The sequence below is a fragment of the Streptomyces cellostaticus genome, from assembly GCF_001513965.1.
Classification (GTDB): Bacteria; Actinomycetota; Actinomycetes; order Streptomycetales; family Streptomycetaceae; genus Streptomyces; species Streptomyces cellostaticus.
Genome location: NZ_KQ948016.1, coordinates 262,952 through 320,210, shown reverse-complemented (window position 1 = coordinate 320,210; position 57,259 = coordinate 262,952). Strand labels below are relative to the sequence as shown.

50 protein-coding genes and 1 tRNA gene (1 of these 51 only partly in view) are annotated in these 57,259 nt (G+C 71.0%); 25 read left to right on the top strand and 26 right to left on the bottom strand.

The features are described from left to right. A protein-coding gene (locus tag AQI88_RS05060; RefSeq protein WP_066992500.1) for an enoyl-CoA hydratase family protein crosses the window boundary here: on the bottom strand, positions 1 to 340 show its 5' end (the start). It extends 404 nt beyond the left edge of the window; the window shows 340 of its 744 coding nt (coding positions 1-340); the start codon lies at positions 338 to 340; the stop codon falls past the left edge of the window. A 100-nt stretch (positions 341 to 440) separates the two neighbouring features. Here AQI88_RS05060 and AQI88_RS05055 point away from each other — a divergent pair, with 100 nt between their 5' ends. Continuing rightward, positions 441 to 1,241: an SDR family oxidoreductase gene (locus AQI88_RS05055; RefSeq protein ID WP_244184041.1), complete on the top strand. Its 801-nt coding sequence runs from the start codon at positions 441 to 443 to the stop codon at positions 1,239 to 1,241. Then, a complete protein-coding gene (locus tag AQI88_RS05050) occupies positions 1,238 to 2,149 on the top strand; it encodes an SDR family oxidoreductase (RefSeq protein WP_066992496.1) in 912 nt (303 codons plus the stop codon). Before AQI88_RS05055 ends, AQI88_RS05050 begins: the two co-directional genes overlap by 4 nt. A 53-nt stretch (positions 2,150 to 2,202) precedes the next feature. Here the strand turns inward: AQI88_RS05050 and AQI88_RS05045 are convergent, their stop codons facing one another. Continuing rightward, complete coding sequence (locus tag AQI88_RS05045; protein WP_066992493.1) at positions 2,203 to 3,090, bottom strand: hypothetical protein; 888 nt, start codon at positions 3,088 to 3,090, stop codon at positions 2,203 to 2,205. 161 nt (positions 3,091 to 3,251) lie between these two features. Here AQI88_RS05045 and AQI88_RS05040 point away from each other — a divergent pair, with 161 nt between their 5' ends. Beyond that, positions 3,252 to 4,058: a S1 family peptidase gene (locus AQI88_RS05040; protein WP_066992490.1), complete on the top strand. Its 807-nt coding sequence runs from the start codon at positions 3,252 to 3,254 to the stop codon at positions 4,056 to 4,058. A 56-nt stretch (positions 4,059 to 4,114) separates the two neighbouring features. Here the strand turns inward: AQI88_RS05040 and AQI88_RS05035 are convergent, their stop codons facing one another. Further along, on the bottom strand, positions 4,115 to 5,878 hold the full coding sequence (locus tag AQI88_RS05035) for a glycoside hydrolase family 35 protein (RefSeq protein WP_066992488.1): 1,764 nt from the start codon (positions 5,876 to 5,878) through the stop codon (positions 4,115 to 4,117). 99 nt (positions 5,879 to 5,977) lie between these two features. Here AQI88_RS05035 and AQI88_RS05030 point away from each other — a divergent pair, with 99 nt between their 5' ends. The 4 genes from AQI88_RS05030 to AQI88_RS05015 all read left to right on the top strand — a co-directional run bounded on the left by AQI88_RS05030 (position 5,978) and on the right by AQI88_RS05015 (position 10,827). Then, positions 5,978 to 6,856: a helix-turn-helix domain-containing protein gene (locus tag AQI88_RS05030; RefSeq protein ID WP_066992485.1), complete on the top strand. Its 879-nt coding sequence runs from the start codon at positions 5,978 to 5,980 to the stop codon at positions 6,854 to 6,856. Between the two features lie 56 nt (positions 6,857 to 6,912). Further along, positions 6,913 to 7,263 (top strand): chorismate mutase, encoded by a 351-nt coding sequence (locus AQI88_RS05025; RefSeq protein ID WP_066992483.1) that lies wholly within the window; start codon positions 6,913 to 6,915, stop codon positions 7,261 to 7,263. Between the two features lie 139 nt (positions 7,264 to 7,402). Beyond that, entirely contained in the window at positions 7,403 to 9,883 is a 2,481-nt protein-coding gene (gene pepN, locus AQI88_RS05020) for an aminopeptidase N (RefSeq protein WP_066993675.1), read from the top strand. Positions 9,884 to 9,993: 110 nt separating this feature from the next. Beyond that, positions 9,994 to 10,827: an NAD(P)H-binding protein gene (locus AQI88_RS05015; RefSeq protein ID WP_066992480.1), complete on the top strand. Its 834-nt coding sequence runs from the start codon at positions 9,994 to 9,996 to the stop codon at positions 10,825 to 10,827. A gap of 229 nt (positions 10,828 to 11,056) precedes the next feature. On the opposite strand, the gene AQI88_RS05010 is transcribed toward AQI88_RS05015, so the two are convergent. Continuing rightward, positions 11,057 to 11,602, bottom strand: coding sequence for a GNAT family N-acetyltransferase (locus AQI88_RS05010; protein ID WP_079057397.1), 546 nt, complete (start codon positions 11,600 to 11,602; stop codon positions 11,057 to 11,059). A gap of 263 nt (positions 11,603 to 11,865) precedes the next feature. Here AQI88_RS05010 and AQI88_RS05005 point away from each other — a divergent pair, with 263 nt between their 5' ends. Together AQI88_RS05005 and AQI88_RS05000 are read left to right on the top strand one after the other, a co-directional pair. Continuing rightward, positions 11,866 to 13,239: a pyridoxal phosphate-dependent decarboxylase family protein gene (locus AQI88_RS05005; protein ID WP_066992477.1), complete on the top strand. Its 1,374-nt coding sequence runs from the start codon at positions 11,866 to 11,868 to the stop codon at positions 13,237 to 13,239. Next, positions 13,236 to 14,651: a lysine N(6)-hydroxylase/L-ornithine N(5)-oxygenase family protein gene (locus AQI88_RS05000; RefSeq protein WP_066992474.1), complete on the top strand. Its 1,416-nt coding sequence runs from the start codon at positions 13,236 to 13,238 to the stop codon at positions 14,649 to 14,651. The genes AQI88_RS05005 and AQI88_RS05000 overlap by 4 nt, the downstream gene beginning before the upstream one ends. A gap of 36 nt (positions 14,652 to 14,687) precedes the next feature. Here AQI88_RS05000 and AQI88_RS04995 read toward each other — a convergent pair whose 3' ends face one another. Continuing rightward, a complete protein-coding gene (locus AQI88_RS04995; protein ID WP_066992472.1) occupies positions 14,688 to 16,493 on the bottom strand; it encodes a bifunctional metallophosphatase/5'-nucleotidase in 1,806 nt (601 codons plus the stop codon). 149 nt (positions 16,494 to 16,642) lie between these two features. Here AQI88_RS04995 and AQI88_RS04990 point away from each other — a divergent pair, with 149 nt between their 5' ends. Beyond that, a complete protein-coding gene (locus AQI88_RS04990) occupies positions 16,643 to 17,338 on the top strand; it encodes an SIMPL domain-containing protein (protein WP_066992470.1) in 696 nt (231 codons plus the stop codon). A gap of 146 nt (positions 17,339 to 17,484) precedes the next feature. Beyond that, on the top strand, positions 17,485 to 18,921 hold the full coding sequence (pyk, locus tag AQI88_RS04985) for a pyruvate kinase (protein ID WP_066992467.1): 1,437 nt from the start codon (positions 17,485 to 17,487) through the stop codon (positions 18,919 to 18,921). A gap of 89 nt (positions 18,922 to 19,010) precedes the next feature. On the opposite strand, the gene AQI88_RS04980 is transcribed toward pyk, so the two are convergent. Next, positions 19,011 to 19,085, bottom strand: a tRNA-Leu gene (locus AQI88_RS04980). A gap of 101 nt (positions 19,086 to 19,186) precedes the next feature. Here AQI88_RS04980 and AQI88_RS04975 point away from each other — a divergent pair. After that, complete coding sequence (locus AQI88_RS04975; protein ID WP_066992464.1) at positions 19,187 to 19,843, top strand: ANTAR domain-containing response regulator; 657 nt, start codon at positions 19,187 to 19,189, stop codon at positions 19,841 to 19,843. Positions 19,844 to 19,932: 89 nt separating this feature from the next. On the opposite strand, the gene AQI88_RS04970 is transcribed toward AQI88_RS04975, so the two are convergent. The 12 genes from AQI88_RS04970 to AQI88_RS04915 form a co-directional block, all read right to left on the bottom strand. After that, positions 19,933 to 20,649, bottom strand: a complete 717-nt coding sequence (locus AQI88_RS04970) for an ABC transporter ATP-binding protein (RefSeq protein ID WP_066992461.1) — start codon at positions 20,647 to 20,649, stop codon at positions 19,933 to 19,935. Continuing rightward, the gene (locus tag AQI88_RS04965) at positions 20,646 to 21,545 is read right to left on the bottom strand and encodes an ABC transporter ATP-binding protein (protein ID WP_066992457.1); all 900 of its coding nucleotides are present in this window, start codon (positions 21,543 to 21,545) and stop codon (positions 20,646 to 20,648) included. The genes AQI88_RS04970 and AQI88_RS04965 overlap by 4 nt, the downstream gene beginning before the upstream one ends. 5 nt (positions 21,546 to 21,550) lie before the next feature. After that, on the bottom strand, positions 21,551 to 23,377 hold the full coding sequence (locus AQI88_RS04960) for a branched-chain amino acid ABC transporter permease (protein ID WP_066992454.1): 1,827 nt from the start codon (positions 23,375 to 23,377) through the stop codon (positions 21,551 to 21,553). A gap of 5 nt (positions 23,378 to 23,382) precedes the next feature. Then, complete coding sequence (locus AQI88_RS04955; RefSeq protein WP_066992451.1) at positions 23,383 to 24,315, bottom strand: branched-chain amino acid ABC transporter permease; 933 nt, start codon at positions 24,313 to 24,315, stop codon at positions 23,383 to 23,385. A gap of 118 nt (positions 24,316 to 24,433) precedes the next feature. Further along, positions 24,434 to 25,666 carry a branched-chain amino acid ABC transporter substrate-binding protein gene (locus AQI88_RS04950; RefSeq protein WP_066992447.1) on the bottom strand — a complete coding sequence of 411 codons (1,233 nt, stop codon included), beginning with the start codon at positions 25,664 to 25,666 and terminating at the stop codon, positions 24,434 to 24,436. Between the two features lie 401 nt (positions 25,667 to 26,067). Next, positions 26,068 to 26,865 (bottom strand): thioesterase II family protein, encoded by a 798-nt coding sequence (locus AQI88_RS04945; RefSeq protein WP_066992444.1) that lies wholly within the window; start codon positions 26,863 to 26,865, stop codon positions 26,068 to 26,070. Further along, the gene (locus tag AQI88_RS04940) at positions 26,858 to 27,835 is read right to left on the bottom strand and encodes a DMT family transporter (protein ID WP_066992441.1); all 978 of its coding nucleotides are present in this window, start codon (positions 27,833 to 27,835) and stop codon (positions 26,858 to 26,860) included. The genes AQI88_RS04945 and AQI88_RS04940 overlap by 8 nt, the downstream gene beginning before the upstream one ends. A gap of 71 nt (positions 27,836 to 27,906) precedes the next feature. Then, entirely contained in the window at positions 27,907 to 28,911 is a 1,005-nt protein-coding gene (locus AQI88_RS04935; protein WP_066992438.1) for a TauD/TfdA family dioxygenase, read from the bottom strand. Then, complete coding sequence (locus AQI88_RS04930; RefSeq protein WP_066992435.1) at positions 28,908 to 29,168, bottom strand: phosphopantetheine-binding protein; 261 nt, start codon at positions 29,166 to 29,168, stop codon at positions 28,908 to 28,910. Before AQI88_RS04930 ends, AQI88_RS04935 begins: the two co-directional genes overlap by 4 nt. Further along, positions 29,162 to 30,667, bottom strand: a complete 1,506-nt coding sequence (locus AQI88_RS04925) for an amino acid adenylation domain-containing protein (RefSeq protein WP_066992432.1) — start codon at positions 30,665 to 30,667, stop codon at positions 29,162 to 29,164. Before AQI88_RS04925 ends, AQI88_RS04930 begins: the two co-directional genes overlap by 7 nt. Then, positions 30,664 to 31,875: an aminotransferase class V-fold PLP-dependent enzyme gene (locus AQI88_RS04920; protein WP_079057395.1), complete on the bottom strand. Its 1,212-nt coding sequence runs from the start codon at positions 31,873 to 31,875 to the stop codon at positions 30,664 to 30,666. Before AQI88_RS04920 ends, AQI88_RS04925 begins: the two co-directional genes overlap by 4 nt. Continuing rightward, entirely contained in the window at positions 31,872 to 32,891 is a 1,020-nt protein-coding gene (locus tag AQI88_RS04915; RefSeq protein WP_159050296.1) for a phenylacetate--CoA ligase family protein, read from the bottom strand. The genes AQI88_RS04920 and AQI88_RS04915 overlap by 4 nt, the downstream gene beginning before the upstream one ends. Positions 32,892 to 32,963: 72 nt before the next feature. Between AQI88_RS04915 and AQI88_RS45750 the strand changes: the two genes are divergently transcribed. After that, positions 32,964 to 33,173, top strand: a complete 210-nt coding sequence (locus AQI88_RS45750) for a hypothetical protein (protein WP_159050295.1) — start codon at positions 32,964 to 32,966, stop codon at positions 33,171 to 33,173. Positions 33,174 to 33,209: 36 nt separating this feature from the next. Here AQI88_RS45750 and AQI88_RS04910 read toward each other — a convergent pair whose 3' ends face one another. The 3 genes from AQI88_RS04910 to AQI88_RS04900 all read right to left on the bottom strand — a co-directional run bounded on the left by AQI88_RS04910 (position 33,210) and on the right by AQI88_RS04900 (position 37,523). Further along, positions 33,210 to 34,196: a threonine ammonia-lyase gene (locus AQI88_RS04910; RefSeq protein ID WP_244184040.1), complete on the bottom strand. Its 987-nt coding sequence runs from the start codon at positions 34,194 to 34,196 to the stop codon at positions 33,210 to 33,212. Positions 34,197 to 34,697: 501 nt separating this feature from the next. After that, entirely contained in the window at positions 34,698 to 35,162 is a 465-nt protein-coding gene (locus AQI88_RS04905; RefSeq protein ID WP_066992427.1) for a PaaI family thioesterase, read from the bottom strand. Positions 35,163 to 35,210: 48 nt separating this feature from the next. Next, positions 35,211 to 37,523, bottom strand: coding sequence for an FdhF/YdeP family oxidoreductase (locus AQI88_RS04900; protein ID WP_066992424.1), 2,313 nt, complete (start codon positions 37,521 to 37,523; stop codon positions 35,211 to 35,213). A 397-nt stretch (positions 37,524 to 37,920) separates the two neighbouring features. Between AQI88_RS04900 and polA the strand changes: the two genes are divergently transcribed. Beyond that, a complete protein-coding gene (gene polA, locus AQI88_RS04895; protein ID WP_066992421.1) occupies positions 37,921 to 40,647 on the top strand; it encodes a DNA polymerase I in 2,727 nt (908 codons plus the stop codon). Positions 40,648 to 41,226: 579 nt separating this feature from the next. After that, a complete protein-coding gene (locus tag AQI88_RS42630) occupies positions 41,227 to 41,661 on the top strand; it encodes a hypothetical protein (RefSeq protein WP_208615714.1) in 435 nt (144 codons plus the stop codon). On the opposite strand, the gene AQI88_RS04885 is transcribed toward AQI88_RS42630, so the two are convergent. Then, a complete protein-coding gene (locus tag AQI88_RS04885; RefSeq protein WP_066992415.1) occupies positions 41,579 to 42,436 on the bottom strand; it encodes a DUF4184 family protein in 858 nt (285 codons plus the stop codon). The two genes, AQI88_RS42630 and AQI88_RS04885, sit on opposite strands and share 83 nt — an antisense overlap. A gap of 314 nt (positions 42,437 to 42,750) precedes the next feature. Here AQI88_RS04885 and AQI88_RS04880 point away from each other — a divergent pair, with 314 nt between their 5' ends. The 3 genes from AQI88_RS04880 (at position 42,751) to pgfA (ending at position 45,807) form a co-directional block, all read left to right on the top strand. Next, entirely contained in the window at positions 42,751 to 44,502 is a 1,752-nt protein-coding gene (locus tag AQI88_RS04880) for a lytic transglycosylase domain-containing protein (RefSeq protein WP_066992412.1), read from the top strand. A gap of 149 nt (positions 44,503 to 44,651) precedes the next feature. After that, positions 44,652 to 44,786, top strand: a complete 135-nt coding sequence (locus AQI88_RS44785) for an SPW_0924 family protein (RefSeq protein ID WP_107118462.1) — start codon at positions 44,652 to 44,654, stop codon at positions 44,784 to 44,786. A 28-nt stretch (positions 44,787 to 44,814) separates the two neighbouring features. Then, positions 44,815 to 45,807: a cell envelope lipid trafficking protein PgfA gene (gene pgfA / locus AQI88_RS04875; protein ID WP_066992409.1), complete on the top strand. Its 993-nt coding sequence runs from the start codon at positions 44,815 to 44,817 to the stop codon at positions 45,805 to 45,807. Here the strand turns inward: pgfA and hrpB are convergent. Then, a complete protein-coding gene (gene hrpB, locus AQI88_RS04870) occupies positions 45,797 to 48,322 on the bottom strand; it encodes an ATP-dependent helicase HrpB (protein ID WP_066992406.1) in 2,526 nt (841 codons plus the stop codon). The two genes, pgfA and hrpB, sit on opposite strands and share 11 nt — an antisense overlap. Positions 48,323 to 48,418: 96 nt before the next feature. Further along, positions 48,419 to 49,243, bottom strand: coding sequence for a class I SAM-dependent methyltransferase (locus AQI88_RS04865; protein WP_066993655.1), 825 nt, complete (start codon positions 49,241 to 49,243; stop codon positions 48,419 to 48,421). Between the two features lie 371 nt (positions 49,244 to 49,614). Here AQI88_RS04865 and rpsA point away from each other — a divergent pair, with 371 nt between their 5' ends. The 4 genes from rpsA (at position 49,615) to AQI88_RS04840 (ending at position 53,491) form a co-directional block, all read left to right on the top strand. After that, positions 49,615 to 51,105: a 30S ribosomal protein S1 gene (gene rpsA / locus AQI88_RS04860; protein ID WP_066992403.1), complete on the top strand. Its 1,491-nt coding sequence runs from the start codon at positions 49,615 to 49,617 to the stop codon at positions 51,103 to 51,105. A gap of 293 nt (positions 51,106 to 51,398) precedes the next feature. Beyond that, the gene (locus AQI88_RS04850) at positions 51,399 to 52,337 is read left to right on the top strand and encodes a PAC2 family protein (protein ID WP_066992398.1); all 939 of its coding nucleotides are present in this window, start codon (positions 51,399 to 51,401) and stop codon (positions 52,335 to 52,337) included. A gap of 76 nt (positions 52,338 to 52,413) precedes the next feature. Next, positions 52,414 to 53,061 (top strand): dephospho-CoA kinase, encoded by a 648-nt coding sequence (coaE, locus tag AQI88_RS04845; protein WP_066992395.1) that lies wholly within the window; start codon positions 52,414 to 52,416, stop codon positions 53,059 to 53,061. 49 nt (positions 53,062 to 53,110) lie between these two features. Beyond that, entirely contained in the window at positions 53,111 to 53,491 is a 381-nt protein-coding gene (locus tag AQI88_RS04840; protein WP_066992393.1) for a tetratricopeptide repeat protein, read from the top strand. Between the two features lie 25 nt (positions 53,492 to 53,516). Here the strand turns inward: AQI88_RS04840 and AQI88_RS04835 are convergent, their stop codons facing one another. Further along, positions 53,517 to 53,813 (bottom strand): DUF6343 family protein, encoded by a 297-nt coding sequence (locus tag AQI88_RS04835; protein ID WP_066992388.1) that lies wholly within the window; start codon positions 53,811 to 53,813, stop codon positions 53,517 to 53,519. Between the two features lie 78 nt (positions 53,814 to 53,891). Here AQI88_RS04835 and AQI88_RS04830 point away from each other — a divergent pair, with 78 nt between their 5' ends. The 3 genes from AQI88_RS04830 to AQI88_RS04820 all read left to right on the top strand — a co-directional run bounded on the left by AQI88_RS04830 (position 53,892) and on the right by AQI88_RS04820 (position 56,223). Further along, positions 53,892 to 54,794, top strand: a complete 903-nt coding sequence (locus AQI88_RS04830; RefSeq protein ID WP_066992385.1) for an acyltransferase domain-containing protein — start codon at positions 53,892 to 53,894, stop codon at positions 54,792 to 54,794. 199 nt (positions 54,795 to 54,993) lie between these two features. Continuing rightward, positions 54,994 to 55,686 (top strand): class I SAM-dependent methyltransferase, encoded by a 693-nt coding sequence (locus AQI88_RS04825; RefSeq protein WP_244184038.1) that lies wholly within the window; start codon positions 54,994 to 54,996, stop codon positions 55,684 to 55,686. A gap of 75 nt (positions 55,687 to 55,761) precedes the next feature. Further along, positions 55,762 to 56,223, top strand: coding sequence for a DoxX family protein (locus AQI88_RS04820; RefSeq protein ID WP_066992382.1), 462 nt, complete (start codon positions 55,762 to 55,764; stop codon positions 56,221 to 56,223). Between the two features lie 119 nt (positions 56,224 to 56,342). Here AQI88_RS04820 and AQI88_RS04815 read toward each other — a convergent pair whose 3' ends face one another. After that, positions 56,343 to 56,969 (bottom strand): RNA-binding S4 domain-containing protein, encoded by a 627-nt coding sequence (locus AQI88_RS04815; protein WP_066992379.1) that lies wholly within the window; start codon positions 56,967 to 56,969, stop codon positions 56,343 to 56,345. Positions 56,970 to 57,259: the final 290 nt, after the last annotated feature.

Here is a 57,259-nt window from a genome sequence, read left to right as displayed (position 1 = left end):
TGCCCGCCAGGCCTATTCCGCCGCCCAGACAGAACCCGTGCACCGCCGCTATCACGGGTGTCTCGCACTCGTACACCGCCGCGAAGGCCTCCGCGCAGCCGCGGTTGGCGCCGAGCAGCGCCCGGTCGCCGTGCGCCTGTATCTCCTTGATGTCCACGCCTGCGTTGAACCCGCGCCCCTCCGCGGCCAGCACCACGCAGCGCACGCCGGGGTCGCGGCCGGCCGCGCGGACCGCGTCGGCCAGGGCGAACCAGCCGCTCACCGGCAGCGCGTTCACCGGCGGGAAGTCGGCCGTGACGACGGAAATCCCCTTTTCCGGGGACGAGGTGGAGACACCCATGGACGCATCAGCTACCTTCGCACTCAACGCCTTTCCACCAAACATTTGTTAGGTGTGAGGCTTCGAAGCTAGCAGTCGCCGAAGACGAGCGGGAGGCCCTGTGGACAACTCCGCACACTCCGCGGCAGGGCCTGTGGACAACGCGCTGCGCGGCAGAACCGTCGTCGTCACCGGCGGTACCCGGGGCGTCGGGGCGGGCATCGCACGGGCCTTCGCCGCATCCGGCGCCCGGGTGCTGGCCTGCGCCCGCCGTCCCCCCGAACAGCCCATCGACGGCGTGGAGTTCGCCCCTCTCGACCTGCGCGACGCCCCCGCGGTCCGCGCCTTCTTCGGCGCGCTGCCCCGGCTCGACGTGCTCGTCAACAACGCCGGCGGCACCCCGTACCGGCGGCTGGCCGAAGCGGACGCCGAGCGGCATGCCCGGGTCATCGAGCTGAACCTTGTCGCTCCGCTGACCGCCTCCCTCGCCGCCTATGGGCACTTGAGGCGCACTCGGGGCTCGGTCGTGATGGTCGGCAGCGTGAGCGGCGGCCGGCCCTCGCCCGGATCGGCCGCCTACGGAGCGGCCAAGGCGGGCCTGGAGAACCTGGCCGCCTCGATGGCCGTGGAGTGGGCGCCGGAGGTCCGCGTCAACACGCTGGTCGTCGGCATGGTCCGCACCGAGCTGTCCCACCTGCACTACGGCGGCCCGGACGGCCTCGCCGCCGTCTCCCGCACCGTCCCGCTCGGACGGCTGGCCACCCCCGCGGATGTCGGCGCGGCCGCCGTCTTCCTCGCGTCCGACGCGGCCTCCTACATCAGCGGGGCGAGCCTGCTGGTGCACGGGGGCGGGGAGCGGCCCGCGTTCCTGGACGCCGCAACCGTCAACAGAGAAGACCGTCGGCAAGGAGGCCTGGGATGAGCGGAATCTGCGCAGGACGAGTGGTCGTCGTCACCGGCGCCGGACGGGGGCTGGGCCGCGCCCACGCCCTCGCCTTCGCCGCCGAGGGCGCCCGGGTCGTCGTCAACGACCTGGGCGTCGGGCTGGACGGGGTACCGGGGCCCGACAGTCCGGCGGCGGCCGTCGTCACGGAGATCCGGGCGGCGGGCGGGGAAGCCGTCGCGCACGGCGGCGACATCGCGACGACCGAGGGCGCCGCCTCGCTCGTCCGGACCGCCGTCGAGGCGTACGGGCGGCTGGACACCCTCGTCAACAACGCCGGCTTCCTGCGCGACCGCATGCTCGTCAACCTCGACGAGGACGACTGGGACGCCGTGCTCCGTGTCCACCTCAAGGGCCACTTCCTGCCCCTCAGGCACGCCGCCGCGCACTGGCGGGCCGAGGCCAAGGCCGGGCGCACGCCGGTGGCCCGGATCGTCAACACCAGCAGCGGGGCGGGCCTGCTGGGGTCGGTCGGGCAGGGGAACTACAGCGCCGCCAAGGCCGGGATCCTCGGGCTGACCCTGGTCGCAGCGGCCGAACTGGCCCGCTACGGCGTCCAGGTCAACGCCGTCGCCCCGGCCGCCCGCACCCGCATGACGGAACGCACCTTCACCGAGACCATGGCCGCCCCGGCCGCCGGCTTCGACGCCATGGCCCCCGAGAACGTCTCCCCGCTGGTCGTCTGGCTCGGCTCCGCCGCGAGCGCCGGCGTGACCGGCCGGGTCTTCGAGGCGGAGGGCGGCCGGATCACCGTCATGGAGGGCTGGCGCCCGGGTCCCGGCGCCGACAAGCGGGCGCGCTGGACCCCGGCCGAGGCGGGGGAGGCCGCGCTGAAGCTGCTGGCGGCGGCGGAGGTGCCAGGGGCGGTGTACGGGGCCCGGGGCTAGCGGACTTCAGCCCGTCAGGCGGCCGGCGGAGCCCCCAGGTGCGTGGTGTGGAGCTAGGTGTCGCACTCCAGTACCGTCCGGCACAGTCCGCACCGGGCGCGGACCCGCCCCCGTACCGGCACTCTGATCCGCTGGTGGCAGGTGGGGCAGGGGAAGGAGACCCGGAGACGGCCGTCCGGGCCGGGGTCGGCGGTGAAGGCGTAGGCGCCGGCGGGCTGCACGCCGGGCGCATGGCGGCGGTCGTGGGCGTACCGGCGGCGCCCTGCCCAGCCGGCCCCGGTCAGCGGCGGCTGCTGCTCGTCCCGCCGGGCCCGGGCCATGCCCGCGGCGTAGGCCGTGTACGCCTGCGGGCTGGTGAACCACACGGAGGGATCCTCATGGAAGAGCAGAGCCCGTTTGGCGAGGACGTAACCGAACTCCTCGGGGGTGAGATAGCCCAGCTTCTGGGAGGAGGCCCGGTCCTCACGGTAGGCGTCCAGCAGCAGCCAGCCCGCGCCCAGGTAGGTCGTCGCCGTGTCCGTCAGGATCTCGTTCTCCGCCGTGGTGGGGAAGGAGAGATCGAGGCGGTGGAGATAGACGTGCATCACCTCGTGCGCGAGGGCCGCGCCGATGTCCTTGCGATGGGTGCGGAAGCGGTCGTTCAGCTCGACGAAGTACTCGGGGCCCGCCGCCAGTTCGACGTTCGCCGCATGGGTCATCTCCCGGAAGCCGACGATCAGCCGGGCCTCCGGCAGCCGGAAGTGGCGCACGATCTCCCGGGCCACGCGCTGCGCCCCCAGATGCAGGTCATCCGTGTCGCAGAAGGCCACGTCGGCGGGGACCACGCTGGTCGAGAAGGTCTGGACGGTGTCGTACGACAGCCGCCTGTACAGCGCGGTGATGGCGGCCCGCACCGTCTCCAGATGCGGGTACCCGTGCTCGACCGGTCCGCCGTTCGCCACGTCCGACCCCCAAAGACGCTCGGAACTCCCTTCCACTCTATGCGGGTGCGAGCGGATTTTCGCCGCTCCGGTTCCCCGGCGTGGGCGTGAGATCCGCCCTTGTCATGCACTGCATGCGATCTTCATACTGCGGACCGCTCGCCCCCAGGAGAGGACGTCCCTTGACTCGTCATGCCCCGGAACGACGCGGCCTGACCACCCTCAAGCGGGCCACGGCCACCGGTGCCGCGGCGCTCGCGGTCGCCGGACTCCAGCCCGGCTCCGCCCACGCCGCGCCCGTGCCGATACCCGCGCCCGTCGTAGGGGGAACGCCCGCCGCCCAGGGTGAGTTCCCGTTCATGGTCCATCTCTCCATGGGCTGCGGCGGCGCGCTCTACCGGAACGACGTCGTCCTGACCGCCGCGCACTGTGTCGGCCGCTCCGGGCGCAACACCTCCGTCACGGTCACCGCGGGCGCCGCCGATCTCCGCTCGACCGCCGCGATCAAGGTGAAGTCGACCAAGGTGAAGCGAGCCCCGGGCTATCACCACAAGGGCCGCGACTGGGCGCTGATCAAGCTCGCCCGGCCCCTCGACCTGCCCACCCTGAACATCGCCGAGGACGGCCGCTACAACAAGGGCACGTTCACCGTCGTCGGCTGGGGCGCCACCCAGGAGGGCTCGCGCAGCCGCCCCGGCAAGCTCCTCAAGGCCAAGGTGCCGTTCGTCGGCGACGGCCAGTGCAAGCGGCACTATGGCAACCGGCTCGTGCCCGCCGAGGAGATGTGCGCCGGATACCCGAGGGGCGGCGTCGACACCTGCTCGGGCGACTCCGGCGGCCCCATGTTCCGCAAGGACGACTCCGGCCAGTGGATCGAGGTCGGCATCACCAGCTGGGGCGACGGCTGCGCCCGGGCGGGCGTGCCCGGCGTGTACACCGAGGTGTCCGCCTTCGCGAAGAACATAGCCTGGGCGGCGGACACCCTGTAGCGGCCACCGGGTGCGGTCGCCGGGCCCGGCCACCGCACCCGCCCCTCGCACCCCACTCAGACCGGCTCCAGACGCGGCGTGGCACCGCCCCCGCCCGGCCCCGCCTCCTGGAGTTCCAGCACCCACACCTCGTTCTCGCCCTCCCGCAGCACCGGACCGGGGACGTACAGGGACCGCTGCGGTCCCACGGACCAGTAGCGGCCCAGGTTGAAACCGTTCACCCAGACGAAGCCCCGCATCCAGCCCGGCAGTTCGAGCCGTGCGTCCCCGGCGCCGCGGACCGTGACGGTGCCCCGGTACAGCCCCGGTGCGCCGTCCTCGGGCGACGCACCGAAGGGCACCGCCTCCACGCCGTCGGCGAAGGCGTCCAGATCCAGCCCACGCGCGCGTACGCCGTGCAGATACTGCCGCTCGTGCAGGAGGCCCCCGGTGATGCCCTTCGCCTCGCCGGAGCGCGGACCGTAATTGACCCTTCCCAGGGACTCCACCCACAGCTCCACGTGCGCGGGACCCGCGACGGGTTCCTTCAGCCGGGGCTCGTCCTCGGTGAGCACCCCGGCCCGCTCGCCGTCGACGTACACCACCGCGAGATCCCTGAGGCCGCGGACCGTCAGCGGGTACGGCTGCCGTGGCCCGGGCACGCCGACCTCGTAGCGCACAAGGCCCCGGCCGACGCCCAGTTCCTCGAACGTCGGCGGCACGGGCGTGACGGTCTCCTCGCCGCCGAGCGCCTCCAGTACGTCGACCAAGGGTGCCCATCCGGTGAGCGCCACGTCCGTTGGAGAACCCAACGGGGCTGGTGGCGACGGTAGTTCGGGTACGGGCTCGGGGTGGTACCGGGCCAGTACCTCGCGGAAGCGCCAGAACTTCTCCGTGGGGCGCCCGTACTCGTCGACGGGGGCGTCGTAGTCGTAGGAGGTGACGTCCGGCTCCAGTGGCCCCTCGTGCAACTCGCCGCCGCCCCGGTTGGCGCCCGCCCAGCCTGCGAAACTCGTGCCGCCGTGCGCCATGTACAGGTTCACCGAGGCCCCACACTCCAGGATCTCCCGCAGGGCCTCGGCCGCCTCCTCGGGGTCCCGTGCGACGGGTGCGCCGCCCCAGTGGTCGAACCAGCCGCACCAGAACTCCATGCACATCAGCGGGCCCTTCGGGCGGTGCCGGCGCAGGGTCTCGAAAGCCGCGCGCGCGTGGGAGCCGAAGTTCACCGTGGCGAGCACCCCCGGCAGCGAGCCGCCGGTCAGCATGTGGTCCTCGGGGCCGTCCGAGGTGAACAGCGGGACCGTGACCCCCTTGACCCGCAGCAGGTCGGCCAGCTGCTCCAGGTAGTCCGTGTCCGAGCCGTAGCTGCCGTACTCGTTCTCGACCTGCACCATGATCACCGGGCCGCCGCGGTCGATCTGCCGGGGCACGATCTCGTGCAGCAGAGGGTGGAACCAGTTCCGCACGTGGAACAGGAAGCGCTCGTCACGGGTACGCGCGCGCGTGCCGGGCTCGCCCGTCACCCAGTGCGGCAGCCCGCCGTTCTCCCACTCGGCGCAGATGTACGGCCCCGGCCGCACGATCGCCCACAGGCCGGCCGCACGGACCGCGTCCAGGAACCGCCCGACCGCCTGCACGTCCCGGTGCCGGCCCGGGCTCGGCTGGTGGAGGTTCCACGGGACGTACGTCTCCACGCAGTTGAGGCCCATGGCCCGCAGCATCTCCAGCCGGTGCCGCCAGTGCCCCTCGTGCACCCGGAAGTAGTGCAGCGCGCCGGACAGCAGCCGTACCGGGCGCCCGTCCAGCAGGAAGTCGGATTCCGCCACCGTGAACTCGCTCATGCACCCAAGCCTCGGCCCTGGCGGCGCCCCGCGCCATGGACGAAGATCGGCGCTGCTTGGACAAAAGTCCGCCGCCGCCGATGCCGGGGAGGAGCACCGATGTACCACACCTGGATGCGGTTCTTCAGCCCAGGCCCCGCCCACCACCGCCTCGGCCTGGTCTGCCTCGGCGTCGGCCTCCAGTACGGCGCGCTGCCCACGGTCGGCCCCCGCACCCTCGACCACCATGTGGCCGTCGTGATCAGCACGGGCGGCGGCTGGTACCGGGGTGCCGACGGCCGCTGTACGACGGTCACCGCGCCCGCGCTGCTGTGGCTCACCCCCGGCGTGCCGCACCACTACGGGCCCGACCCGGACACGGGCTGGGACGAGGGTTTCGTCGACTTCGCCGGGCCCGCCACCGCGACCTACACCGAGCTCGGCTACATCGAGCCCGAGCGGCCCGTCGTCGCGCTCTCGGACGCGGCCGGACCCCGCGCGGTCGTCGCCCGCATCGCCCGCGCCGCCCGCCGCGGCAACCCGCTGCTGGAGGTGGAGACCGCCGCCGCCGTCCACGAGCTCCTGGTCGCCCTGCGCCGGGCCCGCGCCGACCTCGCCCCCGACGGCGACGAGGTGCTCCAGGCCCTCGCCCGGGACGCCTGCAAGCCGATGAGCGTCGCCGACCATGCCGCCCGGCACGGGATGACCCCCGCCGAGCTGCGCCGTGCCGTCCGCCGCGCCGCCGGATGCAGCCCCAAGGACTACCTCCTCGGCATCCGCCTCGGCCGCGCCAAGGAACTCCTCGCCGCCACCGAACTGCCCGTCGCAGCCGTCGCCCGCCGCGTCGGCTACGACGACCCCGCCTACTTCTCGCGCCTGTTCACCCGCCGGGTGGGCCTCGCCCCCGTCCGCTTCCGCGCCCAGCAGGGGCGCAGTGTCCCCGGCGGCTGGAGCGACCGGATCCCGGATCCGGACGATCCTCCGATGCTGCTGGGCTGACCGCATGCTGATCGGCCGATGATCGGGACGGGCCGCGCCCCTTAGGGTTGGCGCTCATGACCATCAGCAACACCGGTACCGGTGACGTCGACCCCGCGGTCCGCCAGGAGCTGGAGCGGCTGCGCGAGAGCATCGACAACATCGACGCGGCTGTCGTCCACATGCTCGCCGAGCGCTTCAAGTGCACCCAGCAGGTCGGCCGGCTCAAGGCGGTGCACCAGCTCCCACCCGCCGACCCGGCCCGCGAGGCCCGGCAGATCGAGCGGCTGCGCAGCCTCGCCGAGAACGCCAGGCTCGACCCGGCCTTCGCCGAGAAGTTCCTGAACTTCATCATCGCCGAGGTGATCCGGCACCACGAGTCCATCGCCGAGGACGCGGCGAACGGGCAGCCCGCCTCGGAAGGCTGATCCGCGGCACCGGGCGGGCCGGGCAGGGGGCACGGGACCGGCCCGGCGGGGCAGGGAGGGCAGGGGGCGCGGACCGGACATATGCCATGTACCGAACCACCCCTGTGCGCTGTCGGTGCCATCAGGCAGCATGGCCTGCATGTCCGTCATCACGCGCGACGAAGCGCAGCTCCGAGCACAGTTCCTCGACGTTCACCGGTACACCATCGAGCTCGACCTCACCACGGGGGACGAGACCTTCGGCTCGCTCACGGTGATCAGGTTCACCGCGCGGTCCGACGGGGACACGTTCGTCGAGCTGAAGCCCGCCGAACTGCGCGCCGTCACACTCGACGGACAGCCCCTCGACCCGGAGTCCTTCCGCGACGACCGGCTGCCGCTCGAGAACCTCACCGCCGGCGAGCACGAACTGCGCGTCGACGCGGTCATGCGCTACTCCCGCACCGGTGAGGGCATGCACCGCTTCACCGACCCCACCGACGGCGAGACGTATGTCTACACACAGCTGTTCCTGGATGACGTCCAGCGGGTCTTCGCCGCCTTCGACCAGCCCGACCTGAAGGCCGTCTTCGAACTCACGGTCACGGCGCCACAGGGCTGGACCGTCCTGGCCAACGGTGTCACCGAGCACCTCGGCCAGGGCCGCTGGCAGGCCGCCCCGACCCCGCTGATCTCCACCTATCTCGTCGCCGTCGCCGCCGGCCCCTGGCACTCGGTGCGCACCGAGCACCGCGGCCTGCCCTTCGGCATCCACTGCCGCCGCTCCCTCGCCCCCCACCTCGACGCCGACACCGAGGAGATCCTCGAGGTCACGCGCGCGTGCTTCGACCGCTACCACGAGAAGTTCGAGGAGCCCTACCCCTTCGACTCCTACGACCAGGCGTTCGTGCCCGAGTTCAACGCCGGCGCCATGGAGAACCCGGGCCTGGTCACCTTCCGGGACGACTTCGTCTACCGCTCGGCCGTCACCGACACCGAGCGGCAGATCCGCGCCATGGTCATCGCCCACGAGATGGCCCACATGTGGTTCGGCGACCTCGTCACCCTCAAGTGGTGGGACGACATCTGGCTGAACGAGTCCTTCGCCGAGTACATGGGCTACCAGACCACCCTCGAGGCGACCCGCTTCACCGAACCGTGGGTCGAGTTCGGCGTCACCCGCAAGGCCTGGGGCTACGACGCCGACCAGCGCCCCTCCACCCACCCGGTCGCCCCCGAGGCCGTCGACGACACCGCCGCCGCCCTGCTCAACTTCGACGGCATCTCCTACGCCAAGGGCGCCTCCGCGCTGCGCCAGCTGGTGGCCTGGCTCGGCGAGAAGGACTTCCTCGCCGGCATCAACATCCACTTCCAGCGGCACAGGTTCGCCAACGCCACCCTCGCCGACTTCATCGACTCCCTCGCCGCCGCCACCGAACGCGACGTGCACGCCTGGGCCGACGCCTGGCTGCGCACCACCGGTGTCGACACGCTCACCCCGGGCGTGGAGTCCGCCGACGGCGCCTGCACCCTGACCGTCGACCGCGCGGGCAGCCGCCCGCACCGCGTCAGCGTCGGCCTGTACGACCGCGACCTCACCGACGAGGGCCGCCTCGTCCTGCGCGAACGCATCGGCATCGACGTCCCGCAGGACGCCCCGCAGCCCATCGGCAAGCGCCCCGCCCTGCTCCTGCTCAACGACGGCGATCTGACCTACGCCAAGGTCCGCTTCGACGGCGAGTCCTTCGAGGCGGTCCGCAGCGGCCTGTCCGGGCTGCCCGACCCGCTCACCCGCGCGGTCGTGTGGAACGCCCTCAGGGACGCCGTCCGGGACGGGGAACTCCCGCCCGCGGCCTACCTGGAGACGGCCCGCGCCCACCTTCCGCTGGAGACTGACCTGGCCCTCGTCCAGGGCGTCCTCGCCTTCGCCTCCGCCCACGTCGCCGACCGCTACCTGTGCCCCGAGGACCGCCCGGCCGCCCTCGCCACCCTCACCTCCCTCTGCCGCGACCTGCTGCGCCGCACCGAGGACGGCGACAACCCCGGCCTGCGCCTGGTCGCCGTACGGCACTTCATCGACGTCGCGGCCCACCCCGACACCATCGCCGCCTGGCTCGCCGACGGTACGGTGCCCGGCGGGCCCGAGCTGGACCCCGAGCTGCGCTGGCGCATCCTCGGCCGGCTCGCCGTGCTCGGCGCCACCGACGAGGCCGCCATCGCCGCCGAGCTGGAGCGCGACCCGTCCGCCACCGGCCAGGAGGGCGCGGCCACCTGCCGTGCCGCCCTGCCCGACCCCGAGGCCAAGCGCGCGGCCTGGGAGGCGATGTTCACCGGCGACGACCTGTCCAACTACCTGTTCACGGCCACCGCGCGGGGCTTCTGGCAGCCCGAACAGGCCGACCTGGTCCGGGAGTACGTGCCGCGCTACTACAAGGACGTCGTCGCGCTCGCCGCCCGCCGCGGCCCGGCCATCGCCGTCGCCGCCGGCCGCTGGGCCTTCCCGCAGCACGCCGTCGACGCCGAGCACCTCGCCCTCGGCGAGACCTGCCTGCGGGAGGCCGGCCCGGTCGTCGCCCTGCGCCGCAGGCTGGTCGACGAACTGGACGACCTGGCACGGGCGTTGCGGGTGCGCGGGGCGTAGGACCGACGACGTAGGGCACGGCTGGTACCTGCCGACGATGCGGCGGGCCGATCGTCTTTCCTAGGCTCGTTGGGCCAAGGACGATCAACCCGAACCCCGGAGGCAGATCCGTGATCGCAGTGACCGGTGCGACCGGCAACGTCGGCCGTGCCCTTGTCGGCCGTCTTCTCGCCGCTGGAGCGCCCGTGCGGGCCCTGGCCCGCGACCCGCGGCGCCTCGCCCTGCCCGAGCAGGCCGAGGTGGTGCGGTTCGATCCGGACGAGCCCGCCGCCCTGTTCGCCGGAGCGACGAAGCTCTTCCTCTACGCGCAGGCCGGCACGCCCGCCCTGCTGAAGGCGGCCCGCGAGCAGGGGGTGCGGCACGTGGTGATGCTCTCCAGCGGGATCATCCAGGAGGGCGCCGACGAGACCCACCCCATTCACGTCATGCACGCCGACGCCGAGCGGCAGGTCCGCGACAGCGGGCTCGCCTGGACGTTCCTGCGGCCCAACGCGTTCGCCACGAACGCCCTCCAGTGGGCGCCGCAGATCCGCGCCCGGAACACCGCCGTCCGCGGTGTCTTCGCCGACGCGCTCAGCGCGCCCATCCACGAGGACGACATCGCCGCCGTCGCCGAGCGCGCCCTGCTCGACGACGGCCACGAGGGTGCCGCGCACCGGCTGACCGGCCCCGGGGCGACCACCAACGCCGAGCAGATCGCGGCGATCGGGCGGGCCGTCGGCCGGGAGCTGACGCTCGTCGAGGTGTCGGCGAAGGAGGCGGGTCCGGAACTGTTCCCGCACGTGCCGCAGGCCATGCTCGACCGGCTGCTGCAGACCTTCGAAGCAACCGTCGGCGTCCCACCGGAGATCACCGGCACGGTCGAGAAGCTCACCGGCACCCCCGCCCGCACCTTCGCCCAGTGGGCTCGCGACCACGCCGAGGACTTCCGCCCGCAGCCCTGACCACCGGGCCGCATCCAGGGCCGCAGCCCCGACCCACCGGGCCGCATCCAGGGCCGCAGCCCTGACCACCGCGACGCACCCAGGGCCGCAGGCTCGACCCACCGGGCCGCATCCAGGGCCGCAGCAGCCCTGACAATCCACCAGGACGTACCCAGGACCGCAGCCCGGCCCACCGGGCCGGACCCAGGGCCGCAGCCCTGACCACCGCGACGCGCCCAGGCCCGCGGTCCTAACGGCCAGGACGCAACTCGGCCCGCCGTACGCCCCCTTCGCGCGGCCCCGCCCGCCGGTTGCCCACCTCCGTGGGCGCCGGCGCGGCGGTGTCCAGGGTGAAACCGAGCCGCTCCAGGAAGCGCGCACCGGAGTGCCAGCCGGCCGGGACCGTCGCCGTGACCAGGGACACCTCACCGGCCCGGGCCAGCAGGGTCTCGGCCAGGGCGCGGCCGAGGCCCCGGCCCCGCGCCCAGGGCGCCAGCAGGAACAGGCCCATCGCCACCGCACCGGGCTCAGGATGGTCCCGTACGGCCTCCACCAGGCCCGCGACCACGCCGTCCCGCTCCAGAACCAGGAGCACCTTGTCGTCGGGGCGCGCGCCCTTTGGCAGCGAGTAGAACAGGCTCTGCACGTCGCCCGGCCCCGACGGCAGCCCCGTCGCCGCCACGAACCAGTCCTCGCACTCCTCGAACAGCGTCAGCAATGGGGCCTCGTCCGCGGGACCGGGCTCACGCACCACCACCCGCTCACCGGGCACCTCGATCATCCACGCGTCAACCATCCGACCGACGTTAGCCGCGAGCAACCATCGTTCCAACGCGTTTTCCCTGCACGGCAATACCCACTTTCGGGTGTTGATCGTCGGGCTTTCCGGACGCGCGACCCTCTTCTCGTACAAGCTGGAAGTCTCCGTACAGAAACCCTCGTACGCGACCCCTCGTGCGCAGGCTCCCGTCTCCGTAGTCGAACACTCGTGCAGAAGCCGTCGTACAAGCCGGAAACCGCATGGACGTCCCCTTGCCCCCGTGCCCCGGAGGAGAGCCCATGAGTACGCCGCCCCTGGCCTCAGGACCCGACGGCCCCGAATCCCTCCGTCCGCTCCTGGACACCGTCCTCGACGCGCTCGCCGCCGGCGGGCGGGCCCGCGGCGGACCGTTGCCCGCCGGAGGGCCCCGGAGCGTCGCCGCACGCGTCGCCGACGTCCTCGGGGAGGTGCTGCCGGACGACGGCGACCCCGATGCCCTGCGCGCCCTCGTGCACGCGCTGGCCGAGGGCGCCGCCGACCCCGCCGACCCGCTGTGCGCGGCCCACCTGCACTGCCCGCCGCTCGCCGTCGCCACCGCCGCCGACCTCGCCGCGAGCGCCCTCAACCCGTCCCTGGACTCCTGGGACCAGGCCCCGGCCGCCTCCGCGCTGGAGGCCGAGGTCACCCGTGCCCTCGCGCACGAGATCGGCCTCGCCGACGCCCTGGTCACCACCGGCGGCACCGAGTCCAACCAACTCGCCCTGCTGCTCGCCCGCGAGACCCACGGCGGCAGCGTCCAACTGGTCTGCGGGGCGGGCGCCCACCACTCCCTGCCGCGCGCCGCCTGGCTGCTCGGCCTGCCCGACCCGGTCGTCGTCCCCACCCCGAACGGCATCCTCGACCCCGCCGCCCTGCACGAGGCCCTCACCGCGCTCACCGGCCCGCTGCTGGTCGCCGCCACCGCCGGCACCACCGACGCCGGCCTCATCGACCCGCTCCCCGAGATCGCCGGCCTGTGCACCGCGCACGGCGCCCGCCTGCACATCGACGCCGCCTACGGCGGGGGCCTCGCCTTCAGCGACCGGCACCGCGAGAAGCTCGCCGGACTCGAAGCCGCCCACACGGTCACCCTCGACCTGCACAAACTCGGCTGGCAGCCGGTCGCCGCAGGCCTGCTCGCCGTCGCCCGGCCCCGTGAACTCGCCGTCCTCCACCACCACGCCGACTACCTCAACGCCGACGACGACACCGAAGCCGGGCTGCCCGACCTGCTCGACCACTCCCTGCGCACCACCCGCCGCCCGGACATCCTCAAGATCGCCGTCACCCTGAAGACGCTGGGCCGCAGCGGCCTCGGCGCCCTGATCGACCAGGTCTGCGCCCACGCCCGCGCGTTCGCCGCCCTCGTCCAGGACCACCCCGGCTTCGAGCTCTACGACCGGCCCGTCATCAGCACGGTCCTCTTCAGGCCCGTCGAGGCCGACGACGACGCCGTGGCTGCCATACGCCGCAGGCTGCTGTACGAGGGCCGGGCCGTCCTCGGCCGGGCCCGCCTCGACGGCCGCCTCTGGCTCAAGGCCACCCTCCTCAACCCGCACACCCGGCCGGACGAACTGGCCCAGCTGCTCAAGCTCGTAGAAGGAACGACCCCCGAAGGAACCACCCCCAGATGAACAACCCGCCACGCCATGAGCCGGACTCCCCCCGCGACCTGGTCGGCATCGGCATCGGACCGTGCAACCTCTCGCTCGCCGCCCTCGCCCACCCGCTCACCGAACTCGATGCCGTCTTCTACGAACAGCGCCCCGGCTTCGACTGGCACCCGGGCCTGCTCATCGAGGGCGCCACCGTCCAGGTGCCCTTCCTCGCCGATCTGGTGACCCTCGCCGACCCCACCAGCCCCTGGAGTTTCCTCAACTACCTGCGGGACCGGGAGCGGCTCTTCCCCTTCTACTTCGCCGAGCGCTTCCACATCCTTCGCGCCGAGTACGACGCCTACTGCCGCTGGGTCTCCCAGAACCTCCCCGCCCTGCGCTTCGGCCACCAGGTCGACGCCGTCCGCTGGAACCCCGAACACGACGTGTTCGAGGTCGACTTCACCCAGCTCGGCGCCGAGGGCGAGGCCGAGTCCCTGGGCCGCACCTACACCCGCAACATCGTCCTCGGCGTCGGCACCGCACCCTACGTGCCCGACCCCCTCAAGCCCCTGGTGGAGGCGTCCGGCGTCCCGGTCGTCCACGCCGCCGACTACCTCGAGCACCGCGCCGCCGTGCTCGCCGCCGGCCACGTCACGGTCGTCGGCTCCGGGCAGTCCGGCGCCGAGGTCTTCCTCGACCTGCTGCGCCACCGCCCCGCCGGCCGCGAGAAGCTGCACTGGATCGGCCGCAGCGAGGCGTTCGCGCCGATGGAGTACTCCAAGCTCGGCCTGGAGCACTTCACCCCCGACTACACCCGCTACTTCCACGCCCTCGCCGAACCCGTCCGCGACCGGCTCGTCGCCGCCCAGGGACAGCTGCACAAGGGCATCGACGCCGGCACGCTCGCCGCCATCCACGACGAGCTGTACCGGCGCAGCCTGCACGGCGGCTGGCCCGACGCCGTCCTCACCCCGGGTGTCCGCGTCCGCACCGCCGGTCGCGTCGCCACCACCAAGGTCGAGCTCCACCTGGAACACGTTCAGCAGGGCAGCCGCTCCCGGCTCACCACCGATGCGGTCGTCCTCGCCACCGGCTACCGCGAACGCCCCCTCGGCCGGATCCTCGCCGGACTCGACCCCTACCTGCGCCGCGACAGCGGCGAACGCCTGCGCATCGAGGAGGAGTTCCGGCTGGTCCTGGACCCCTCGGTCACCGGGTCGGTGTACGTCCAGAACGCCGAGCTGCACACCCACGGCGTCGGCGCCCCCGACCTCGGCCTCGCCGCCTGGCGCAGCGCCACCATCCTCAACTCCCTCACGGGGAAGAAGGCTTACCCGTTGCCGACCCGAACAGCCTTCACCACCTTCGGACTTCAGGACCCGCGGCACAGGATTCCGCACCCCAGGCAGGCGATGCAGCTGACTCCGCTGGTCGAGAGAAGGCAATGAGCGGAGCCAGGCCGGAAACGAGCCCCCCGACGGCGGCTAGAAGACCGGAGTGCCGTTCCGCGTCAGCTTCCAGTCCGCGGACGCGAAGTCCTTCGGGTCCAGGACGCCCTTGGCGGTGACCCACTCCGCGATCCGGGTGCGGATCTCCGTCGACTCCGACCACAGTTCCTTGGCCGAGGCGACGTGCGGGAAGGCGCCGCCGCCGTTGGCGCGGTAGTTGTTCACCGCGAACACGAACTGCTGGGCGTCGTCCAGCGCGGCACCGCCGAAGGTGAGGTTCTTGATCCGCGACCCGGCCGGCTGGGCGATGTCGATGTCGTACGCCAGGCCCGAGACGTAGTCGTAGTTGTAGTCCGGACGGCCGCCCGCGTTCGTCAGCTTCTCCAGGTCGACGGCGGCGTCGGCTGCCGTCTGGACGTAGTACTGCGCCGAGTACTCCAGGTACGCCCGCACCTGCGCGCCCGTCAGCAGTTTGGCGACCAGCGTGTTGTCGTACACGTACAGGCTCGACAGGTCCCGGATGGTCACCTCGCCGGCCGGGATCTCGGAGGTCCGGGAGAAGGGCGAGGCCTGTGCGATCACCGGCAGCGAGGCGTACGCGGTGCCCGCCAGCGCGGCCTTGACCACGTCCTCCTGGACCTTGGTGATCAGGTCGATGATCGGGGCGTCCTTGTAGCGGGCCTCGACGGTCGTCAGGGGCTCGGTCGCCCGGCCCACCACCTGGTTGACGTACGCGACGACCTTCGCGTGCTCGTCCTCGAGCAGCTTGGTGATCTTCGGGTCGTCGGCGACCGTGTTGGAGTTGCGCAGCGAGGCGGAGACCGACTCCACCGCCCACCTGCCCTTGCTGAACACCAGCTCGATGTCGAAGAGGGTCAGCCGTTCGGCGTAGCACAGCGGCTCCGACAGGACGACCGTCCGGCCCGTCTGCTCGTTGGTGACCTTCAGCTCCGGGATCTCCACGTGCGCGTGGCCGACCAGGATCGCGTCGATGCCGGGCACCTGCCGGGCGACGTCGGCGGCCGCGTTCTCCACGTAGGGCACCTGGTCGCCGTACGACGACGTGCCCGACGTACCCGAGTGCGCCGAGACGACGACCACGTCCGCGCCCAGCGACCTCAGCTTCGGCACCCACTTCGCGGCCTGCTCCTCCAGACCCTCGAACGCCAGCCTGCCCTGCACAGAGGCCTTGTCCCAGATCGCGATGCCCGGGTTGGTCAGGCCGAGCACGGCGACCTTGACCGGCGGGGCGCCCGGCACGTGGAACTTCTTCATGAAGTACGGCGGGAACGCCGGCTTCAGCGTCTTCGCGTCGACCGCGTTGGCACCGAGCAGCGGGAAGTCCAGCTGGTCCTCGAACGTGCGCAGCGTCTCGATGCCGTAGTTGAACTCGTGGTTGCCGAGCGCCGCCGCGTCGTACCCGATCGCGTTCATCGCCTGCGCCATCGGGTGCACCGGGCCGCCCTTGGCGGTGATCGGGTCGACCTTGGCGTAGTAGTACGTCAGCGGGGTGCCCTGGATCGTGTCGCCGGCGTCCAGCAGCAGGGTGTTGCAGTGGCCCTTCTCCTCGCGGACCTGGTCGACCAGGGTCGAGATCCGGGCCAGGCCCATCGCGTTGCCCGCCTTGTCGGCGTACTCCGCGTCCTTGAAGTAGTCCCAGTTGAAGACGTGGCCGTGCAGGTCGGTGGTGCCCATGACGGTGAGGGAGTACCGCTTCACGTGCCCGGCGGGCTTCGCGGCAGGCGCCGCCTCGGCCGCCGGAGCCGCCGCCGCACCGGCGATCGCCACTCCCGCCCCGGTCGCGGCGGACTTCTTCAGGAACTTCCGGCGGTTCAACGGCATCTCTCGATCTCCTCGGGGAATGGTCAACGACGCGCGTAGATTCTGACCTGCGCATGACGTACGGCAACAGGTCCAGGAGGTTGCGATCCGGTGACCTGTCGTGTGAACTCCGGCCGCCGAAGCGGGAAGCGCGTGACAGAGTGGGGCGTATGACCTCTGCGGCCACCTTCCCGTACGGCACCCCCGACGCTCCCCTCCTCGTGGTCCGCGGTGAGGCCGAACTCGAGGTCGAGCCCGAGGTCGCCCGCATCGGCGTGACGGTGAGCGCCCGCGGCCGCGACCGGCGCTCCACGCTCGACGACCTCACCCGCCGCAACGCCGCCGTCCTCGACCTCGTGAAGTCCTACGGGGACGCGGTGGAGGAGCTGTCCACCGGCGCCTTCTCCATCACCCCGGAACTGACCGAGCACGGCCGGGGCGAGCGGGTGCGCAGCTACCAGGGCCGGGTCCACCTCGGCGCCGAGTTCGCCGACTTCACCGTCCTCGGTGAACTGACCACCCGTCTCGCCGACTTGGAGCTGACCCGGGTCGACGGCCCCTGGTGGTCCCTGCGCCCCGGCTCGCCGGTGCATGCCGAGGCCCGGCGGCGGGCGGTCGCCGAGGCGGTCCAGCGGGCCCGGGAGTACGCCGAGGCCCTGGGCACCTCGATCGCCGCCCTGATCGAACTGGCCGACACCGGCGCCGAGCGCCCGCGGGCCGGTGGCGCGGCCTTCGGGCGCGGCGTCCGCCGCATGAGCATGGCCGACATGACCGAGGCGGCCGAACCCCTCGATCTGGAACCCTCACGCCTGCGCGTGACCGCTCAGGTCAGCGCGCAATTCACGATGCTGCCCCCGCATATCTGAGCGGGCAGCGGAACTCCGAAGAAGAATCGCTCATAGGAGCGGGTCGCCGCACAATTCAACACTTGTCAATAGCCCTTCACCCAAAGGTTGTTGAGTAGTCACGTAGCCCGGATTCTCTACCGGCGGGTAAGGCCTAGGCTCGAATCATGCGCCGAGCAAAGATCGTCTGTACTCTGGGGCCCGCCACCGACTCGTACGACCAGATCAAGGCACTGGTCGAGGCCGGAATGGACGTGGCCCGGTTCAACCTCAGCCACGGCACTCACGCCGAGCACGAGGAGCGTTACCAGCGCGTACGAAAGGCGGCCGACGAAACCGGCCGCAGCGTCGGAATCCTCGCCGACCTTCAAGGTCCGAAGATCCGGCTCGGCCGCTTCCGCGAAGGACCCGTACTCCTTGAACGCGGTGACTCCTTCACCATCACCGTGGAGGAGGGTGTCGAGGGCGACCGCCACCGGTGCGGCACCACCTACGCCGGCCTCGCCGCCGACGTCACTCCCGGTGAGCGCGTCCTCGTGGACGACGGCAAGGTCTGTCTGGAGGTCACCGCCGTCGACGGCCCCCGGGTGCACACCCGGGTGGTCGAGGGCGGCATGGTCTCCGACCACAAGGGCCTGAACCTCCCCGGCGTGGCCGTCTCCGTGCCCGCCCTCTCCGAGAAGGACGAGGACGACCTGCGCTGGGCGCTGCGCACGGGCTTCGACGTCATCGCCCTCTCCTTCGTCCGCAGTGGCAAGGACGTCGCGGACGTCCACCGCATCATGGCGGAGGAGGGCCGCCGCCTCCCGGTGATCGCCAAGGTCGAGAAGCCGCAGGCCGTCGAGAACATCGACGACATCGTCGCCGCCTTCGACGGCATCATGGTCGCGCGCGGCGACCTCGGCGTGGAGATGCCGCTGGAGCAGGTGCCGATCGTGCAGAAGCGCGCCGTCAAGCTCGCCCGGCGCAACGCCAAGCCGGTCATCGTGGCCACCCAGATGCTGGACTCGATGATCGACAACTCCCGCCCGACCCGCGCCGAGGCCTCGGACGTGGCCAACGCGGTCATCGACGGCACGGACGCGGTGATGCTCTCCGGCGAGACCAGCGTCGGCAAGTACCCGATCGAGACCGTGCGGACCATGGCGAAGATCGTCGAGGCGGCCGAGGAGGACCTGCTCGCCAAGGGCCTTCCGCCGCTGACCGAGCGGAACAAGCCGCGCACCCAGGGCGGCGCGGTCGCCCGGGCCGCCGCCGAGATGGGCGACTTCCTCGGCGCGAAGTTCCTGGTGGCCTTCACCCAGTCGGGAGACACGGCCCGCCGGCTGTCCCGCTACCGCTCGCCCATCCCGCTGCTGGCCTTCACCCCGGAGCCAGCCACCCGTTCCCAGCTCAGCCTGACCTGGGGTGCGGAGACCTTCCTCGGCCCGCCCGTCGACTCCACGGACGCCATGGTCGACCAGGTGGACGAGCTGCTGCTGAAGTACGGCCGCTGCCGCAAGGGTGACGTCGTGGTCATCACGGCGGGTTCCCCGCCCGGTGTCTCCGGCTCGACCAACATGGTCCGGGTGCACCACATCGGCGAGGACGACAGCCCCAGGTAACGGCCCCGAGGAACGGCAAGAGGAACGGCAAAGGGCCCCTCACCACGAGGGGCCCGCGCGAAATGCTGACCTTGGAATCCCAGGAAAAGTGCCCCGAGTCGGACTCGAACCGACACTGTACGGGTTTTGAATCCGTTGCCTGCTGCCAATTGGGCTACCGGGGCTCGCAGAATCAAAGGTTTCCCCCGACCCTCCGCGCGTCCACCATACCGTAGCTAGGTAGGCTCTTGTAAGCAGCACCCCTGCCCCTGAACGAGGAGCCCCCGTGACCGCCGAGTCGCCCCAGCCCGTAGACGCGCCCGACGACGACAAGTCGCACGTGCCTCCGCTGACGACCCGTGTCGTCATCGCCGAGGACGAGGCACTGATCCGGCTCGACCTGAAGGAGATGCTGGAGGAGGAGGGGTACACCGTCGTCGGCGAGGCGGGTGACGGGGAGCAGGCCGTGGAGCTGGCCCGGGAGCACAAGCCGGACCTGGTGATCCTCGATGTGAAGATGCCCAAGCTGGACGGCATCTCCGCGGCCGAGAAGATCGCCGAGGAGTCCATCGCCCCGGTCCTGATGCTCACCGCCTTCTCGCAGCGTGACCTGGTGGAACGGGCCCGGGACGCGGGCGCCATGGCCTACCTGGTGAAGCCGTTCAGCAAGAGCGACGTCGTGCCGGCCATCGAGATGGCCGTCTCCCGGTTCACCGAGCTGAAGCAACTGGAGCAGGAGGTCGCCGACCTCACCCAGCGGCTGGAGACCCGCAAGCTGGTCGACCGTGCGAAGTCCATCCTGCAGACCGAGTACGGGCTGACCGAGCCCGCCGCGTTCCGCTGGATCCAGAAGACCTCCATGGACCGCCGGATGTCGATGCAGGAGGTCGCCGTGGCCGTCATCGCGGACAACGAGGAGAAGAAGTCCGCGAAGAAGGGCTGAGCGCCGCACTTGAACGCACCGGCCGCACTTGAACGACGAGGCCCGCGCCCCGGAGAAGAGGGCGCGGGCCTCGTCGTCCGCCCCGGCGGTCAGTCCTCGCCGAGGTAGGCCTTGCGTACCGACTCGTCGTGCAGCAGGTCCTGGCCGGTGCCGGACAGGACGACGTTGCCGACCTCCATGACATGACCGTGGTCGGCGAGCGAGAGCGCCGCCTGGGCGTTCTGCTCGACCAGCAGGATCGTCGTGCCCTGGGACTTCAGCTCGGCGATCGTGGCCATGATCTTCTGCATCATGATCGGCGACAGGCCCATGGACGGCTCGTCCAGCATCAGCAGCTTGGGCTGGGACATCAGCGCCCTGCCCATCGCCAGCATCTGCTGCTCACCGCCCGAGAGGGTGCCGGCGGCCTGCTTCCTGCGCTCCCCGAGGATGGGGAAGAGGTCGTAGGCGCGCTGGATGTCCTTCTCGATGCCGGACCGGTCGCTGCGCAGGAAGGCACCGAGGCGCAGGTTGTCCTCGATGGTCATGCGGGGGAAGATGTGCCGCCCCTCGGGGGAGTGGGCGAGGCCGAGCTGGACGATCTCGTGGGCGGGTGTCTTCTTCAGCGACTTGCCGTTGAACTTGATCTGGCCGCCGACGGGCTTCAGCAGGCCCGACAGCGTGCGCAGGGTCGTCGTCTTGCCGGCGCCGTTGGTGCCGATCAGCGTGACGACCTCGCCCGCCTCGACCTTGAAGGAGATGCCCTTGACGGCTTCGATCTTGCCGTAGGCGACCCGGAGGTCCTCGACTTCGAGCAGTGCGGTCATCGGTCGTTCTCCTTGCCGGCGTTGTCCGTGCCGGGCGCGGCGTCCGTCGCGGATGCGGCCTGGGCCTCGGCGGCTTCCACTTCGGCGACCTCCTCGTCGCCGGGGGCGTCCTCGAAGGGCTCGCCGAGGTAGGCGGCGACGACGCGATCGTCGCCCTGGACGGTGGCGCTGTCGCCCTCGACGAGCTTCTCGCCCTGGACGAGGACGGCGACGCGGTCGCAGAGGTTGAAGATGAACCGCATGTCGTGCTCGATGACGAGGACGGCGATGCCCTTGTCGCGGATGGCGAAGACGAGTTCCTCGGTGGCCCGCGTCTCCTGCGGGTTCATGCCGGCGGTGGGCTCGTCCAGGAGCAGCAGGCCCGGTTCGCTGGCGAGCGCCCGCGCGATCTCCAGCTTGCGCTGCTCGCCGTAGGGAAGGTTGCGGGAGAGGTGGTCGGCCTTGTTCGCGAGGCCGACGAACTCCAGGAGTTCCATGGCGCGTTCGCGGGAGGCCCGCTCGGCCTTGTGGAAGCCGGGACCGCGCAGGACCGCGGACCAGAAGCCTTCCTTGGTGCGGGTGTGCCGGCCGACCAGGACGTTCTCCAGGACCGTCATGTTGGCGAACAGGCGGATGTTCTGGAAAGTGCGGGCGATGCCGGCCGCGGTGACCTTGAAGGACTTGGCGGGCAGGACGTTGCCCTTGTAGCGGACTTCGCCCTCGGTGGGGATGTACAGCCCGGTCAGGCAGTTGAAGAAGGTGGTCTTGCCCGCGCCGTTGGGGCCGATGAGGCCGACGATCTCGCCGCTGTTGACGGTGAGGTCGACGCCGCGCACGGCGGTCAGGCCGCCGAAGCGCATGGTGACGCCGCGTGCGTCGAGGACGGTCTCGCCGCGGGTGATGGTCTCGGTGGTCATCGTGGTCAGGCCCCTGTCTTGCTGAGGACTGCGGGCGCTGCGGCTTCTTCGTGGAATTCGAGTTGGCGGCGCCGGTTGGGGACGAGGCCCTCCGGCCGGAAGCGCATCAGCAGGATGAGCGCGACACCGAAGGCGAAGAGCTGGTAGTTCCCGAGGAACTGGAGCTTGTTGGGGATCAGGAAGAGCAGCGAGGCGCCGATGAGCGGGCCGCCGATGGTGCCCATGCCGCCGAGGACGACCGCCGCGAGCAGGAAGGCGGAGTTGGGCGGGATGGGGCCGGCGAACAGGTACTGCTCGGGGGTGACGGTGTAGGTCACGTGCGCCTGGACGGTGCCGGCGAGTCCGGCGAGCGAGGCGCCGACGGCGAAGGCGATGAGCTTGACCCGGAAGCCGTTGATGCCCATGGCGAGCGCGGCGGTCTCGTCCTCACGGATGGCGACCCAGGCGCGGCCGATACGGGAGTCACCGCTGCGCCGGAAGACCAGGACCACGACGGCGGTGATGACCAGCATCAGGAAGAAGTAGTTGGCGAACCGGCCGATGGCGAAGCCGCCGACGTCGTGCTGGGCGCCGAGGTCGAAGCCGAGGATGTTGAGGTTCGGGATCGACGAGATGCCGTTGGAGCCGTTGGTGAGGTCGGGTCCGGAGGTGCCGTCGAGGTTGTTGGCGGTGATCCGGAAGATCTCACCGAAGCCGAGCGTGACGATGGCGAGGTAGTCGCCGCGCAGCCGCAGGGTCGGGGCGCCGATGAGGACACCGAAGACGAGCGAGGCGGCGGCGCCGACCAGGGCGGCGGCCCAGAACGGGAAGTGCACGCCGAAGGGCGAGCTGGGGGAGCCGGAGACGAGGGCCGCGGCGTAGGCGCCGACACCGAGGAAGGCGACGTAGCCGAGGTCGAGGAGGCCGGCGAGGCCGACGACGATGTTCAGGCCGAGGGCGACGGTGGCGAAGATCAGGATGTAGACGCCGAGCGTCGCGTACTGGTCGTCGGTCTGGGTGAACGGGAACAGCGCCGCCGTGACGAACGCGCCGCAGATGGTGATGTTCTGGTGGCGCTTGGTGATCTGGGAGGCGTGGGCGACGAGGCCGGACTTGTTGAGGGCGGCGAAGCCGAAGCCCGCGGTGATCAGGAAGCCGATGAAGAGCTCGTCGTACTCGGTGCCGATGCCGTAGGTGAAGACGGTCAGGGCAACCGCCATGACGGCGACGATGACGAGGATCTCGGCGTAGGCCGGCAGCTTGCCCACGGGGCGCGGAGCCTCGGCGGAGAAGGCCGCCTTGACGGTCTCCCAGCTGCGGGCGGCGCTGTGCTTGAACTGCTCCCAGCCGGTGTCGTCGGGGTCGACCGGGTCGGGTTCCGGCCGCTGGAAGGGCAGCGCGAGGGCGCCGGCGAAGGCCGCGAGGGTGGTGACGGCGACGACGTAGCCGCCGGGTTCCAGGTTGACGATTCCGCCGAGTTCGTAGCTGATCGCTATGACGGTGTACCAGGCGGTGGCGAAGGTGGCGAGCGCCGCGAACTTCAGCGCGGCGTCGGCGCCGGCGGGGGCGAGCCAGCGCAGGCCCTTGACACCGTAGGAGGCGAGGCCGAGCAGCGTGGTCAGCGCGCCGCCGACGAGGACCAGGACCTGCAGGCCGCCCGGGTAGCCGTAGACGGTGAGGTCGCCGGGGAAGTCCTGGGTCCAGGTCCAGGCGAGGAAGGTGGACAGGACGGTGAGGACGCCGCCCCCGGTGGCGAGGGCACGGCCGATGTGCGACGGGATCCCGATGAGGCCGGCCGGGGTTTTCGCGGCCGGGGCGTCGGGGATCTCGGATGAGGTGGTCTGTGTGGTCATCGGTGTCACGCCCTGTCCGCGACGCGCTCGCCGAGCAGACCCTGCGGCCTGAACAGCAGAACGAGGATGAGGAGTACGAAGGCCCAGACGTCGGCCCAGGACTGGGTGCCGAACTTCGCCATGCCGGGGAGGTCGGCGATGTAGGCGGTGGCGAGGGTCTCGGCGACACCGAGGGCGATGCCGCCGATCATGGCGCCGTAGATGTTGCCGATGCCGCCGAGGACGGCCGCCGTGAAGGCCTTCAGGCCGAGGATGAAGCCCATCCGGAAGTCGATCTGGCCGTACTTGAGGCCGTCGGCGACGCCGCCGACGGCGGCGAACGCGGCACCGAGGGCGAACGCGACCACGATGATGCGGTCGGTGTTGATGCCCATGAGCTTGGCGGTGTCGGGGTCCTGCGCGGTGGCCTGCATGCCGCGTCCGGTACGGGTCTTCATGACGAAGTACGCGAGGACGGCCATGCTGATGGGGGCCGCGACCAGCAGGAAGATGTCACCGGTCTGGATCGTGACGTTGCCGATGGTGAAGGGGCCGCCCTCGATCTGCGGGAAGGTGATGGCGGACTTGGCGTCGGGGTACCAGGCCCAGACCGCCTGCTGCAGCGCGAGGGAGAGGCCGATGGCCGTGATGAGGGGAGCCAGGCGGGGCGCGTTGCGCAGCGGGCGGTAGGCGAACCGTTCCGCTGCCACGGCGACCAGGACGGCGACGATGATGCCCCCGACGAGCATGAGGGGCAGGGCGACCCACATGGACGTGCCGTCGGGCAGCACGTACAGGTAGACCGTGAGGGCGCCGAAGGCGCCGGTCATGAAGATCTCGCCGTGGGCGAAGTTGATGAGCTGGACAATGCCATAGACCATCGTGTAGCCGATGGCGACCAGCCCGTACATGGATCCCAGGAGCAGGCCGTTGACCAGCTGCTGCGGCAGTTCGTTCACCGCAAGTCCTCCGAGACTTTCGGATGTTCGACGGATGTGCCGGATGTCCGGATGCGAGTCCGCGCGGGGCGCCAGTGGAACAGCGCCCCGCGCGGCTCAGTGGTGAAGCGGGTGTGGGTCAGCCACCGTTGTAGGTACCGGACGTCACGGTCGTCCAGGCTCCGTTCTTGACGGCGTAGACGGTGAGCTGCTTGTTGGTGGTGTCACCGAATTCGTCGAAGGAGACCTTGCCCGTCACCCCGTCGAAGGAGACGTTCTGCATGGCCGCCGTGATCTTGGCGCGGGCGTCCGAGGGGAGCTTGCCGCTGTTGTCCTCGACGGCCTTCTTGACGGCCTGGATGATCGACCAGGCGGAGTCGTAGGCGTAGCCGCCGTAGGCGCCGTAAGCCTCGCTGTAGCCGCCGGCCTTGTAGTTGTCGAGGAACGCCTTCGCCGACGGGAGCGTGTCGAGCGGGGCGCCGACGGAGGTGGTGAGGTCACCGTTGCTGCCGGAACCGGCGAGCTTGATGTAGGTCGGGTCGTAGACGGCGTCGCCGCCGACCAGCGGGATCTTGGCGCCGGCGGCCTTGAACTGCTTGGCGAGCGGGCCGGCCTGCGGGTACTCGCCGCCGTAGTAGACGACGTCGGCGCCGGAGTTCTTCACCTTGGTGGCGACGGCCGAGTAGTCCTTGGCGTCGGGGTTGATGTGCTCGGTGCCCGCGATCTTGCCGCCGAGCTTCTTGAACTCGTCGGTGAAGGTGGCGGCGAGGCCGGCGCCGTAGGTCTTCTTGTCGTCGATGACGAAGGCCTTCTTCAGCTTGGCCTTGCCGTAGACGTACTGCGCGGCGAACGGGCCCTGGATGGCGTCGGTGGTGGCCGTGCGGAAGTACGACTTGTACGTGCGGGCCTTGCTGGTCTGCCAGTTCTGGCCCTGGGTCAGGGACGGGTTGGTGTTGGCAGGGGAGACCTCGACGAGCTTGGCGTCGTCGAAGACCTTCTGCATGGACTCGGCGACGGAGGAGTTCAGCGGGCCGACGACACCGAGGACCTCCTTCTCGGAGACGAACTTGGAGGCGTTCTGCTGGCCGGCGGACGGCTGCGCCTGGTCGTCCAGGGCCTCCATCTTGAAGGTGACACCGTCGACGACCTTCTGCTTGTTGGCCTGCTTGACGGCGAGGTCGACCGAGTTCTTGATGCCGAGGCCGATCGCGGACAGGTCGCCCGTGAGGGGGGCGTCGACGCCGATGGTGACGGTGGTGCCGCCACCGGAGTCCGAGCCCTTGCCGCCGCTGTCGCGCGAGCCGCAGGCGGTGAGGGTCAGTGCTCCCGCCGCCAGCGCGGCGGTGATGGCGATGAGCGAACGTTGACGCACGATCAGTCCTTTCCCCAGACACAACCGCCTCCCCATGGAAGCGGCCGAGTCGCGCGCTGCGCTGAAAATGACAATCCGACGGCGCGGTGACTGGCCGTGACTCTAAGCGTGTGTGGGGAACGTGGAGGAGGGTCTGACCCATGCTGTGACGCTCTTGTTATGACACCTCGTAATGCAGAGCGGTACGCCATGGGAGAGAACGCCGGAGTTCACTCCGATTCGCCCTGTCCGCATGGTGAGAACTCGCAGGCCCGACCATGATCTGTTCAGGTGTCTCGGGTGTTTTGGTGATTACTCGACTCCGTTGCTGCAGGCTACTTACCGGGTCCTTGAGAGGTGTTGTGCGTAGCGTGAACCAGGTGTAAAAGGGGGAAACCACATTGCCTGTACATTACGCATGGTTACCTCCGGGAAACATCTCCCGGCATTCCGCGGTGCTTTTCCGTTCCGGCACCCAGGGCCTCCTCCAGCCGGGCCGCCACCGAGGGAATGTGATCCCACAGGAACCAGTGACCGCCCGGGAAGAGCCACAGTCCGCCGGTGCCCGCCCCGTGCCGCAGCCACCCGGCCATCTCCTCGTACGTGGCAAGCGGGTCCTCGAGCCCGCCGAGGACGACCATGGGCACGGGCAGGGGCGGCCGGTCCCGGTGATCGTGCCCGGCGCCGAGCCGCACGTCGTCCTGGAGCCGCTCCCGGACGAGTTCGACGAACTCGGGATCCTCGGCGGCCTCGGCGAGTGCGCCGCCGCAGGAGCGGAGGTACTCCGCCACGCTGGCCGGTTCGTCGAGGTCGACGGCCGGCCGGAAGCCGTACTGCGGTGCCACGCGTCCGGAGACGGCCAGGATCTCGGGTGACGCGCAGTCGAGCCGGGTCAGGGCCGCCGTCGTCTCGTAGGCCACGAGGGCGCCCATGCTGTGCCCGAACAGGCCGTAGCGGCCCACCGGATGACGGTCCAGATCCTCGGCGATCCGGTCCGCCAGGTCCTTGGCCAGTGAGCGGAGCCCGTCGGCACCGGGATACCGCTCGGACTGCCAGGCGAGCGGCACCACGGCCGGCGCCCGGTCCGGGTGGGCGGCCCAGTGGTCGGTCAACGGGCGGTAGGCCGCGGAGCCCCCGCCTGCGTAGGGCAGCAGGTAGTAGCGGCCCCCGGTCCGGCCGGTGGGTTCTGCGGCCGGGCGCTCGCCTGTCACGTCAGCCACGGCCGGGTCCGCTCTCCGGCACCGCGGAGGATTCCCTGGTGGCCGCGTCCGCCGTCCCCGAGGCACTTCCGGGCAGCAACCTGCCCAGCGCCGTGCGCAGTCGGGGGCCGGCGAGGATGTTCGCATTGGCCGCGAGGACGACCAGTACGCCGAGCACCGCGAGCACGTTCCAGTGGTAGTCCTCGAAGACCGTCGAGAGCGAGAGCGAGACGACCGGGAACGCCACGGTGGCGAAGGCGGCACGGTCGGGACCGATGCGCGACAGCAGGGTCAGGTAGGTGACGAAGGCGATCGCCGAGCCGCACACCGACAGGTACACCAGCCCCGCCACATAGCGGAAGGACGGCTCGACGGTGAACGAGTTGCCCGCGACGAGGCAGCCGATGGAGGTGAACGCTCCGCCGTACAGCATGCTCCACGCGGTCGACTGCACGATCGGCAGTCCGCCGCTGGTCTGGTTCCACGACGAGGCGATGTTGCCGAACGAGAAGAGGAGAGTCGCTCCGAGGCCGAGCAGAACACCGGTCAACAGGTCCGAGGACGCCTTGGTGTGGGCGATGTCGTCGCCGAACACCAGGGCGAGCCCCAGCACTCCGGCGACCGATCCGAGTACCACGGTGCGCGAGATGGGCCGCTTGAGGAAGATCCGGCCGTTGATGATGTTGAACCCCACCGAGAGGCAGAAGATGATCGACACCAGGCCGGAGACCAGATGCTCCGAACAGTAGTAGAAGAGCACGTAGTTGGCCGAGTACATCAGCAGCCCGACCAGCGCGAGGCGGAGATGGCTGCGCAGCGGGAACCGCATGGGCAGCTTGCGGGCACTGGTCCAGATGAACATGCATACCGCGGCCAGCAGGAAGCGGTAGGCGACCGACACGGCCGGATCCACACTGCCCAGCTGCAACTTGATGCCGATCCAGGTGGTGCCCCAGAACAGCACGATCACCGCGTACAGCACGATGTTCACGAGAGCTCTTTCCTTCTGTACTCGCTGCCTGACGGTGCGGGCCCGGACAGGCCCGCACCGGTTCCGGTCGTCTACCAGCCGGGAGTGGCCACGACGGCGGGCGGCGCCAGGGCCGTGCCGTCGGTGGGGTCGGTCATGGTGACCAGGATCCGACGGTCGCCCTGGTAGGGCCTGCGACCGTGGGCCACGGCGATGTTGTCGACGACCATGACATCACCGGCCTGGTAGGGCTCGGCGACCGTGGCCGCGTCATAGGCGGCGCGGATCTCCTCGATCACCTCTCGGGCGATCGGACTGCCGTCCCCGTGCAGGGTGTTGTAGGGCAGTGCCGACTCGCCCAGTTCCTCGGCGAACTCCTGCAACTCCGGTTCGAGGTTCCAGCGGTTGAAGAAGACACCGTGGTTGAACCAGCTGTCCTCGCCCGTCTCGGGATGACGCACGGTCGCCCAACGACGGTAGCGCACCTGCACGGTGTCGCCGTGGCGGCGTACGGCCGTGTGGTTCAGGGCGCCGTACTCCTCGAGTTCCGCGAAGGTCTCCACGCCGTACACGGACTGCCAGTCGAAACCGATGCCCGTGCCGAAGTTCCGCTGGTAGATCCAGCCCTCGGTGATGAACCGGTCGCGCAGCCCCGGGTCGAGCTCCCGGTACACGCGCCGGGTGTCGCACAGGGGCGTCTCCCCGCCCCCGGCCGCCGGCTTGTCGCACCAGAAGTAGAGGTGACGTGGCCAGCGCAGCACGTGAGAGCTCTCGTTGTGCACGAAGATCGACCTGTCGGCCGGGTACTCCGTGGAGGTGAAGACGGCGCCCGCCACGTGCGAGCGGGGCGTGGCGCGCTCCTGGTACTCGGCCCACGTGCCGCCGCTCAGCGCGCGCACGACGTCCTGGAAGGCGCGCTCGTCGGCCACCGGGAAGCCGCGCAGGATCAGTGCACCGTGCCGGTGCAGCGCCGCCCGCAGCGGCTCGGCGTGCCGTGCTGCCCATCCCTGTGCGTCGCCGACGCCGGCGGAGGTGACGACCAACGGGAAGGTCCCGTGCGCCGTGCAGTCCTGGAGTGCGTGGTCGTGGCTGGTCATGAAGTGCCCTCCCCGCACAGACGTGCGGCGTAGTCGGCGAAACAGGGCGCGGTGAAGAGGAGTTTCAGGGGCACGTGCCGGTCCAGGGCCTTCCGCAGCCGTACGGTCGTCTGGAAGGCCAGCAGTGAGTTGCCGCCCAGATCGTTGAAGAAGTGCTCGTCCCCGGCGGGCGGCCGGCAGCCGAGAACTTCCGTCCACACCTGGCTGACCAGGGCCTCCGTATCAGCGGTCACGGCGTTGTTCGGGGGGTTCAACATGTCTCCTTCTTCGCGTGCACGGGTGGTGTCTGCTCGCTGTCGGGCTGGTCGGGTTCGAGCAGCCGGGACCGGTCGACCTTGCCGCCGGGAGTGCGCGGCAGGGAGGCGACGACCCGCAGCCGGCGGGGTGTCACCGGTCCCATCAGCCGGTCCGCCAGGGCGGCTCGCAGCGCCCGCAGGTCCAGGCTGTCGCCGCGACTTTCCACCACGAGGTCGATGACGGGGCCGTCCGCGCCGTCCGTCTTGAGGGCGACCGCAGCGGACACCCCGGGTACGGCGGCGGCGACGGTCTCTATCTCTCCCAGCTCCACGCGTACGCCCCCGACCTTCACCTGGTCGTCGCGACGCCCGAGGAAGAGCAGGTCGCCGTCGGGCAGCCTGCGCACCAGATCACCGGTGCGAAACGTACGGCCGTGTCTGCCGTGGCCGAAGCGGTCGCCGGCGGGCTCGGCCGGGTCCAGGTAGCCGAAGCCGACACCGGGCCCGCTGATCACCAACTCGCCCGCGTCCGGGTCGAGACCGTCGACCGGGAGCAGCGAGAGCCGGGTTTGGTCGATGGCCCGGCCGATGGGCACCGGTCCCTCGGGCAAGGGTGGCTCACAGGCGTGGTGGGTGGAGTCGACGCAGGTCTCGGCCGGGCCGTACTGGTTGACGAGCAGCGTGTGCGGCGCCTGGCGAAGGACCCGGCCCGCCAGCGTGCCCTGAAGCTGCTCCCCGCCCGAGTACAGCAGCCGCAGGGAGGCCCAGTCCGCCAGCAGTCCGGTCATCTCCACGAGCGACAGGACGGAAGGAGCGAAGTGGGCGACCGTGGCCCGGTGCCGGACCGCGGCGAGCACGGCCTCCTCCGGGTCGGAGTACTGCTCGTCCGCGGTGAGCAGCAGGGTGGCACCGTGCATGAGCGCGGCTGCCGTCTCCCACACCGCGAAGTCGAAGGAGACAGCGGTGTGCTGGAGCAGGATGTCGTCGCCGCCGAGCGGATAGGCGCGCTGACTCCAGTCGATCCGGTTGGCGAAACCCTCCGCGGACAGGGCCGTGCCCTTCGGGGTGCCGGTGCTGCCGGAGGTGACCACCACGTAGGCGGCCTGGCCGGTGGGCCAGCGCAGCGGCTCCGTCAGCTCCCCGTGCTCGCGCGGATCCACCCGGCAGACCGTGGCCGCCCGGGCATCACCGGAGACCAGCAGCGCGCGTCCGCCGAGCTGCCGCAGCACATGACCACGGCGCGCCGCTGTCTCATGGTGGCGCACGGGCACGTAGGCCAGTCCGAGCCGCCAGCTCGCCAGCATGGCCGCGAGGTGGCGCGGTGAACGCTCGACCTCCACCGCCACGGTGTCCTCACCGTTCACGAGGGTGCTCAGGGAACGGGTGGCGGCATCCGCGAGACCGGCCAGCTCCCGGTAGGTCACCCGCTCGCCGTCGCCACCGATGACCGCCGTGCGCTCGGGGGCGGACGCGGCAACAGCGCGGAACCGTTCGTACAGGGCCCCGGTGTGCTCGGTCATCGCGCCCCTCCGCCCAGGAGCCAGTGCAGCTCGTCGAGCGCCGCGAAGGCGTGTTCGATCTCCTGTTCGGTGTTGTACAGGTAGGGCGCGATACGAAGCCCCGCGGTATGGCCGTGCGTCGCGAAGTACGGCTGGGCGCAGAAGTACCCGGATCGGCACATCACCCCGTACGAGTCGCTGAGCGCGCGGGCGATCGCGGACGGATCGGCCACGCCCTTCAGGGTCACGGTCAGTACGGGCAGCCGGTCCTTCTCCGACAGTCCGCCGAGGACGGTGAGGTACGGACGGGCCTTCGCCTGAGCGAGGAGCGTGCTCAGCAGCCTCTGGTCACAGGTGGCCAGCTCGTCCTGGCCGATCCCGTCCAGATACTCGACGGCGGCCCCGAGTCCGTAGACGCCGCTGATGTTCGGGGTGCCCGGCTCGAAGCGGTAAGGGGCGCGGCGCAGCCGGAACTCGTTCTCGTCCGCCCAGTCGACGGTGCCGCCGCCGAGCCGGCCCGGAGCGAGTTCCTCGATGAGGCGGTCGCTCAGGTACAGGACACCGATGCCCGTGGGCCCGAGCATCTTGTGCGCGGAGAAGGCCAGCGCATCGACGGACTCCCCGATCCGCGGCAGCCCGTGCGCCGCCAGTTGGGCCGCGTCCACCACGGTCCAGGCTCCGGCCTCGCGGGCCAGCGCGGTCAGGCGGTCGATGTCGGCGGTGTGTCCCGTGACGTTGGAACAGGCCGTGAGGACGACCACGCGCGGGGAGCGGGCCAGTACCGTGCGGAAGCTCTCCTCGTCCACCGTGGCGTACTCGCTCGCGGCCAGCCAGACCGTCCGGCACCGTTCCCGCCACGGGAGCTGGGCCGAGTGGTGCGCGTCGAGCGGGATCGCGACCAGGTCGGTCGCCGCGAGCGGCAGCCCGTTCGCCACCAGATTGATGCCGTCGGTGGTGTTGGTCGTGAACACCACGTTGCGCGACGGCACTCCGAGACGCGCCGCGATCCTGACGCGTACCTGCTCGAAGCGTTCGGACGCCTCCTCGGAAAGGATGTGCTTGCCACGGTGGATGTTGGCGCTGACGGAGTCGTAATAGACCGCCATCGCGTCGATCACCGACTGCGGTTTGAGGGAGGTGGCGGCGTTGTCGAGGTAGACGAGGGGGCCCGCGTCCACCATGCGTTGCAGGACGGGGAAGTCGGCGCGCAGATCCACGGCGGCGGTCACAGCAGGGCTCCTTGCCGTACTCGGCCGGGTCCGGAGCAGGTGCTGAACTTGCCCGAGCGTTCGGCCTCGATGTGGGGCACGGCCGAGACGTCCACCTGCTGCACCTGGGGGAGCAGCTCCCGGAGCCGGTCCCGTACGGCCGGCACGGTGTCGCCCGGGGCGTCGTCGGCGGTGATGACCCGGCAGTGAGCAGAGTCAGGTGCGCTCTGGTCGATCCTGTAGTGGCGGACGCCGACGACGTCGCGCAGCGCGTCGTCTGCCTGCCGGGCCGTCCGGAATCGGCCGCCGATGCCGTCGACGAGGCAGGTCGAGGCCCGGCCGTGGGGGACCACGGTGCGTCCCGTGGTCCCGCAGGGACATCGGCCGCCTGGTTCGACGAGGTCTCCGGTCCGGTAGCGGATGTGGGGCGAGAGCCGGTCCTCGATGCTGGTGATCACGAGTTCGCCGATCTCACCGACACCGGCCTCGCTTCCGTCGTCCCGCAGGATCTCGTGGTGGTAGTTCTCCTCGTTCAGATGGCGTGCCCCGGCGGGACATTCGATGCCGAGCCAGCCGAACTCGGACATGGAGAGCACCTCGGCCACCGGTGTCCCCTCAGGGGTTGCGGCGGTGACGGCACGGCGCGCGGCGTGGGTCAGCAGCGAGTAGGTGAGGACGACGGCCCGGACGGGCAGCGTGGTCAGGCCTCGCCGATGCAGATGGGCGCAGAGGAAGGCCAGGTGGGTGGGGTCGGCGTAGAGCCACGCGGGCTGGTAGGCGTCCAGCTCGTCGAAGATCTTGTCGACCATCGCCTGCGGGGTGGCCAGCACGTCGTGTGCGACGGACAGCACCAGGGTTCCGTCCGGCAAGGTGCGGTCGGCGAGGGTGGAGAGCGGGGTCGCGCACTCCACGTCCGAGCAGTTGGGAGCGGCCAGACGGGCCACCTTGCGGTTGGCCGCGCCGAGCAGCCGCTCGCTCAGGGGCGGGTTGGCTGCGGCGGTGAGCGCCATGCGCTCCGCGAGGAGCGGGCGCTGCACCACGGTGACCAGACGCTCTCCGGTGGTCCCCGAGCTGCTGCTGGTGTAGGTCAGTTCCGGCAGGGATTCCGCGTGATTGACGACGCGGGCTGGAAAACCGCGCCGGAAATCCGCCTTGCTGGTGAACGGGAGTTTTCTGAATTCCTCCGGCCCGGCTACGTGCAAGGTGCCGGACGACGTCAGGCCGGTTTGGTCGATGAGGTCGCGGTAGAAAGGGAGGGAACGGTAGGCGAATTCCGCTTCTGTGCATGCCGCCGACAGCGACAGGTGTATGTCCGGTAACAAAATTCCCCCATGAAATGAGTCAGAGGATCACGCTCAGAACTGTGCGGTGAGTACCGACGCGACCAGGGCGGGATCGACATTCCCGCCGGACACGACGGCCGTCACGGGCCCCGCCCCTGCCGGGGGGACGTACCGCCCGCAGAGAAAAGCCGCCGGGGCGACTGCTCCCGACGGCTCCACCAGTTGCTTTCCGTGACAGGCGAGGCCGTGTATGGCGCGGCTGATGTCGTCTTCCGAGACCGTCACGATGTCGTCGACGAGCTGACGGATGTGAGCCCAGGGCAGGGTGCCGAGCGATGTGGCGCGCAGGCCGTCCGCCCGGGTCCGGTAGACGTCCTCGGTCGGCCATACCGCGCGCTCGCCGCTGCGCAGGCTCTCCGCCGCGTCCGCCGCCAGTTCGGGCTCCACGCCGATGACCGCGACATCCGGACGCTGCGCCTTGACGGCAGCAGCCACGCCGCTGATCAGTCCGCCTCCGCTGACAGGCACCAACACGGCGGACAGGGCGGGCACTTGCTGGAGCAGTTCGAGCCCGACCGTGCCCTGGCCGGCGATGACCTCGCGCGAGTCGAAGGGGTGCACCATGTGCGCACCGGTCCGCTCGGCGAGTTCATACGGGTGGACGTCCCGCCGTTCGGGAGTCACCAGCTCCACGGTGGCACCGAGCGCCCGCACCCCGTCGATCTTCACGTCCGGGGCGGTGTCGGGCATCACCACGGTGGCCTTGATGCCGTGGACAGCGGCGGCATGGGCGACGGCCTTGCCGTGGTTCCCGCTGGAGAACGTGACGACGCCCCGCGCGCGTACCTCCTCCGGCAGGGAGGCGATCGCGTTGAACGCGCCGCGGATCTTGAACGAGCCGAGCATTTGCAGGTGCTCGGCCTTGAGCAGCAGCTCCGGCAGCCGCTCGGTGGTCCGGCCCGGCGCGGACACGGGAGCGTCCAGGTGCAGCACCGGCGTGCGCCGGATCCGCCCGGCGAACCGCCGGTCGGCGGCCACTATCTCACTGAGCCCGACCAAGGGTAATTCAGATGACGGCGACATCGTTACTCCAGATTTTCCCGGCCTGTTTTCCGTGCGGATTGCCTGGATGGAGCCTGGTATCACTGAAAGTACGGCATGCAAGATGGCGGTTGAGTCAAGTCCGGCCGATCGGCATCCGTTGAAACCTAATCAGTGCATCGGCCAACTTCAAGCCCCAGGGCCTGCCATTTTGCGAATTCGTGACGATGTCGCTCCCGGGTGCCCCGGAAGTATTTCAAGAGTATTTCGCGACAACTTTAGGCGGGTTTTCGATCGCGCGCCTGCTCGTGCGATGGCGAGTTTGGCGTGAAGGAGTGCCTGGGGTGTATGCGGAGTTTGCAACGTATCGCCGCCATCGGCGCATCCTGGGGAGCGGGCGGCGGCCGGTACCGCGCCGTTCGGGTCGTTGCCCGCCTGTGCTGTCTCGGTCCGGCCGTATGGCCGGAAAGCGCCGGCCACTGCTGTGCGCCGCCTCGTCACGACGGCGCACGACACGCCTCAGTCCGACGGACTGACCTCACGCAGCAGGCAGGTCAGCCGCGCGCTGCACACCCGGCGGCCCTCCTCGTCACTGATCACGATCTCGTACGTCGCCGTGGACCGGCCCCGGTGCACGGGTGTGGCCACGCCGGTCACCAGGCCCGAGCGGGCCCCGCGGTGATGCGTGCAGTTCAGGTCCACACCGACCGCGATCTTCGAACTGCCGCCGTGCAGCATGGAGCCGACCGAGCCCAGGGTCTCCGCCAGCACCGCGGAGGCACCCCCGTGCAGCAGGCCGTAGGGCTGGGTGTTGCCCTCCACCGGCATCGTCCCGACGACCCGCTCCGCCGAGGCCTCCAGGATCTGCACGCCCATCCGCGCCCCGAGGTGGCCCGCCGAGAACAGTGCAGGCAGGTCGACACCGAGCGCGGCGTACTCGTCGATGACCTCCTGCGGGAATTTCACCTGCTGCTGCTCACCCATGGGCCCGGCTCCGTTCGTCGTACGCCTGTCTCTTGGCTGAGCAAACGCTCAGTCGGTCGCCGATTGTTCCAGACGGCGTGTCGCAGGGCTCTCCTGGCCTTCGAGACGGACCACGACGGACTTGCTGGCCGGGGTGTTGCTGGTGTCGGCGGTGGCGTCCAGCGGCACGAGCACGTTGGTCTCCGGGTAGTAGGCCGCAGCACAGCCCCGGGCCGTCGGATAGTGCACGACCCGGAAGCCCGGCGCCCGTCGCTCCACGCCGTCCCGCCACTCGCTCACCAGGTCGACGTACGACCCGTCGGCGATCCCCAGGGCCCGCGCGTCCTGGGGGTTCACCAGCACCACCCGGCGGCCGTTCGTGATGCCCCGGTAGCGGTCGTCCAGGCCGTAGATCGTGGTGTTGTACTGGTCGTGCGAGCGCAGCGTCTGCAGCAGCAGCCGGCCCTCGGGCAGCTCCGGGTACTCCACCGGCGCCGCCGTGAAGTTCGCCTTGCCGGTCGCCGTCGGGAAGCGGCGCTCGTCGCGCGGGGCGTGCGGCAGAGCGAAGCCGCCGGGGCGGGCCACCCGCGCGTTGAAGTCCTCGAAACCGGGGATCACGCGCGCGATGCGGTCACGGATCGTCGCGTAGTCCTTCTCGAACTCCTCCCACGGCACCGCGCTGTCCGCACCGAGCACCCGGTGCGCCAGCCGGCACACGATCGCCGGCTCGGACAGCAGCTGTCCGCTCGCGGGTGCGAGCCGCCCGCGCGAGGCGTGCACCATGCCCATGGAGTCCTCGACGGTGACGAACTGCTCCCCGCTGCCCTGCACGTCGCGCTCGGTCCGCCCCAGAGTCGGCAGGATCAGGGCACGCGCGCCCGTGACCACGTGCGAGCGGTTGAGCTTGGTCGACACATGCACGGTCAGCCGGGCGCGCCGCATGGCCGCCTCCGTGACCTCCGTGTCAGGTGAGGCGGAGACGAAGTTGCCGCCCATGGCGAAGAACACCTTCGCCTCGCCGTCGCGCAGTGCGCGGATGGCCCGTACGACGTCGAAGCCGTGCTCACGCGGCGGCGCGAACCCGAATTCCTTCTCCAGCGCGTCCAGGAAGGCCGGGGCGGGCCGCTCGAAGATGCCCATCGTGCGGTCGCCCTGCACGTTGGAGTGGCCGCGCACCGGGCACACGCCCGCGCCCGGACGGCCGATGTTGCCGCGCAGCAGCAGGAAGTTGACCACCTCGCGGATGGTCGGGACGGCGTGCTTGTGCTGGGTGAGACCCATCGCCCAGCAGACGATGGTCCGCCGGGAGGCGAGCACCATCCGCAGGGTTTCCTCGATCTGCGCGCGCGTGAGGCCGGTCGCGGTGAGTGTCTCGTCCCAGTCGGCGGCCTGCGCGGCGGCGACGAACTCCTCGTACCCGTGGGTGTGTTCGCGGACGAACTCCTCGTCGACCGCGCCCTCCGTCTCGAGGATCAGCTTGTTGAGGAGGCGGAAGAGGGCCTGGTCGCCGCCGATGCGGATCTGCAGGAACAGATCGGTGAGCGCGGCGCCCCTGAGCATGCCCTGCGGGGTCTGCGGGTTCTTGAACCGCTCCAGGCCGGCCTCGGGCAGCGGGTTGACGCTGATGATCTGCGCGCCGTTCGCCTTGGCCTTCTCCAGCGCGGAGAGCATGCGCGGATGGTTCGTCCCCGGGTTCTGCCCCGCGACGATGATCAGGTCGGCCTTGTACAGGTCCTCCAGCAGGACGCTGCCCTTGCCGATGCCGATCGTCTCGGAGAGCGCCGAGCCGGACGACTCGTGACACATGTTCGAGCAGTCGGGAAGGTTGTTGGTGCCCAGCTCGCGCGCGAAGAGCTGGTACAGGAACGCGGCCTCGTTGCTGGTCCGCCCCGAGGTGTAGAAGACGGCCTCGTCGGGGGAGCCGAGGGCGGAGATCTCCTCGGCGATGATGTCGAAGGCGCGCTCCCAGCCGACCGGCTCGTAGTGCTCTCCCCCCTCGGGGAGGTACATGGGGTGCGTGAGCCGCCCCTGCTGTCCCAGCCAGTAGCCGCTCCTCGTGGCCAGGTCGGCGACGGAGTGCGCGGCGAAGAACTCGGGCGTGACCCGGCGCAGGGTGGCCTCCTCGGCCACCGCCTTGGCGCCGTTCTCGCAGAACTCCGCCTTGTGCCGGTGGTCCGGCTCCGGCCAGGCGCAGCCCGGGCAGTCGAAACCGTCCTTCTGGTTCACGCGCAGCAGCGTCAGCGCGGTGCGCTTCACGCCCATCTGCTGCTGGGCGATGCGCAGGGTGTGCCCGATGGCGGGCAGCCCCGCCGCCGCGTGCTTCGGCTCCGCGACCTGCGGCGCGTCCTGAACCGGATCACCCATGGGCGGCTTCGTCGCCATCGCACGTCCCCTTCGACTGCGTGTGAGTAGTACGGTCCCGATACTCCCACGCGCCACCGACAAGCATGAGTGCCGGGTTTGCCGCCGAGGGCGAGCGCGCGGAGTCCGGGGGCTGACGTGCGGGGGGCTCGGGAACTGCCGCCACCGCAACCGGACGGGAGTCCCGTTGCGCCGCACACGTTCTGGCCGCGACGGCGATGCGCCCCGACGGTGCCGTGCAGCGGTGCCGAACCCACCGCGGGGTGACGGCAGTCACACCCGCTCGCTCCCCGCCCCACGGCTCCCCCTTCCTTCCCCACCGCCTCGCCGGGATCGGCAGCCGACAGCAGCCTTCCCCGGCTCCCTCGGCAGAGCCGCCCGCACCGGACTGTCAGTGGGCCGTGGCAGGATCGGGGGCGTGGCAGAGACAGCATCGAAGAAGACCGACAAGAACCCCGGCGGCACCCGTCCCCGGCTGATGCTCATGGACGGGCACTCGCTGGCCTACCGCGCGTTCTTCGCGCTGCCCGCGGAGAACTTCACGACCGCGACCGGCCAGCCGACGAACGCGATCTACGGCTTCGCCTCGATGCTGGCCAACACCCTGCGTGACGAGGCGCCCACCCACTTCGCGGCGGCGTTCGACGTCTCCCGCAAGACCTGGCGCTCCGAGCAGTTCACCGAGTACAAGGCGAACCGCTCCAAGACCCCGGACGAGTTCAAGGGCCAGGTCGAGCTGATCGGCGAGCTGCTCGACGCGATGCACGCACCGCGCTTCGCCGTCGAAGGCTTCGAGGCGGACGACGTCATCGCCACCCTCGCCACCCAGGCCGAGGCCGAGGGCTTCGAGGTGCTGATCGTCACCGGCGACCGCGACTCCTTCCAGCTGGTCACCGAGAACACGACCGTGCTGTACCCGACGAAGGGCGTCTCGGAGCTGACCCGCTTCACCCCGGAGAAGGTTTTCGAGAAGTACGGATTGACCCCCGCCCAGTACCCCGACTTCGCGGCCCTGCGCGGCGACCCCTCCGACAACCTCCCCGGCATCCCCGGCGTCGGCGAGAAGACCGCCGCGAAGTGGATCAACCAGTTCGGCTCGTTCGCCGAGCTGGTCGAGCGCGTCGAGGAGGTCAAGGGCAAGGCCGGGCAGAACCTCCGCGACCACCTGGAGTCGGTCAAGCTCAACCGCCGCCTCACCGAGCTGGAGCGCCAGGTCGAGCTGCCGAAGACGGTCGCCGACCTGGAGCGCGCACCGTACGACCGCAAGACCGTCGCGATGGTCCTGGACACCCTGGAGATCCGCAACCCGTCCCTGCGCGAGCGGCTCTTCGCGGTCGACCCGGGCACCGAGGAGGCCGAGACCACCCCGGTCGCCGCGGACGGCGTGGAACTGGACGGCAAGATCCTCGGCACCGGCGAACTGACCCCCTGGCTGGCCGAGCACGGCACCGGCACCCTCGGCGTCGCCACGGTCGGCACCTGGGCGCTGGGCACCGGCTCGGTCGCCGAGGTCGCCCTCGCCGCGGCCGGGGGAGCGGCCGCCTGGTTCGACCCCGCCGAGCTGGACGAGACCGACGAGAACGCGTTCGCGGCCTGGCTCGCCGACGCCGCCCGGCCCAAGGTGTTCCACAACGCCAAGGGCGCCATGCGCGTCTTCGCCGAGCACGGCTGGAGCGTCGAGGGCGTCAGCATGGACACCGCGCTCGCCGCCTACCTGGTCAAGCCGGGCCGCCGCTCCTTCGACCTGGACGCGCTGTCCATGGAGTACCTGCACCGCGAGCTGGCCCCCGCCGCCGCGGCCGACGGCCAGCTGGCCTTCGGCGCGGACGACGGCGCGGAGGCCGAGGCGCTGATGATCCAGGCCCGTGCCGTCCTCGACCTGGGCGAGGCCTTCGCGGACCGCCTCCAGGAAGTCGGCGCCGCCGACCTCCTGCGGGACATGGAGCTGCCCACCTCCGCCCTGCTCGCCCGCATGGAGCGCCACGGCATCGCGGCCGACCGCGCGCACCTCGAAGCGATGGAGCAGATGTTCGCGGGGGCCGTGCAGCAGGCCGTGAAGGAGGCCCATGCGGCCGCAGGCCACGAGTTCAACCTGGGTTCGCCCAAGCAGCTCCAGGAGGTCCTCTTCGGCGAGCTGGCCCTGCCCAAGACCAAGAAGACCAAGACCGGCTACACCACCGACGCCGACGCCCTGGCCTGGCTTGCCACCCAGACCGACAACGAACTGCCGGTGATCATGCTCCGCCACCGCGAGCAGGCGAAGCTGCGCGTCACGGTCGAGGGCCTGATCAAGACCATCGCGGGCGACGGCCGTATCCACACCACCTTCAACCAGACGGTGGCCGCGACCGGCCGGCTGTCCTCCACGGACCCGAACCTGCAGAACATCCCGGTCCGCACCGACGAGGGCCGGGCGATCCGCCGCGGCTTCGTGGTCGGCGAGGGCTTCGAATCCCTGATGACCGCCGACTACAGCCAGATCGAGCTGCGGGTGATGGCCCACCTCTCCGAGGACGAGGGCCTGATCGAGGCGTTCACCTCCGGCGAGGACCTGCACACCACGGTCGCCTCGCAGGTCTTCTCGGTCGAGCGGGACGCGGTGGACGCGGAGATGCGCCGCAAGATCAAGGCGATGTCGTACGGCCTGGCGTACGGCCTCTCCGCCTTCGGCCTCTCCCAGCAGCTGAACATCGAGGCGGGCGAGGCGCGCGCCCTGATGGACACCTACTTCGAGCGCTTCGGTGGCGTACGGGACTACCTGCGCCGGGCGGTCGACGAGGCTCGCGCGACGGGCTACACGGCGACGCTCTTCGGGCGCCGCCGCTACCTGCCCGACCTCAACAGCGACAACCGTCAGCGCCGTGAGGCGGCCGAGCGCATGGCGCTGAACGCGCCGATCCAGGGCACGGCCGCCGACATCGTCAAGATCGCCATGCTCAAGGTCGGCCTGGCCCTGGGCGAGGCGGACCTCAAGTCCCGCATGCTGCTCCAGGTCCACGACGAAATCGTCCTGGAGATCGCCCCCGGCGAGCGCAAGGCCACCGAGGAGATCGTCCGCCGCGAGATGGCGTCCGCAGTCCACCTGAGGGCCCCCCTCGACGTCTCGGTGGGCGTGGGCCCGGACTGGGAGTCAGCGGCGCACTAGCCTCCGGCCCTGGCGGAGGGACGTTGCCGACAGCCCTGTGGCAACGTCCTTCCGCCACTGCGGGAACGGGTGGGCGCTCGGCGCGGGGCTTTGCTCTTGCTGCGGTGAGGGGGGCTTGTTCTTCTCTGCTGTGGGGGCGGGCGGGTGCCGTCGACGGGGGTTCGTTGTCTGCTGCTGCGAGCGTGGGGATGATTCTCTGTCGCTGCGAAGGCAGGAGGGCGCCGAGGCCGGCGGCTTCTTCTCTGCTGCTGTGAGGGCGGCCGGATGCCGAAGGCAGCGGCTTTCCCTCCGCCGCTAGGGCAGCCGGTGGCTGCCAAGGCCGGCGCCATCCCCCCGCTGCCCCGCCGCCTGCTTCTCGCACACCGGCGACAAGAACTTCTCCGCCGCAACGGCGATCAACCCCCACGGCGCATTCCGGCGGTGCCGAACCCACCGCACCGCACACAGCCCCCACCCACCTACGCCCCGCAAGACCGCCCACCCCACCCGCACCCAAACCGGCCAACCCCCGGAGGGCGTTTCACTCACGTGGCCCCCGCCAAAACGCCCCCCGAGCCCCGCAGCCGCAACACTGCGGGCATGGGTATACGCATGCTCCACCGCCGGACGCCCGAGGCACGCAACGGCGCCCCGGCCCGGGCGGACACCGCCTCGGCCCAGGCCACGCCTGCCTCGCCGGTCCCGCCCTTCGCGGCCGACGCAAGCACCGCCCGCATCCCCGTCGACCTGGCCACGACGGCCCGTAGGACCGCAGCGGACCTCCGGCGCCGGCTCGCTGCACGGGCCGCCAGGACGGACGGCACCGCCCCCGGCTGGCGCGTCAGGGCGGACCTGGCCCGCGGCTACCTCGCGCTCCTGCTCACCCTGATCCCGAGAGCCCGCCCGCGGCGCACCCTCACCGTCTTCGTGGCACCCGCCCTCGTGGCCCCGGTCACCGAGCCACCGGCCGGCCCCGGCCCGCACCGACCGCCCCACCGGGACCGCCCGGAACCCGGGCCGGGCGCCACACCCTGACCCCGGCCGCGTACACCAGCACCCCGAGGACCAGTCCGGCGCCCGCCCCGAAACACAGCGTGGGCACCAGGTCCCAGGGCTTGGCGGTCGCACCCCAGTACTCCCACCACTGCGTCGCCCGCTGCACCGCCCCCACCAGGGCACAGCCGCCGATCACAGCACCGGCCCGCCACCGGTCCCGTACGGACAGCGCGGGCACCCCCACCGGCTCGCCGCGCGGCGCCCGCCGCAGCGCACGTACCACAAACACGGTGATCACCACGGCGGCCAGCGCGGACGAGCCGTACTGCAGCCATGAGTACGTCGGCATGCCCGCCAGACTCCGCCCAAGGGCGGGAATCAGCCGCGACCCCCACCGGTCGTGATGCGTGAACGCGTCCCACACGACATGCGTCAGCGAGCCGAGCACCGCCGAGACGTACCACCACAGGACGGAAGCGGCCCGCACGCGCGCGCGTGGCGCACCGCAGCGCAGCAGTGCCGCCGGACGCCCCTGTCCGGCCCGGGGCAGCAGTGCCACCAGCGGCTCCCGGACGAGCAGCCACAGCCCCACCAACGCCCAGGAGATGAGCACGTCCACGCTCACCACACCGGCGAAGGAGTGCGTGACCGCCCCGAATTCCATCCCGCCCGGCAGGACACTCGCCGCGTAGTAGGTCATGTCGGGCGCGAAGGAGCCCGCGACGAGCACCGCGGGCACGAGCCGTCCCCGGCCACCGCCGTCCTGCCGGATGGCGGGCAGCACGGCCGCCGCATGGCTGAGCGTGAACGGCAACAGGGCCCCCTGGAACGGTCGTCGGCCGTGGCACCGGATCCGGTGATCACGTCGGTCCAGTATGCGTGACTGTCACCCGCGCGCCCGGGGCAACAGCAGTTGGCCAATCGGTGAAAACCGGGCGTGAACGGCTCCCCACACACAGCAAGTTGTCGTAGGGTCACCTGGGTTGCCGGCCCGCATACACGGTCGAACATGCGTCGCACGGATGGAAAGGCGACACAGGGGCAACCAGAACACCGGGTCAACCGTCACACCAGAGCGAGGCAGTCAGACGGAGACGGACGCACGGCGTCCACGGGAGGGTTCACTCTATGGCGGCGCATTTCGGCAGGCGGCTGCGCAAGGGAGCGGCGACCACCGCCGTGGCCGCGGCAGCGGTCGCGGCTCTGTCCGCGTCCCAGGCTCCAGGAGTGACCGGCGAGGACCACGGCAGACAGGCCGCAGCCGGCGCCAGCGCCCCCGTACCGGACGCGGCCTCCGCCGGCAACGCCACCGGCAACTCGCCGTACTACACGGACCTGCCGCCCCTCAACAGCCCCAACCCCAGTCCGTCGCCCACCATGGGCACGCCCGTCTCCCGGGGCGAGGCCGAGGCCGGTATCCCCGCCACGGTCCTCGACGCCTACAAGAAGGCCGAGGCCGAGCTGCGCTCCTCCAAGCCGGGCTGCAACCTGCCCTGGCAACTCCTGGCCGCCATCGGCAAGGTCGAGTCGGGCCAGGCCCGCGGCGGCCGCGTCGACGCCAACGGTACGACGATCGGACACATCCTCGGCCCGCAGCTCGACGGCAACGGCTTCGCGCTCATCCCGGACACCGACCACGGCGAGTACGACGGCAACAGCCAGTACGACCAGGCCGTCGGCCCGATGCAGTTCATCCCGTCGACCTGGGCCTGGGCCGGCCGCGACGGCAATGGTGACGGCAAGGAGGACCCCAACAACGTCTACGACGCCGCACTCGCCGCGGGCCACTACCTGTGCCGCAACAGCTGGGACATGTCCACCGAGGGCGGCCTGCACAGCGCGATCCTCAGCTACAACAACTCGCAGGACTACCTGAACCTGGTCCTGAACTGGCTGGAGTACTACCGCAAGGGCACCCACTCCGTGCCCGACGGCACCGGCGGCGTGCCCTCCCACCGCAGCGACGACGGCACCGAGCACCACAGCACCCCGAAGCCCTCCGACCCGCCGAAGACCAAGCCGAAGCCGGGCAAGCCGGATCCCGGCAAGCCGGACCCCAGCAAGCCGGATCCCGGCAAGCCCGGCGGCGGCAACGACACCCCCGACCCGAAGCCGCCGAAGCCGCCGGTCCCGCCGAAGCCGCCCACGCCCTCCGACACCGTGGACCATCTGGCGGACGCGGGCACCGCGAAGCTCACCGCGATGGCCGGTGACGCCTTCGACCAGCGGATCAGCACCCGCGCCGAGACCAAGGCCGGAATGTCCGTCGGCAAGGTCAGGATCCGGTTCACCATCACCGGCGACACCGACGCCACCTTCGCCGGCGGCGAGACCGTGGCCACGGTCGCCACCGACACCAAGGGCGTGGCGGTCGCACCGGCGCTCCAGGCGGGCGAGAAGACCGGCGACTTCAAGATCACCACGGCGGTCGTCGGCCACAAGGCCAAGGGTGTCGACTATCAGGCCACCGTCACCGCCCGCGCCGCCGACACCCTCGCCCGCACCAGCGACACCCCGCTGACCTGCACCCCGGGCGGCGAGTTCGCCGACCAGGTCGAGGTGAAGGCGACGTACAAGGGCGCCGTCGCGGACAAGGTCGCAACCACCGCCACGCTGATCAAGTCGGACGACGACGCCACCGAGAACGACAAGGGCCCCTACTTCAAGGACGCCGACGGCAAGGCCGTACGCACTCTCACCGGCCTCCAGACGGACGCCAAGGGCCTGCTCACCCTGCCGAAGCTGTACGCGGACGACACCACCGGCACCTTCCTGCTCCGCATCACCACCACCGGCGGCGCGACCCTCACCGTCGAACTGAAGGTCGCCGCGGCCGACACCTCGGCGGGCCCCTCGCCGAGCCCGTCCGCGACCTCCTGACGGCACAGAGGACACCAGGGCGCCCCTCCGCCTCGGCGGAGGGGCGCCCTCGTCCATGCGTTCAACCTGTTCTCATCTCGGCCGCCCGTTGCTACGGTGCCTGCCTCACCTGACGAACCATCAGGAACCGTCCCGCCGGGAGGCCCCGCATGCGCGCCCTGATCGCCGCCGCGACCGGTCTCGCCCTCGCGCTCGCCCTGGTCCTGACGATCACCGCCATGGGTACTCCAACGGGCCGGACATCCCCCAAGCCGCTGCTGACGACGGTGCCCGCGCACCCGTAGCAGCGCCCGTCCGGGAGGGAGGCCGGAAATGCGCCGCAAGGCAAGCCTGGTCCTGCTCGCGTGCGCCGTCTTCTGCGCTGCGCTGTCCCCGCTGCTGCGCTGGTACGCCTTTCCGCGCCTGGCCCGGATCCCGGCGAACCAGTACCAGGACGTGGTCCTGGAGGCCAAGGGCGCCACTCTCCTCGACTACGGCACCATGCGCTCCAGGAAGGTCCCCAAGGTCACCATCGTGCAGACCCTGAGGGGCGACGTGGAGGCCGCCAAGAAGATCGAGAAGAGCGCGGGGCTGCCCGTCGTCGTCTGGGACGGCCTGTCCTACGTCCAGGGCCCCGACGGCAAGATGGTCTCCAGGGTCTCCGAGCGCTACATCTTCGACGCCCACAGTCAGGATCCCGTCCACGCCCCCGGCGAAGCGGTCGACGGCGACACGGTCAAGAGGGACGGCATCGAGTTCAAGTGGCCCTTCCTCACCCAGAAGCGCGACTACGAGTACTTCGACGCCCAGGCCCGCACCACCAGCCCCATCCACTACAAGGGCACCCGGACCTTCCGCGGCGTGAAGGTCTACTACTTCGAACAGACCGTCCCCTGGACGAAGGTCCCCTTCCCGAAGGTCATGCCCGTGCAGGGCATCACCCCCGAGTCGGTGGCCAGGACCGGCACCACCCGCTGGTACAGCACGGTCCGCAGATTCTGGGTCGAACCGGTCACCGGAGCGCCCGTGTTCGGCGAGGAGCTCCACAAGGAGGAGCTGCGCGGCGGCACCCTGCTCGGGGGCCGGGCCAAGGTGACGGCGTTCGCCGGGGACGTGAAGATGCGCGAGGACTACATCGAGCACACGGTCGCCCTGGTCAAGCACAACCGCACCCTGATCCTGATGCTCACCTCGTACCTGCCCCGGGGCTCCCTGATCCTCGGCCTCCTGCTCCTCTCGCTCGCCCTCTGGCTGGAGGCACGCGGCCGCCGCCCGCAGGACCCGGCCCCCACGCAGGAGACGGAACCCGAACCGGTCAGCGCCTGAGCCGCGCGGTGGTATGCCGCGTGGGCTCGGCCGTCGCCGGGTCCTCGGGCCAGGGATGCTTCGGATAGCGCCCGCGCAGCTCCGCGCGTACGCCCTTGTAGCCGTCCTTCCAGAAGGAGGCGAGGTCGGCCGTGACGGCGGCGGGCCGCCCGGCGGGGGACAGGAGATGCACGAGCAGCGGCACCCCTGCCACGGTCGGCGTCTGCTGCAACCCGAACATCTCCTGAAGCTTCACCGCGAGGACGGGCCGCTCCGGGTCCCCGTAGTCGATCCGGATTCTGGACCCACTGGGTACGGTCATCCGCTCGGGCGCCAGCTCATCCAGCCGGGCGGCCTCCCCGCTCGCCCAGGGCAGCAGCCGCGCGAGCGCCTGCCCGGCGTCGATCCGCCCGAGATCGGCCCGCCGCCGGGTCCGGCTCAGCTCCGGTTCCAGCCATTCGTCCACGCGCGCGTGCAGCGCCTCGTCCGACACGTCCGGCCAGGACTCCCCGAGGTGCGTGCGCAAGAACGCCAGCCGCTCCCGCAGCACCTCCGCCTCCGGCGGCCACCGCAACAGCCCGAACCCCTCCTGCCGCAGCCCTTCGAGGACAGCGCCGCGCACGAGAACGGGATCGACCTCCTTCAGGGGCCGCACGGCCAACTCGATGGCCCCCAGCCGCTCGACACGCCGGGCGACGACATCCCCGTCGGCCCAGTGCACCTCGTCCCGCTCCGCCAGAAGCGGACCGGCCGCGGCCCGCGCGACGTCCTCGTGCACGGCAGCTCCGAGCCGCACGCGCGCGTGCCCTTTTCCGCCGGGCCGATCGGCTACGGCGACGACGATCCAGGGCGCCCCGCGCAGAGCGGACCCGTCGTCCAGCTCGGCCCTGGTCCCGGACGCCATGAGGTACGACGCGCCGTCGAGCCTGGCGACACGCTCGGGAAAGGCAAGAGCGGTGACAAGCCCGACGAGCCTGTCATCACCGGTGCCCGGCCCGGCTTGGACGTCCACTGCTGACCGACGGTCGTGGGTGCGCGGGTGGGAAGACTCCCCTGAGACGGCCCGCAGCCGCCGCACTTCCGCAGCCCACCGCCCCGCGTAGGCATCACCCCCACGCCGCGCACGCCGCAACGCACCGGCGAGATCATCCCCGTAGTCCCGTGGCACCTCTTCAGAAAACAGAGCGACAACCGAGGCACCCTCACCGGGCGTGTCCAGCAAGGCCCGCCCCAGCCGAGGGTGCACCCCCAGCCGGCCCAGCCGCACACCGAGCTCGGTGGCCCGACCGATCGAGTCCACCGCCCCCACCGCTGTCAGCGCGGAGCGCGCCGCTGCCATCGCCCCGCCCGGCGGCGGATCCAGCAGCGCCAGCCCCGAGGCGTCCGGATCGCCCCAGCAGGCCGCCTGAAGGGCGAACGCGGTCAGATCGGCCACCCTGATCTCCGGCGTGGGAAAGGCCGTCAGGCGGCCGTCCTCGGCCTCCGTCCAGCACCGGTACACCGCACCCGGCGCCTCACGCCCGGCCCGCCCCGCCCGCTGCCGCCCGGCCGCCCGCGACGCCCGTACCGTCGTCAGCCCGCTCAGCCCGCGCGCGTGATCCACCCGAGGCTCCCGCGCCAGCCCCGAGTCGACCACCACGCGCACCCCGGGCACCGTCAGCGACGACTCCGCCACGGACGTCGCCAGCACCACCCGGCGCCGCTCCCCGGGCGCCAGCACCGCGTCCTGCACGGCGGCCGGCGCCCGCCCGTGCACCTGGAGCACATCCACCGCCCCCAGATCGCCGAGCTGCCCGGCCACGCGCGCGATCTCGCCCGTGCCGGGCAGGAAGCACAGCACGTCACCCTCCCGCTCGGCCAGCACCCGCCGCACCACCGACGCCACGTGTGCCAGCAGCGCCGGATCGACCCACATGCCGTGCGGCGGCCGCACCGGACGCGCGGGCGGCGCCCACAGCACGTCCACGGGGTGCGAGACTCCCTCGGCCTCGACCACCGGGGCATCGCCGAGCAGCCGCGCCCACCCCTCCGCGTCCGTGGTCGCCGATGCGGCCACCAGCCGCAGCTCCGGCCGCAGCGCCTGCCGTACGTCCCACAGGAACGCGGCCACCGTGTCGGCGTCCAGATGCCGCTCGTGACACTCGTCGAGCACCACGACATCGACGCCCGCGAGCTCCTGGTCCCGCTGCAGCCGCTGCAACAGCACACCGGTGGTCACGACCTCCACGCGCGCGTGCCGCCCCACGACCCGTTCACCGCGCACCGTGTAACCGACGCTCTCGCCGGTCTTCTCGCCCAGCAGCCACGCCATCCGCCGGGCCGCCGCGCGCGCCGCGATCCGCCGCGGCTCGGCCACCACGACCCGCCGCGCGGGACCCCCGCCGACCAGCCCCGCGAGCACCAGCGGCACCAGCGTCGTCTTGCCGGTGCCGGGCGGCGCCACCAGGACGGCGGTGCCGTCCGTGTCCAGGGCGTCGGTGAGGGCGGGCAGGGCGGTGCGCACGGGCAGCGCGTCCAGGGCGTCGTAACGGATCACGCCCCCAGTGTCGTACGACGGTCAGAACGCCCCTCACGCGCGCGTGCGCAGAAGAGCAGAAGAAACGCAGGAGACAGCAGGCGGAGGGAGCGAGCCTCAGTCCCGCTCGCACACGAAGATCGCCGTCCCCGGAATCAGGTTCCCGCGCAGCGGGGACCAGCCGCCCCACTCCGAGGTGTTCCAGGCCGGCCACTCCGGCTCCACGAGGTCCACCAGCCGGAAGCCCGAGGCCACGATGTCCCGGACGCGGTCGCCGAGCGTCCTGTGGTGCTCGACGTACACCGCACGGCCCTCCTCGTCCTGCTCCACGTAGGGCGTGCGGTCGAAGTAGGACGAGCCCACCGACAGGCCCTCCGGACCCGGCTCGTCCGGGAACGCCCAGCGGATCGGGTGCGTCACCGAGAAGACGAACCGGCCGCCCGGCCGCAGCACCCGGCCCACCTCGCGCATCACCAGCCGCGGGTCGGCCACGAACGGCAGCGCCCCGTACGCGGAGCAGGCCAGGTCGAAGGAGCCGTCCGCGAAGGGCAGCGCGCCGGCGTCGGCACAGACGAGGGGAAACGATCCGCCGATGCGCAAGGAGTGCTGGAGCTGGCGGTGCGAGAGGTCCAGCGCCACCGGGCGGGCGCCCTGGGCGGCCAGCCAGCGCGAGCACTGCGCCGCGCCCGCGCCGATCTCCAGGACGTCCTTGCCCTTCAGCTGCTCCTGCGGGCCGAGCAGCTCGGCCTCCACCTCGTCCAGGCCCTCCGGGCACCACACGAAGCGGTCGTCGCCCAGGAACGTGCCGTGGTCGATCTGGTACTCGTCGGCGTTGCGGTCCCACCAGCCCCGGTTGGCGCGGGCGCTCTCCGCGACCCCGGCGTCACGTCGGGTGGCTTCCGGCTCGAACCCTTCAGGGTCGAGCGTTTCGGGCTCTTGGATGATCGGCTCCCTCGTCGTACTCTTCCGTGCAACCCGCCGGGCGCGCGTGTCACGGAAGGGGTCCCGCAGCCCTGCGTGGCCTCCTGGGACGATTTCTTGTGCCGGGTATGCGGTGATCCGCCCCGGGTGTGCGCCTTCGCGCATTGACCGTTTCCGGCTGCCCCCGTATGCTACAAGTTGCGCTGCGGGCCTGCGCACCTCAGACGTAGCAGGCTGCGCTCGCATCTGTTGTATGTCCCCTCGGTTGTCGAGGCGCCATCACCAGTTTCTGGTGGGGCGCTTCCTTGGCTGTCCGGCTTCTTCAGAGCGATACGGGCTCCCGGCGTAGCAGTACCTACGACTTCAATGTCCGTACCGGAGCCCTTTCCCACATGACGAGCAGCACCGAGACCACCGCCACCACCCCGCAGGTTGCGGTCAACGACATCGGTAACGAGGAAGCCTTCCTCGCCGCGATCGACGAGACGATCAAGTACTTCAACGACGGCGACATCGTCGACGGCGTCATCGTGAAGGTCGACCGGGACGAGGTCCTGCTCGACATCGGTTACAAGACCGAAGGTGTCATCCCGAGCCGCGAGCTCTCGATCAAGCACGACGTCGACCCCAACGAGGTCGTCGCCGTCGGTGACGAGATCGAGGCCCTTGTTCTCCAGAAGGAGGACAAGGAAGGCCGCCTGATCCTCTCGAAGAAGCGCGCCCAGTACGAGCGTGCCTGGGGCACCATCGAGAAGATCAAGGAAGAGGACGGCATCGTTACCGGTACCGTCATCGAGGTCGTCAAGGGTGGTCTCATCCTCGACATCGGCCTCCGTGGCTTCCTCCCGGCCTCCCTGGTCGAGATGCGCCGCGTCCGCGACCTCCAGCCGTACGTCGGCAAGGAGCTCGAGGCCAAGATCATCGAGCTGGACAAGAACCGCAACAACGTGGTCCTGTCCCGCCGTGCCTGGCTGGAGCAGACCCAGTCCGAGGTCCGCCAGACGTTCCTCACGACCCTCCAGAAGGGTCAGGTCCGCTCCGGTGTGGTCTCCTCGATCGTCAACTTCGGTGCCTTCGTGGACCTGGGTGGCGTCGACGGTCTGGTCCACGTCTCCGAGCTGTCCTGGAAGCACATCGACCACCCCTCCGAGGTTGTCGAGGTCGGCCAGGAAGTCACCGTCGAGGTCCTCGACGTCGACATGGACCGCGAGCGCGTCTCCCTGTCGCTGAAGGCGACCCAGGAAGACCCGTGGCAGCAGTTCGCCCGCACCCACCAGATCGGCCAGGTCGTGCCCGGTAAGGTCACGAAGCTGGTTCCGTTCGGTGCGTTCGTCCGCGTGGACGAGGGCATCGAGGGTCTGGTCCACATCTCCGAGCTGGCCGAGCGCCACGTGGAGATCCCGGAGCAGGTCGTCCAGGTCAACGACGAGATCTTCGTCAAGGTCATCGACATCGACCTCGAGCGCCGTCGCATCAGCCTCTCGCTGAAGCAGGCCAACGAGGCCTTCGGTGCCGACCCGGCCACGGTCGAGTTCGACCCGACCCTGTACGGCATGGCCGCGTCCTACGACGACCAGGGCAACTACATCTACCCCGAGGGCTTCGACCCCGAGACCAACGACTGGCTCGAGGGCTACGAGACCCAGCGCGAGGCGTGGGAGCACCAGTACGCCGAGGCGCAGCAGCGCTTCGAGCAGCACCAGCAGCAGGTCATCAAGTCCCGCGAGGCCGACGCCGCTGCCGCGGCCGAGGGTGGCGAGGCTGCGGCTCCGGCCGCGACCGGTGGTTCGTACTCCTCCGAGGGAGCGGACACCTCTGGTGCCCTGGCCTCGGACGAGGCGCTGGCTGCGCTGCGCGAGAAGCTGGCCGGCGGCCAGAGCTGATCGCTAGCGGCTGGGCTTAGCCGATAGTTCTGAGGGCCCGTACCTTTCGAGGTGCGGGCCCTCAGACTTTTTTGGAGGGGCCGGTCATCCTTTTTTCGGGGGTGCCAGTCGTCGTGTGGCTGCAGGCTGGCTGTGGTTCGTCGCGCAGTTCCCCGCGTCCCTGGGGGGACTGCAGTGCCCGGGGTCGTGGATCTTCGAGTTCCTGATCACATCGTCCGTGCTGGGGTCACGTGGGGGAATGCCCACGTTCCAGGGCGTGTTGTCGATGACGAACACGAGGAGGAGCGGTCACAGTGCTTGATCCGCAGGGTTTGTACGCATGGGAGCCGAAGGGCCTGGCCGTCGTCGACATGGCGCTCGCCCAGGAGTCGGCCGGCCTTGTCATGCTCTACCACTTCGACGGATACATCGACGCGGGTGAGACCGGCGACCAGATTGTCGAGCGGCTCCTCGACTCACTGCCCCACCAGGTCGTGGCCCGCTTCGACCACGACCGGCTCGTGGACTACCGGGCCCGTCGCCCGCTGCTGACCTTCAAGCGGGACCGCTGGACCGAGTACGAGGAGCCCGGCATCGAGGTCCGGCTGGTCCAGGACGCCACGGGGGCCCCCTTCCTGCTGCTGTCCGGCCCCGAGCCGGACGTGGAGTGGGAGCGCTTCGCCGCGGCCGTACGACAGATCGTGGAGCGGCTCGGGGTCCGCCTGTCCGTGAACTTCCACGGCATCCCCATGGGCGTCCCGCACACCCGCCCCGTGGGCCTCACCCCGCACGGCAACCGCACCGACCTCGTCCCGGGCCACCGCAGCCCCTTCGACGAGGCCCAGGTGCCCGGCAGCGCCGAGGCGCTGCTGGAGTACCGCCTCATGGAGGCCGGGCACGACGTCCTGGGCGTCGCCGCGCACGTCCCGCACTACATCGCCCGCTCCGCGTACCCGGACGCGGCGCTCACCGTCCTGGAGGCCATCACGGCCGGCACCGGTCTGGTGCTGCCCGGTGTCGCGCACTCCCTGCGCACCGACGCACACCGCACGCAGACGGAGATCGACCGGCAGATCCAGGAGGGCGACGAGGAGCTGACCGCGCTCATCCAGGGCCTCGAGCACCAGTACGACGCCGCCGCGGGCGCCGAGACCCGGGGCAACATGCTCGCCGAACCGGTCGACATCCCCTCGGCCGACGAGATCGGGCGCGAGTTCGAGCGGTTCCTGGCGGAGCGGGAGGGCGACAACTAGGGCAGCCGTCCCGGCCGTTCGGCGCGGGCCGGTGCCGGGGGTGGCCCTGTCCGTGCCAGCGCCTAAGCTTCCGCTCATGCTGAAAGTGGGCCTGACCGGCGGCATCGGCGCCGGCAAGAGCGAGGTGTCACGGCTGCTCGTGGAGCACGGGGCCGTGCTGATCGACGCCGACCGCATCGCACGCGAGGTCGTCGCGCCCGGAACGCCCGGTCTCGCGGCCGTGGTGGAGGCCTTCGGCGAGGACGTCCTCGCCGCGGACGGCAGCCTGGACCGGCCCAGGCTCGGCTCCATCGTGTTCGCCGACCCCGACAAGCTGGCCGTCCTCAACTCGATCGTGCACCCCCTGGTGGGCTCCCGCTCCCGGGAACTGGAGAGCGCCGCGGCCGGCGATGCCGTCGTGATCCACGACGTCCCGCTGCTCACCGAGAACGGCTTGGCACCGCTGTACGACCTCGTGGTCGTCGTCGATGCGAGCCCCGAGACCCAGCTCGACCGGCTGGTGCGGCTGCGCGGGATGACCGAGGAGGACGCACGCGCGCGTATGGCCGCGCAGGCGACCCGCGAACAGCGCCGGGAGATCGCCGACATCGTGATCGACAACGACGTACCCCTGGACGCGCTGCACAAGCGCGTGGCGGAGGTCTGGGACGAGCTCGTGCGTCGGGCGCGCGCGTCCCGGACGGGAGTGGGGGACGGCCGTCCGGGAGACGAAGACGCGGAATAGCAGGCCGCGACGGGGCGTTGAACCGCCGCAGTGAGGGAAGGACTTTGCCGTGCCCGAGATCAGCGGTTCGACCGGACGTACTCCGGAGACGCATGTCATCGATTTCCGCGCCGCCGAGCAACTGCTCAACGCACGGGATCCGCGGGGTGCGGTGAAGCTGCTCGACGGAGTCATCGCCGCACACCCCGAGAACACCGCGGCCCGTCTGCTGCGCGCGCGTGCCTTCTTCGCGGCCGCTCAACTGCGCCCCGCCGAGCTGGAGTTCACGATCGTGCTGGAGCGCGAGCCGGACAACGCGTTCGCGCACTTCGCGCTCGCCCGCACCTATGAGCGCCAGGGCCGTCCCGACCAGGCCAAACGCCATTTCCGGCTGGCCGCCGCGCTCGACCCCAACCCGCAGTACCTGAAGGCGGCCGACTTCGACTCCTGACCGGCGACGAGCCCGCAGGCCCCGGTCAGGGGTGGCGGTGCCGCGGCGGCCCTGGGAAGGGCGGACCGCTCTCCGGCGGCCGATACGGCGGTATGTCCGGGCCCGGCTGGTAGTGCGGACCCTGCCGGATGTGTCTGAGGATCATGGCCATGTCGACGGTGGCCACCAGCCACAGCACCCCGCAGGCGGCCGCCCAGCCGGGGTGCCCGGCCAGCGCGAACGCCGCCGTGCCGAAGATCGCCCAGACCAGCCCCCATACGCTCAGCCAGAACCGCGCCCGCAGTGCACTGCGCGCGGTTGCCGGCTCACTGCCCGTACGCATCGGATCACCACTCCTGCTTGCAACGTACTCTTCGTCGAAGGCGCGCACCAACGATGCTCGCGACAGGGGGGATGCGCAGTGCTGCCGGACGCCGACGACCTGCCCGAAGCGCTCCTCGATCTGGCTGTGCCGCACGAGGACATCAACGAACTGGTCGCGCTGCGGCGCACGGTGACGGGTGACCCCGGCACGCTGAGACTTCTGGAGGGGTGCGTCGAGGAGCTGCTCCGGGACCCGGAGGAGACAGGCCGCACACCCGACCTCGGCGAGCTGCTGGCGTCCGCCCCGGCCACGCTGAACGGCCTCTTCGCCGTGTACGTCTTCCTCGCCGCGCTCCCGCACACCCTCGCCCACCACCGGGAGCGGGGCATCCCGCCCGAGGTCTCCCGGCGCACTCTGGCCGACCTGGGCCGTCACATGGCGGTGTACCGCAGGCGGCACGGCAGGGCCGGGGTGCAGTCGCGGCGCTGGCTCGTCCGTCACTTCCGCGGGGAGCTGTACCAGCTGGGACGGCTGCAGTTCGAGCGGGCGCGGCTCGGGCAGCGCACCGCTCCGGTGATCGCGGCGGCCGGCCTCGACGCGGCACCCGGCACGGCATGTCTGAACCTCCACATACCCGACTTCCACGGTCCGCTGACGCCGTCCGCCTGCGACCGCTCCCTGGCACTGGCCCGGGACTTCTTCGCCCTGCACTTCCCCGAGGAGCACGCCGAGGCGGTGCTCTGCCATTCCTGGCTGCTCGACCCGCAGTTGAAGCGGTACCTGTCCGCGCAGTCCAACATCATCCGCTTCCAGGAGCGGTTCCGTGTCGCCCGTGAGGACACGGAGCCGGCCGACACCGAGCCCGTCCAGTTCGTCTTCGGGGACCCCGACCTGCCGGTCGCTCAGCTGCCGCGGCGCACGTCCGTGGAGCGGGCCGTCGGCGACCATCTGCGGGCAGGGGGCCACTGGTACATCGGGCACGGATGGTTTCCGCTGTAGGGGCGGATGGTCTCCGTTGGAGGGGCGGATGGTCTCCGTTGGAGGGACGGACGGTCTCCGTTGGAGGGACGGACGGTCTCCGTTGGGGGGATGGGTGCCGCCGCGATGGTGGATGGTTCCCGCTGCGGGGTGAATGACTCGAACGAGTGAACCGGAGCCGGACGGGAACGGGCGTGCGGAGGCCGCCCGTTGTTCGGGCATGACGGTCGAAATGCGTGAGGGACACGAGGGAACGGGACCCGGTGCGATCACCCCGGACGGCTGCGCGGTCGACTTGTACGCGCGACTTCCGGTGGGCGACGAGCCGGACGTCATCGCCGGGGCCGTGCCCGCCGGGGCGCACATTCTGGAGCTGGGCAGCGGAGTGGGCCGGGTGACCCATCCCCTGCTGGAGCGCGGCTTCACGGTCACGGCGGTGGACGAGTCCGCCGAGATGCTCGGCCGCGTCCGCGGGGCCCGCACGATATGCGGCTCGATCGAGGAGCTGGACCTGGGCGAGACGTTCGACGTGGTGCTGCTCGCGTCGTTCCTCGTGCACGCGGGCGATGCCGAGGTGCGCCGGGACCTGCTGCGCACCTGCGTCCGGCATGTCGCGGAGGGCGGCTGTGTGCTCATCCAGCGGGAGGGCGAGGACTACCACACGAAAGTACCGAGGGAGCGGGTCGACCCGAGCGGTTTCACCGTGCGGATCGTGTCGGCGGAGCCGGTCGGCGGCGGGGTGAACTCGGTGCGCGCCGAGTATGTCTTCCCGGACGCGGTCTGGACACAGACATTCCTGGCCCGGCCCCTGACCAAGGAGCAGTTCGAGGAGGCGCTGGCGGAGGCAGGACTGGAGGTGGACGCCTATCTGACTCCGGACGGGACGTGGGTGAGGGCGGTACCGGTGGGGTGAAGAGCGATGAGTTCTCGGGCCGCGGCCGGTCTACCTCGGTGACAGCAACCGGGACCGCTTCCCCAGGAGACCTCCATGTCCGAGACCACCGCCCCCGTCACTTCTGCCACCTCCGCCCCCTCCGCCGCTTCCGGGACCTTCCACGGTCGCTTCGCCCGCATCGCCCTGCGCGCGGTGCAGGTGCTGCTCGCCCTCTTCTACGGGATCGCCAGCGCGCTGCCCAAGCTGATCGCGCACCCGTCGGCCGTCGAGTCCTTCGACAAGATCGGCTGGGGCAGCGTGGGCATGTACACCATCGGCGCACTCGAACTGGCCGGCGCGGTCGCGCTGTTGGTGCCGATGCTGCAGTCGGTGGCGGCGGTGGCGCTGAGCGCTCTCATGGTGGGCGCGTTCATCGTCCAGCTCACCGTCTTCGACGGGCAGTACGCGGCGACCCCGCTGATCCTGATCGTGCCGCTCGTCCTGATCGCCTGGACCCGGCGCGGGTACAACGCGGACCTGCTGCGACTGCTGCGGCAGGCGGGTCGACGGGCGTGACCCGTACGGGACACCGCCGGTGACGCTGGCCGGGGCGCGGGGGCCCGGCCGACGTCACCGGCGTGCGGGGACATGGGGTGCGGGTCCGCGGGGATGACGTGCATGCCGACGGCTGCGGCTTACCGGCCCCCGGGCCGCCCGCCCGGCCCGCTGGGTCCCTGCGGTCCGCCCGGTCCGCCCAGTGGCGGCGCGCCCAGTCCACCCAGTCCGCGCAGTCGCTCCAGCTCGCGGCGGTCCCGCTTGGTGGGGCGGCCGGTGCCGCGGTCGCGGAGGCCGGCGGGGGCGATGGCCTCGCGGGGCGGGGGAGGCGGGGAGTTGTCGATATAGCACTGGATGGCCACCGGGGCGCCGACGCGCTTGCGGATCAGGCGCTTGACGATCACGACCCGTTCCCGGCCCTCGTGCCGCAGGCGCACCTCGTCACCGACGCGTAGGGAGTAGGCGGGCTTCACGCGCTCGCCGTTGACGTGGACGTGCCCGCCACGGCAGGCGGCGGCGCCCAGGGAGCGGGTCTTGATCAGGCGGACGGCCCAGATCCAGCTGTCGATCCGCACGGTCTCGCCCTGGGCCGGCCCGGCGGCCTCGGCGGCGGCCACCGCGGCGGCGATCTTGGGATCGAGCGGCTGGGCTTCGGCAGCCCCGGAACCCCCGGAATCACCGGCGCCCCCGGCATCCTGGGCGGGGGCCGTGCCGTCCGGCCCGCCGGTGTCACGGTGCACGTTCTCGTCCGCATCCTCCGAAGCCATGCCCCGACCTTAACGCGCCGGGCCGGGTGAGCCGGAGGTGATTTCCGGGGGAGCGGGGATGTGCCACCGCGTCTCCTCCGGCCGGCCAGGCCTTGGTCGACAGCCGACCGGCGCAGTCCACCGGCGGCGCGGTCGACGGCACGCCCTCCAAGGCGGGGGCAAGGGCAGGTCCGCCGGCGCACACCGGGGCGCCGAGCTCACTTGAGGCGTTCACCCGGCCCGTTCACCTGATGGGTTCGAGTCCCGACGGCTCGCCTGGGGCGTCTGGGCCCCGGCCCGATCACTTGGGG

Coding starts and splice junctions, on each gene's coding strand:
- AQI88_RS05050 (WP_066992496.1), top strand. CDS start 1,238: ATGAGCGGAATCTGCGCAGGACGAGTGGTCGTCGTCACCGGCGCCGGA.
- AQI88_RS05035 (WP_066992488.1), bottom strand. CDS start 5,878: ATGAGCGAGTTCACGGTGGCGGAATCCGACTTCCTGCTGGACGGGCGC.
- AQI88_RS05030 (WP_066992485.1), top strand. CDS start 5,978: ATGTACCACACCTGGATGCGGTTCTTCAGCCCAGGCCCCGCCCACCAC.
- AQI88_RS05025 (WP_066992483.1), top strand. CDS start 6,913: ATGACCATCAGCAACACCGGTACCGGTGACGTCGACCCCGCGGTCCGC.
- pepN (WP_066993675.1), top strand. CDS start 7,403: ATGTCCGTCATCACGCGCGACGAAGCGCAGCTCCGAGCACAGTTCCTC.
- AQI88_RS05010 (WP_079057397.1), bottom strand. CDS start 11,602: ATGGTTGACGCGTGGATGATCGAGGTGCCCGGTGAGCGGGTGGTGGTG.
- AQI88_RS05005 (WP_066992477.1), top strand. CDS start 11,866: ATGAGTACGCCGCCCCTGGCCTCAGGACCCGACGGCCCCGAATCCCTC.
- AQI88_RS05000 (WP_066992474.1), top strand. CDS start 13,236: ATGAACAACCCGCCACGCCATGAGCCGGACTCCCCCCGCGACCTGGTC.
- AQI88_RS04995 (WP_066992472.1), bottom strand. CDS start 16,493: ATGCCGTTGAACCGCCGGAAGTTCCTGAAGAAGTCCGCCGCGACCGGG.
- AQI88_RS04990 (WP_066992470.1), top strand. CDS start 16,643: ATGACCTCTGCGGCCACCTTCCCGTACGGCACCCCCGACGCTCCCCTC.
- pyk (WP_066992467.1), top strand. CDS start 17,485: ATGCGCCGAGCAAAGATCGTCTGTACTCTGGGGCCCGCCACCGACTCG.
- AQI88_RS04970 (WP_066992461.1), bottom strand. CDS start 20,649: ATGACCGCACTGCTCGAAGTCGAGGACCTCCGGGTCGCCTACGGCAAG.
- AQI88_RS04965 (WP_066992457.1), bottom strand. CDS start 21,545: ATGACCACCGAGACCATCACCCGCGGCGAGACCGTCCTCGACGCACGC.
- AQI88_RS04960 (WP_066992454.1), bottom strand. CDS start 23,377: ATGACCACACAGACCACCTCATCCGAGATCCCCGACGCCCCGGCCGCG.
- AQI88_RS04935 (WP_066992438.1), bottom strand. CDS start 28,911: ATGACCAGCCACGACCACGCACTCCAGGACTGCACGGCGCACGGGACC.
- AQI88_RS04930 (WP_066992435.1), bottom strand. CDS start 29,168: ATGTTGAACCCCCCGAACAACGCCGTGACCGCTGATACGGAGGCCCTG.
- AQI88_RS04925 (WP_066992432.1), bottom strand. CDS start 30,667: ATGACCGAGCACACCGGGGCCCTGTACGAACGGTTCCGCGCTGTTGCC.
- AQI88_RS04905 (WP_066992427.1), bottom strand. CDS start 35,162: ATGGGTGAGCAGCAGCAGGTGAAATTCCCGCAGGAGGTCATCGACGAG.
- AQI88_RS04900 (WP_066992424.1), bottom strand. CDS start 37,523: ATGGCGACGAAGCCGCCCATGGGTGATCCGGTTCAGGACGCGCCGCAG.
- AQI88_RS42630 (WP_208615714.1), top strand. CDS start 41,227: ATGGGTATACGCATGCTCCACCGCCGGACGCCCGAGGCACGCAACGGC.
- AQI88_RS04880 (WP_066992412.1), top strand. CDS start 42,751: ATGGCGGCGCATTTCGGCAGGCGGCTGCGCAAGGGAGCGGCGACCACC.
- AQI88_RS44785 (WP_107118462.1), top strand. CDS start 44,652: ATGCGCGCCCTGATCGCCGCCGCGACCGGTCTCGCCCTCGCGCTCGCC.
- pgfA (WP_066992409.1), top strand. CDS start 44,815: ATGCGCCGCAAGGCAAGCCTGGTCCTGCTCGCGTGCGCCGTCTTCTGC.
- rpsA (WP_066992403.1), top strand. CDS start 49,615: ATGACGAGCAGCACCGAGACCACCGCCACCACCCCGCAGGTTGCGGTC.
- coaE (WP_066992395.1), top strand. CDS start 52,414: ATGCTGAAAGTGGGCCTGACCGGCGGCATCGGCGCCGGCAAGAGCGAG.
- AQI88_RS04835 (WP_066992388.1), bottom strand. CDS start 53,813: ATGCGTACGGGCAGTGAGCCGGCAACCGCGCGCAGTGCACTGCGGGCG.
- AQI88_RS04825 (WP_244184038.1), top strand. CDS start 54,994: ATGACGGTCGAAATGCGTGAGGGACACGAGGGAACGGGACCCGGTGCG.
- AQI88_RS04820 (WP_066992382.1), top strand. CDS start 55,762: ATGTCCGAGACCACCGCCCCCGTCACTTCTGCCACCTCCGCCCCCTCC.
- AQI88_RS04815 (WP_066992379.1), bottom strand. CDS start 56,969: ATGGCTTCGGAGGATGCGGACGAGAACGTGCACCGTGACACCGGCGGG.